Origin of the sequence: Streptomyces aureus, from assembly GCF_001418135.1 — a bacterium.
GTDB lineage: Bacteria > Actinomycetota > Actinomycetes > Streptomycetales > Streptomycetaceae > Streptomyces > Streptomyces aureus_A.
In genome coordinates, this window is the sequence record NZ_LIPQ01000009.1 from 1 (window position 1) to 52,304 (window position 52,304).

General features: G+C 70.8%; 44 protein-coding genes. 12 read left to right on the plus strand and 32 right to left on the minus strand.

All coding sequences use genetic code 11. From position 1 onward, the window contains the following. From AOK00_RS00815 to AOK00_RS00875, 13 genes are all read right to left on the minus strand, one after another. Nucleotides 1-617 (minus strand): cytochrome P450 (locus AOK00_RS00815; protein WP_254047198.1); only part of this gene is annotated, 617 nt, incomplete at its 3' end. 206 nt (nucleotides 618-823) lie between these two features. Beyond that, the gene (locus AOK00_RS00820; RefSeq protein ID WP_055598395.1) at nucleotides 824-3,652 is read right to left on the minus strand and encodes a DEAD/DEAH box helicase; all 2,829 of its coding nucleotides are present in this window, start codon (nucleotides 3,650-3,652) and stop codon (nucleotides 824-826) included. 44 nt (nucleotides 3,653-3,696) lie between these two features. Further along, nucleotides 3,697-4,455: a diacylglycerol kinase family protein gene (locus AOK00_RS00825; protein WP_055598396.1), complete on the minus strand. Its 759-nt coding sequence runs from the start codon at nucleotides 4,453-4,455 to the stop codon at nucleotides 3,697-3,699. A gap of 40 nt (nucleotides 4,456-4,495) precedes the next feature. After that, on the minus strand, nucleotides 4,496-5,398 hold the full coding sequence (tatC, locus tag AOK00_RS00830; RefSeq protein WP_173861481.1) for a twin-arginine translocase subunit TatC: 903 nt from the start codon (nucleotides 5,396-5,398) through the stop codon (nucleotides 4,496-4,498). 105 nt (nucleotides 5,399-5,503) lie between these two features. Then, nucleotides 5,504-5,791, minus strand: coding sequence for a Sec-independent protein translocase subunit TatA (gene tatA, locus AOK00_RS00835; protein ID WP_055598398.1), 288 nt, complete (start codon nucleotides 5,789-5,791; stop codon nucleotides 5,504-5,506). 186 nt (nucleotides 5,792-5,977) lie between these two features. Further along, the gene (locus AOK00_RS00840) at nucleotides 5,978-6,175 is read right to left on the minus strand and encodes a hypothetical protein (protein ID WP_055598399.1); all 198 of its coding nucleotides are present in this window, start codon (nucleotides 6,173-6,175) and stop codon (nucleotides 5,978-5,980) included. Between the two features lie 51 nt (nucleotides 6,176-6,226). Further along, entirely contained in the window at nucleotides 6,227-6,490 is a 264-nt protein-coding gene (locus AOK00_RS00845; protein ID WP_055598400.1) for a hypothetical protein, read from the minus strand. A gap of 148 nt (nucleotides 6,491-6,638) precedes the next feature. Beyond that, nucleotides 6,639-7,592 (minus strand): helix-turn-helix transcriptional regulator, encoded by a 954-nt coding sequence (locus AOK00_RS00850; protein ID WP_055598401.1) that lies wholly within the window; start codon nucleotides 7,590-7,592, stop codon nucleotides 6,639-6,641. Between the two features lie 16 nt (nucleotides 7,593-7,608). Further along, nucleotides 7,609-8,565 (minus strand): helix-turn-helix transcriptional regulator, encoded by a 957-nt coding sequence (locus AOK00_RS00855; RefSeq protein WP_055598402.1) that lies wholly within the window; start codon nucleotides 8,563-8,565, stop codon nucleotides 7,609-7,611. A gap of 164 nt (nucleotides 8,566-8,729) precedes the next feature. Then, the gene (locus AOK00_RS00860; RefSeq protein ID WP_030316009.1) at nucleotides 8,730-9,110 is read right to left on the minus strand and encodes an FKBP-type peptidyl-prolyl cis-trans isomerase; all 381 of its coding nucleotides are present in this window, start codon (nucleotides 9,108-9,110) and stop codon (nucleotides 8,730-8,732) included. Between the two features lie 43 nt (nucleotides 9,111-9,153). Further along, complete coding sequence (locus tag AOK00_RS00865) at nucleotides 9,154-10,095, minus strand: FKBP-type peptidyl-prolyl cis-trans isomerase (RefSeq protein WP_055598403.1); 942 nt, start codon at nucleotides 10,093-10,095, stop codon at nucleotides 9,154-9,156. A 118-nt stretch (nucleotides 10,096-10,213) separates the two neighbouring features. Further along, entirely contained in the window at nucleotides 10,214-11,575 is a 1,362-nt protein-coding gene (pafA, locus tag AOK00_RS00870) for a Pup--protein ligase (RefSeq protein WP_055598404.1), read from the minus strand. 69 nt (nucleotides 11,576-11,644) lie between these two features. Then, a complete protein-coding gene (locus tag AOK00_RS00875) occupies nucleotides 11,645-12,925 on the minus strand; it encodes an MFS transporter (RefSeq protein WP_055598405.1) in 1,281 nt (426 codons plus the stop codon). Nucleotides 12,926-13,059: 134 nt separating this feature from the next. Between AOK00_RS00875 and AOK00_RS00880 the strand changes: the two genes are divergently transcribed. Then, complete coding sequence (locus tag AOK00_RS00880) at nucleotides 13,060-14,079, plus strand: LacI family DNA-binding transcriptional regulator (protein ID WP_055598406.1); 1,020 nt, start codon at nucleotides 13,060-13,062, stop codon at nucleotides 14,077-14,079. A gap of 66 nt (nucleotides 14,080-14,145) precedes the next feature. Here the strand turns inward: AOK00_RS00880 and prcA are convergent, their stop codons facing one another. The 5 genes from prcA to arc form a co-directional block, all read right to left on the minus strand. Continuing rightward, complete coding sequence (gene prcA / locus AOK00_RS00885; protein ID WP_055598407.1) at nucleotides 14,146-14,898, minus strand: proteasome subunit alpha; 753 nt, start codon at nucleotides 14,896-14,898, stop codon at nucleotides 14,146-14,148. 46 nt (nucleotides 14,899-14,944) lie between these two features. Then, entirely contained in the window at nucleotides 14,945-15,784 is an 840-nt protein-coding gene (gene prcB, locus AOK00_RS00890; RefSeq protein ID WP_055598408.1) for a proteasome subunit beta, read from the minus strand. 160 nt (nucleotides 15,785-15,944) lie between these two features. Then, nucleotides 15,945-16,157: a ubiquitin-like protein Pup gene (locus AOK00_RS00895; protein WP_030315996.1), complete on the minus strand. Its 213-nt coding sequence runs from the start codon at nucleotides 16,155-16,157 to the stop codon at nucleotides 15,945-15,947. 159 nt (nucleotides 16,158-16,316) lie between these two features. Continuing rightward, nucleotides 16,317-17,828: a depupylase/deamidase Dop gene (gene dop, locus AOK00_RS00900; RefSeq protein WP_055598410.1), complete on the minus strand. Its 1,512-nt coding sequence runs from the start codon at nucleotides 17,826-17,828 to the stop codon at nucleotides 16,317-16,319. Between the two features lie 181 nt (nucleotides 17,829-18,009). Next, entirely contained in the window at nucleotides 18,010-19,776 is a 1,767-nt protein-coding gene (gene arc / locus AOK00_RS00905; protein WP_030315993.1) for a proteasome ATPase, read from the minus strand. A gap of 253 nt (nucleotides 19,777-20,029) precedes the next feature. On the opposite strand from arc, the gene AOK00_RS00910 reads away from it, so the two are divergent. Continuing rightward, nucleotides 20,030-20,341, plus strand: a complete 312-nt coding sequence (locus AOK00_RS00910) for a ferredoxin (protein WP_030315991.1) — start codon at nucleotides 20,030-20,032, stop codon at nucleotides 20,339-20,341. A 4-nt stretch (nucleotides 20,342-20,345) separates the two neighbouring features. Here AOK00_RS00910 and AOK00_RS00915 read toward each other — a convergent pair whose 3' ends face one another. From AOK00_RS00915 to AOK00_RS00925, 3 genes are all read right to left on the minus strand, one after another. After that, nucleotides 20,346-20,924 carry a hypothetical protein gene (locus AOK00_RS00915; protein ID WP_055598411.1) on the minus strand — a complete coding sequence of 193 codons (579 nt, stop codon included), beginning with the start codon at nucleotides 20,922-20,924 and terminating at the stop codon, nucleotides 20,346-20,348. 184 nt (nucleotides 20,925-21,108) lie between these two features. After that, nucleotides 21,109-21,996 (minus strand): tRNA (adenine-N1)-methyltransferase, encoded by an 888-nt coding sequence (locus AOK00_RS00920; protein WP_015032448.1) that lies wholly within the window; start codon nucleotides 21,994-21,996, stop codon nucleotides 21,109-21,111. A gap of 18 nt (nucleotides 21,997-22,014) precedes the next feature. Next, entirely contained in the window at nucleotides 22,015-23,148 is a 1,134-nt protein-coding gene (locus tag AOK00_RS00925; RefSeq protein ID WP_254047200.1) for a site-2 protease family protein, read from the minus strand. A gap of 180 nt (nucleotides 23,149-23,328) precedes the next feature. Between AOK00_RS00925 and AOK00_RS00930 the strand changes: the two genes are divergently transcribed. Together AOK00_RS00930 and AOK00_RS00935 are read left to right on the plus strand one after the other, a co-directional pair. Beyond that, nucleotides 23,329-24,231, plus strand: a complete 903-nt coding sequence (locus AOK00_RS00930; RefSeq protein WP_254047199.1) for a RecB family exonuclease — start codon at nucleotides 23,329-23,331, stop codon at nucleotides 24,229-24,231. Between the two features lie 42 nt (nucleotides 24,232-24,273). Further along, nucleotides 24,274-24,951 carry a response regulator gene (locus AOK00_RS00935; RefSeq protein ID WP_030315976.1) on the plus strand — a complete coding sequence of 226 codons (678 nt, stop codon included), beginning with the start codon at nucleotides 24,274-24,276 and terminating at the stop codon, nucleotides 24,949-24,951. Nucleotides 24,952-25,039: 88 nt separating this feature from the next. On the opposite strand, the gene AOK00_RS00940 is transcribed toward AOK00_RS00935, so the two are convergent. The 4 genes from AOK00_RS00940 to metH all read right to left on the minus strand — a co-directional run bounded on the left by AOK00_RS00940 (nucleotide 25,040) and on the right by metH (nucleotide 33,204). Further along, on the minus strand, nucleotides 25,040-26,620 hold the full coding sequence (locus AOK00_RS00940) for an ABC transporter substrate-binding protein (protein WP_055598414.1): 1,581 nt from the start codon (nucleotides 26,618-26,620) through the stop codon (nucleotides 25,040-25,042). A 77-nt stretch (nucleotides 26,621-26,697) separates the two neighbouring features. Next, nucleotides 26,698-28,287 (minus strand): ABC transporter substrate-binding protein, encoded by a 1,590-nt coding sequence (locus AOK00_RS00945; RefSeq protein WP_055598415.1) that lies wholly within the window; start codon nucleotides 28,285-28,287, stop codon nucleotides 26,698-26,700. 521 nt (nucleotides 28,288-28,808) lie between these two features. Then, nucleotides 28,809-29,507 carry an HAD family hydrolase gene (locus AOK00_RS00950; protein ID WP_055598416.1) on the minus strand — a complete coding sequence of 233 codons (699 nt, stop codon included), beginning with the start codon at nucleotides 29,505-29,507 and terminating at the stop codon, nucleotides 28,809-28,811. Nucleotides 29,508-29,691: 184 nt separating this feature from the next. After that, nucleotides 29,692-33,204 carry a methionine synthase gene (metH, locus tag AOK00_RS00955; RefSeq protein WP_055598417.1) on the minus strand — a complete coding sequence of 1,171 codons (3,513 nt, stop codon included), beginning with the start codon at nucleotides 33,202-33,204 and terminating at the stop codon, nucleotides 29,692-29,694. A gap of 244 nt (nucleotides 33,205-33,448) precedes the next feature. Between metH and AOK00_RS00960 the strand changes: the two genes are divergently transcribed. The 6 genes from AOK00_RS00960 to AOK00_RS00985 all read left to right on the plus strand — a co-directional run bounded on the left by AOK00_RS00960 (nucleotide 33,449) and on the right by AOK00_RS00985 (nucleotide 40,886). Continuing rightward, entirely contained in the window at nucleotides 33,449-34,213 is a 765-nt protein-coding gene (locus tag AOK00_RS00960) for an IclR family transcriptional regulator (protein WP_055598418.1), read from the plus strand. Nucleotides 34,214-34,480: 267 nt separating this feature from the next. Beyond that, nucleotides 34,481-35,239 carry an MIP/aquaporin family protein gene (locus tag AOK00_RS00965; protein ID WP_055598419.1) on the plus strand — a complete coding sequence of 253 codons (759 nt, stop codon included), beginning with the start codon at nucleotides 34,481-34,483 and terminating at the stop codon, nucleotides 35,237-35,239. A 35-nt stretch (nucleotides 35,240-35,274) separates the two neighbouring features. Beyond that, nucleotides 35,275-36,801, plus strand: a complete 1,527-nt coding sequence (glpK, locus tag AOK00_RS00970; RefSeq protein WP_055598420.1) for a glycerol kinase GlpK — start codon at nucleotides 35,275-35,277, stop codon at nucleotides 36,799-36,801. 6 nt (nucleotides 36,802-36,807) lie between these two features. Further along, on the plus strand, nucleotides 36,808-38,412 hold the full coding sequence (locus AOK00_RS00975) for a glycerol-3-phosphate dehydrogenase/oxidase (protein WP_055598421.1): 1,605 nt from the start codon (nucleotides 36,808-36,810) through the stop codon (nucleotides 38,410-38,412). A gap of 113 nt (nucleotides 38,413-38,525) precedes the next feature. Further along, nucleotides 38,526-39,587, plus strand: a complete 1,062-nt coding sequence (locus tag AOK00_RS00980) for an LLM class flavin-dependent oxidoreductase (protein ID WP_055598422.1) — start codon at nucleotides 38,526-38,528, stop codon at nucleotides 39,585-39,587. A gap of 141 nt (nucleotides 39,588-39,728) precedes the next feature. Beyond that, complete coding sequence (locus tag AOK00_RS00985; protein WP_079041773.1) at nucleotides 39,729-40,886, plus strand: PAC2 family protein; 1,158 nt, start codon at nucleotides 39,729-39,731, stop codon at nucleotides 40,884-40,886. A 99-nt stretch (nucleotides 40,887-40,985) separates the two neighbouring features. Here AOK00_RS00985 and AOK00_RS00990 read toward each other — a convergent pair whose 3' ends face one another. The 5 genes from AOK00_RS00990 to AOK00_RS01010 form a co-directional block, all read right to left on the minus strand. After that, nucleotides 40,986-44,081, minus strand: a complete 3,096-nt coding sequence (locus tag AOK00_RS00990) for an NPCBM/NEW2 domain-containing protein (protein WP_055598423.1) — start codon at nucleotides 44,079-44,081, stop codon at nucleotides 40,986-40,988. Nucleotides 44,082-44,197: 116 nt separating this feature from the next. After that, nucleotides 44,198-45,427, minus strand: coding sequence for a cysteine--1-D-myo-inosityl 2-amino-2-deoxy-alpha-D-glucopyranoside ligase (gene mshC, locus AOK00_RS00995; RefSeq protein WP_055598424.1), 1,230 nt, complete (start codon nucleotides 45,425-45,427; stop codon nucleotides 44,198-44,200). Nucleotides 45,428-45,586: 159 nt separating this feature from the next. Continuing rightward, nucleotides 45,587-46,426, minus strand: a complete 840-nt coding sequence (locus AOK00_RS01000) for an SCO1664 family protein (RefSeq protein WP_173861482.1) — start codon at nucleotides 46,424-46,426, stop codon at nucleotides 45,587-45,589. Continuing rightward, nucleotides 46,390-46,980, minus strand: a complete 591-nt coding sequence (locus AOK00_RS01005; RefSeq protein WP_055598426.1) for a DUF3090 domain-containing protein — start codon at nucleotides 46,978-46,980, stop codon at nucleotides 46,390-46,392. The genes AOK00_RS01000 and AOK00_RS01005 overlap by 37 nt, the downstream gene beginning before the upstream one ends. A gap of 67 nt (nucleotides 46,981-47,047) precedes the next feature. Further along, nucleotides 47,048-47,737, minus strand: a complete 690-nt coding sequence (locus AOK00_RS01010; RefSeq protein ID WP_055598427.1) for a histidine phosphatase family protein — start codon at nucleotides 47,735-47,737, stop codon at nucleotides 47,048-47,050. 176 nt (nucleotides 47,738-47,913) lie between these two features. Between AOK00_RS01010 and AOK00_RS01015 the strand changes: the two genes are divergently transcribed. After that, nucleotides 47,914-48,906, plus strand: a complete 993-nt coding sequence (locus AOK00_RS01015; protein ID WP_055598428.1) for a magnesium and cobalt transport protein CorA — start codon at nucleotides 47,914-47,916, stop codon at nucleotides 48,904-48,906. Nucleotides 48,907-48,952: 46 nt separating this feature from the next. On the opposite strand, the gene AOK00_RS01020 is transcribed toward AOK00_RS01015, so the two are convergent. Both AOK00_RS01020 and AOK00_RS01025 read right to left on the minus strand, forming a co-directional pair. Then, nucleotides 48,953-49,738 (minus strand): hypothetical protein, encoded by a 786-nt coding sequence (locus tag AOK00_RS01020; protein WP_055598429.1) that lies wholly within the window; start codon nucleotides 49,736-49,738, stop codon nucleotides 48,953-48,955. Nucleotides 49,739-49,973: 235 nt separating this feature from the next. Further along, nucleotides 49,974-51,023: an LLM class F420-dependent oxidoreductase gene (locus AOK00_RS01025; RefSeq protein WP_055598430.1), complete on the minus strand. Its 1,050-nt coding sequence runs from the start codon at nucleotides 51,021-51,023 to the stop codon at nucleotides 49,974-49,976. Between the two features lie 130 nt (nucleotides 51,024-51,153). Between AOK00_RS01025 and AOK00_RS01030 the strand changes: the two genes are divergently transcribed. After that, on the plus strand, nucleotides 51,154-52,131 hold the full coding sequence (locus AOK00_RS01030; RefSeq protein ID WP_030315935.1) for an aldo/keto reductase: 978 nt from the start codon (nucleotides 51,154-51,156) through the stop codon (nucleotides 52,129-52,131). The last annotated feature ends 173 nt before the right edge of the window (nucleotides 52,132-52,304 follow it).

Genomic DNA, 52,304 nt, shown 5'->3' on the forward strand with positions numbered 1-52,304 from the left:
TCCGCACGATCTTCGGCGTCGGCGGCTGTGTCGACGCCGAAGATCGTGCGGACGGCGACGAGTTGGGTGAGGGCCGCCATCTCCTTCTTGATGTCGATGTGCTGCCCGTCGGTCCACCGGTCGGCGAGGGCGACGGCGCATTCGGACATGGTCGCCGCGTAGGAGCGGACCTGTTTCGGCCGGACGGAGGGCTGCACGAGGGAGCGCTTGCGGCGCCAGTCGGCTCCCTTGGAGACGATGACGCCGTTGCCGAGGAGGGTGCGGAAGGCGATGCCGAGGTCGGGCTGGTCGAAGCTGCGCTCGACCTCGGTGAGGAGTTCGCCGACGGTGTCGGGGTGGGCGATGAAGAGGGAGGGCTTGCGGCCGAAGCGCCAGCGGACGATGTCGCCGCGGTCCCGGAGTTGTTCGAAGAAGGCCAGCGGGTTCTTCCCGAAGGCGGGGAGGCTGCCGAGGAGGGGGACGCCTCGCGGCCCGTCGACGACAACCGGAACCGCGGTCGGGAGTGCTGCCGGAGTCTCTGGCGGTGTCTCCGTCGGTTGCCCCTCGTCGTGCTTCGCGGCGTGGGATTGCCCCTCGTCCTGCGCCCCCGCGTGTGAATGACCGGCTTGCGTGGTCATGGATGTCCCCTCCCCAACTGGCCTTCCCTGCTTGTGAGTCCATGCAATCGGAACGGCTCCGCCGGCGCCACCCCTGTGGACGACGGCCTGTGGACAAGGGGTGAGCCGACGACCCGAGTACGACAATCGGAAGTCCGAAAAAGGCCGAGTGCCCGTGGCGTGATCGCCACGGGCACTCGGCCCCGCACGTGAAGGACGAGGGTCCGTCAGCCCACCGAGCTGTAGGCGACGACACCTCGCAGCAGCGCGTCCACGGCCTTGCGGGCGTTCTTGGCGACGGTGCTGTTCTCCTTGGGCGCCGCCGCCGCGATCTGTCCGAGGACGTCGATGACCTGCTTGCACCAGCGGACGAAGTCTCCGGCCGGCATCTCGGCCTCGCGCAGGACTTCGTCGAGGCTCTTGTCGGAGGCCCACTGGTAGGCGGCCCAGGCGAAGCCGAGGTCGGGTTCGCGCTGGCCGACCCCCTCCGCCTGGTTGATCTTGAATTCCTCCTCGAGGGCGTCGAGCCGGCCCCAGATCCTGATCATCTCGCCGAGCGCGGCCTTGGCGTTGCCCGCGGGCAGCTTGGGTGCGACGGCGTCGTCGGACTGACGCGCCTCGAACACCAACGCCGAGACGCAGGCGGCCAGTTCGGGCGGGGTGAGGCCCTCCCAGACACCGTCGCGGAGGCATTCGCTGGCCAGCAGGTCGAGTTCGCCGTAGAGCCGGGCGAGCCGCTTGCCGTTCTCCGTGACCTCGTTGCCGCGCAGGTAGTCGAGCTCGGTGAGGAGCGCGACGATCCGGTCGAAGGTGCGCGCGATGGTGTTGGTGCGGCCCTCGATGCGCCGCTCCAGCTGCTGGGTGTCGCGCTGGAGACGGTGGTAGCGCTCGGCCCAGCGGGCGTGGTCCTCGCGCTCGTCGCAGCCGTGGCAGGGATGGGCGCGGATCTCGGTGCGCAGCCGGGCGATCTCGCGGTCGTCGGCGGCGGCCGAGCGCTGCTTGTGGTGGCGCTCGGGGTTGATGTGTCCGGCCTTGCTCCGCAGGGCGGAGGCGAGGTCGCGACGGGACTGCGGGGAGCGCGGGTTGAAGGACTTGGGGATCCTCATCCGCTCCAGGGCCTCGACCGGGACGGGGAAGTCGATGGAGGCGAGCCTCTTGACCTGTCGCTCGGCGGTGAGGACGAGGGGGCGGGGCCCGTCGTGGTGCTCGAAGCCGCGGTGGCCGTGGGTGCGGCCGGCCGGGATGCCCGGGTCGAGGACGAGGGCGAGTCCGGCGAACTTGCCGGTGGGCACGTGGATGACGTCGCCGGGCTTGAGCTTCTCCAGGGAGCCTGCGGCCTGGGCGCGGCGCTGGGCGGCGCCCTGGCGGGCCAGTTCGGTCTCGCGGTCCTTGAGGTCGCGGCGGAGCCGCGCGTACTCCTCGAAGTTGCCGAGGTGGCAGGTCATGCCCTCGCGGTAGCCTTCGAGGCCTTCCTCGTTCTTCTGCACCTGCCGGGAGATGCCGACGACGGAGCGGTCGGCCTGGAACTGTGCGAAGGACGTTTCGAGGAGCTCGCGGGAGCGGTGCCGGCCGAATCCTTCGACGAGGTTGACCGCCATGTTGTACGAGGGCTTGAAGCTGGAGCGCAGCGGGTACGTGCGGGTGCCGGCGAGTCCGGCGAGGTGGTCGGGGTCGAGACCTCGCTGCCAGAGGACGACGGCGTGGCCCTCGACGTCGATGCCGCGGCGGCCGGCACGTCCGGTGAGCTGGGTGTACTCGCCGGGGGTGATGTCGGCGTGCTGCTCGCCGTTCCACTTGACGAGCTTCTCCAGGATGACGGTGCGCGCGGGCATGTTGATGCCCAGGGCGAGCGTCTCGGTGGCGAAGACGGCCTTGACGAGGCCCTTCACGAAGAGGTCTTCGACGACCTCCTTGAAGGTGGGGAGCATGCCGGCGTGGTGGGCGGCGATGCCGCGCTCCAGCGCTTCGAGCCATTCGTAGTAGCCGAGGACGTGGAGGTCTTCGGTGGGGATGGCGGCGGTGCGCTCCTCGACGATCTCGCGGACGCGGCGGCGCCCCTCGTCGTCGTTGAGGCGGAGTCCGGCGTAGAGGCACTGCTGGACGGCGGCCTCGCAGCCGGCGCGGCTGAAGATGAAGGTGATGGCGGGCAGGAGGCCTTCGGCGTCGAGCCGCTCGATGACCTCGGGACGCCCGGGGGTCCAGATACGGGAGCGCTGGCGGCGCTCGCGCTCGCGGTCGGCCTCGCGGATCATCTTGCCGCGGCGCCGGTCGCGCGGGTTGTACGTGCGCGTGTTCTCGGTGCGGGCGAGACGCTGGAGGTCGGGGTTGACCTCGCGGCGGGAGGCCCCGCGGCCGCCGTGGTCGGTCTCTTCCTCGAAGAGGTCGTACATCCGGCGTCCGGCGAGGACGTGCTGCCAGAGGGGGACGGGACGGCTCTCCGAGACGATGACCTCGGTGTCGCCGCGGACGGTGTCGAGCCAGTCGCCGAACTCCTCGGCGTTGGACACGGTCGCGGAGAGTGAGACGAGGGTGACCGATTCGGGGAGGTGGATGATCACCTCCTCCCAGACGGCGCCGCGGAAGCGGTCGGAGAGGTAGTGGACCTCGTCCATGACGACGTAGCCGAGGCCGGAGAGGGCCTGGGATCCCGCGTACAGCATGTTACGGAGGACTTCGGTCGTCATGACCACGATCGGGGCGTCGCCGTTGACGCTGTTGTCGCCGGTGAGCAGGCCGACCTTGTCGTTGCCGTACCGCCTGACGAGGTCGGCGTACTTCTGGTTCGACAGCGCCTTGATCGGGGTCGTGTAGAAGCACTTGCGGCCCTGGTTGAGGGCGAGGTGGACGGCGAACTCGCCGACGATGGTCTTGCCGGAGCCCGTGGGCGCGGCGACGAGTACGCCCTTGCCCGCTTCGAGGGCCTGGCATGCCTCGATCTGGAAGGGGTCCAGACCGAACTCGTACATCTCGCGGAAGGGGGCCAGCGCGGTGGCCGCATCGGCGTTGCGGGCACGGGCGGCCGCGTACGCCTCGGCTGGGGTGAGGTCCTCTGTCATCTTGTTCTCGAGCCTACCCGCCCCCTGTGACAGTGACGCGATCTTTATCGAGGGGATGTGGAGGGGCCCGCTCCGGGCTCGTCGCCAGGCGCCGGGGCGGGGACGCGCAGGGCGCCGGGGACGCAGCTCACGGTGAGGGGGAGTCTGCCGAGGGGCTCGCCGTCGGCGTGCCCGGTGGTGTCGGGGGCTTCGAGGGTGACGGTGCGGACCCGGTACGTGGTGACCTTCGGGTGGCTGAGATGGGTGCCCTTGTAGACGCGGGGGAAGACCTTGAGCAGCGTCCTGCGGTCGCAGTCGCCGACGACGGTGACGTCGAGGTATGCGTCGTCGAGGCGGGCGTCGGCGCAGATGCGCATGCCGCCCGCCGTACGAGCTGCCGTTGCGACGGCGACGAGGACGCCGCCGGTCCGGGTCCGTCCCAGGTCGACGCTCCGGGCGCCCGTCGTCCTGAGGATCCGTGCCGTGACGCGTGCCGCGGCGGCCGGGTCGCGGACGGGCAGGCCGAGTGCGCGGGCGACGTCGTTGCCGGTGCCCGTGGGGATGATCCCGAGTGGGGTACGGGTCCCGGCGACCGCGTGGAGCGCGAGGGAGATCATGCCGTCGCCGCCGACGGCGATCAGGGCGCCGGTGCCCGCCGCGCCCGCCGCGCGGGCGCGTCGCAGGGCGTCGTCGGCGTCGTGTCCGAGGACCGTTCGTACGGAGAATCCGGCGTCCCGCAGGGCGCGGGCGGCGTTCTGGGCGGCGTGGACGCCGCGGCCGCGGCCCGCGGTGGGGTTGACGAAGAGGGTGAGCTCGCTGGTCATGGGGGTCCCCCCGGACGGAGTCCGGGGGGACCCTACAAGATCAGGTGATGTCGTCGTAACCGTTCGCACGCTGTACGGCGGCACCGCCGGGTTCACCGGTGGCCTGCTCGGGCAGGGCCCGGGAGGCGCCGACCGGCTCGATGGCTCCGACGGCCTGCGGGGTCAGGTCCAGCTGCGACGCCTCGTCGTCGTCGAGCTCGGCGTCGGGGTTGTTGCGCTTGCGCCGCCGGTCGTTGAGGAGGGAGAAGCCGACGGCCCCGAAGTACAGGACGGTGATGGGTCCGGCGAGGGCGATCATGCCGACGGGGTCGGTGGTCGGGGTGATGACGGCGCCGAAGACGAAGACGCCCATGATCACGCCGCGCCACCAGCCGGCCATCCGGCGGCCGGTGAGGACACCGGTGAGGTTGAGCATCACCAGGACCAGCGGCAGCTCGAAGGCCAGGCCGAAGACGAGCACCATGCGCAGGGTGAAGTCGAGGACGTCACCGAGCGAGAGGATGTTCGCGGAGCCCTCGGGCGTGAGGCTGATGAGGACCTTCACGCTGATGGGGAGGATCAGGTACGCGAGGTAGGCGCCGGCGGAGAAGAGCGGCACGGCGGCGCCGACGAAGGCGTACGTGTACTTCTTCTCGCTCTTGTGCAGGCCGGGCGCGACGAAGGCCCACAGCTGGTAGAGCCAGATGGGGCTCGCGACGACGAGGCCCGCGGTCAGCGACAACTGGATCGTCGTGCTGAACGGGGCCATCAGCGTGTTGAAGGAGACGATCGCGCAGTTGCCACCGTTGCTGGTGACGTTCGGGCCGCAGGTGGGCACCGACTTCGTCAGGAACTGCATCAGCTCCTCGCTGTACACGAGGGCCACGATCGTCACCGCGGCGACGGCGAGGAGACCTTTCGCCAGTCGGTTGCGGAGTTCACGCAGGTGCTCCACGAGGGGCATCCGGCCCTCGGGATCCTTCTCCTGCTTGCGGGCAGACTTGGGCAACCCACGTCCTCATCTCGTGCGGCAGGCCGCCGCACGGTGCGGCGGCCGCGGCGGACCGGGTCAGCGCTTGGTGGTGTCCGAGGGCTCGGTCACGGGACGCGCGCTGGTCACGTCACCGGGAGCGGCCTGGATGGTGCGCGGGGCGGGCTCCTGGGCGGCGGTGCCGGCGACGGGCGGGTCGGCGGGGGCACTCTGCTGGTCGTCCGACTTCATCGCCTTGGCCTCGCTCTTGAGGATGCGGGCCGACTTGCCGAGGGAGCGGGCCATGTCCGGGAGCTTCTTGGCGCCGAACAGCAGGATGATGACGACGAGGATGAGAATGATCTCGGTGGGGCCGAGCCTACCCATAGCTGTTTACCTTCTTCACCGAGGCGACATGGAGTGCGGTGCCCGGCGGGTCGGACAGGTGTCCGGCCACCGCGCTGTCTGCGATCGTAACCCGCAGGAGTAAACGCGGGGCAATGCCCGTGCATACTCCCGATTGCGTCCCGCGCGCCCGGTTCAGGGCCGCTTCACGCAGCGTACGGCACGGACTCAGCGCAGCGACTCGCCCGTTCGGGCCAGACCGACGGCGGCCGTTTCGAGGTCTTCGGCGGCCTGGCTGATCCGCTGTGTGGTGTGGGCCACTTGACGGCCGAGGCGCTGGACCTCGAGGAAGACCCGGACGGCGAGGACGCCGAGGACGGCGATGCCGAGGAAGCCGAGGGCGATGGCGAGCATGGGCCAGAACATGTGCTGAGCCTAGACGTTGCATGCGGCGGACCCGGCGTCCGGGCCGCGCGCTCAGACGGTCGTGTGGAGTCTCAGGGTCCGGACGCCGCCGCCGGTGAGGAGTTCGACGATGCGCTCGCCGGCGGGCTTGCGGACGGAGCTGCCGCACTCGGGGCAGGTGAAGGAGTAGAAGGTGGTGCGGCGGCTGGCCCCGATGGCGAGGCGCAGGGCGCTCGCGGACAGTTCGAAGCGGGAGCGGCAGTCGGGGCAGGCGGCCTTGAAGAGGACCGGGGCCACTGTCGCCGTAAAACCGTGCATCACGGACATTTCCCTCATCTCTTGACTCCCGCACCCCACGCGCCACGGGACGCGAGGCACGTACCTCCGCACCTGCCTCGGCGCGCCGTGTCCGTCACGTCACCACACCGGTCACCACGTCAGTGACGTCACCACGTCAGTAACAGCGTCCCCCGGGCGGGGAACGTCACTCGCCCTCGTACGCGGCGAGTGCGGCGGCCGCCGCCGTCCTGGCGTTGTCGGCGAGCTCCTGCGGCGCGACGATCCGCCCGTCGCTGCCCAGCCGCAGCGCGAGCCGGCGCAGCGAGGCCGGGTCCGGCGTCCGCAGGGTGATCCGCAGCCCGCCGTCGGGCAGCTCGTCCGCCCGGTCGTGCGGGTAGTACTCGGCGACCCAGCGCCCGCCGGGACCGACCTCGACGACGACTTCGGGGTCGTCGGCGGAGGGCTGGACCAGACCCGCGGAGAGGTCACGCAGCTCCAGCTCGGGCGGCGCCGCGTGCTCGTCGAGGATGCGGATCTCGGCCACGCGGTCGAGCCGGAAGGTGCGGCGCGCCTCGGAGAGCCGGCACCACGCCTCCATATAGGTGTGGCCGACGGCGAAGAGCCTGATCGGGTCGACCTCGCGCTCGGTGAGCTCGTCGCGGGCGGGCGAGTAGTAGCGCACCCAGAGGCGGCGGCGCTCGGAGATCGCGCGGTCGACCTCGGCGAAGACCCCGCCCTCGGACTCGAAGGTCACCGAGAGCCGGGAGCTGGCCCCGGCGGCCTCGCCGGCGGCGGCCTCCAGCTTGGCGGTGGCGCGGAGCAGCGCCTCGCGGTCGCTCTCCCGGAGCCCGGGGAGGGTGGCGACGGCGCGGGCGGCGACCAGGAGGGCGGTCGCCTCGTCGGCGGCGAGCCGCAGCGGCGCGGCGACGTCGTCCGGGTTGTGCCACCAGATCCGGTCGCCGTCGGTGTCGATGTCGAGGAGGTCTCCGCCACGGAAGCTGGTGCCGCACATGGGCAGCACGTCCAGGTCGGAGATCAGCTCGTCCTCGGTGATCCCGAAGGCGCGGGCGACATCGGCGACGTGGGCGCCGGGGCGCTCACGGAGATAGGTGACGAGCGAGAGCATCCGCCTCGTCTGGTCGATCGCGTTGGCAGCCATGCGGTACGTCTCCCCCTCAGCCCTTGGCGACGGCGCGCAGCCGGTCCACCACGTCGGCCCGCAGATCGGCCGGTTCCAGTACGACGACATCGGGGCCGAACTCGACGAGCCAGGCGTCGAGGCCGTGCCCGTACGGGATCTCCAGGTCGTCCCAGCCGTCGGTGCCCTCGGTCACGGACTGGGCGCGGGCGCGCAGCGGGTAGCCGCAGCCGGTGCGCAGCCGGATCCGGGCGGAGCGGGTGGCGGTCTCGCCGGCCCAGCTCTCCACGGTCTCGCGGACGGTGACGACGTCGGGCACGGGCGCGGTGAAGGCGCCGGCCCGGGAGCGGACCTTGCCGGTGATGCGGGAGAGCCGGAAGACGCGCTCGGCGCCGCGGTCGCGGTCCCAGCCGGCCAGGTACCAGTGGCCGCGCCAGCATTCGAGGGTCCAGGGTTCGACCTGGCGGGCCTCGGGGCGGGCGGCGTTGGCCTTGCGGTAGTCGAAGGTGACGGGCCGGCGGTCGCGGCAGGCCAGCATCAGCGGTTCGAAGGCGGCCTCGTGGACGGGGATCCGCGGTTCGAGGGCGCTGGGCTGGGTGTCGTACGAGTCCTCCGCCTCCGGCATGCCGGCGGCGCGGAGCTTCTGCAGGGCGCCGCTGGCGGCCCCGGCGAGGCGGGCCTGCTGCCAGACCTTGGCGGCGAGGCCGAGCGCGGCGGCCTCCTCGGCGTCCAGGGTGATGGGTGGCAGCCGGTTGGAGTCGCGGCGGGCCAGGTAGCCGGTCTCGCCCTCCAGGTTCTCGACGGTCTCGATGACGAGGCCGAGCTCGCGGAGATCGTCCTTGTCGCGCTCGAACATGCGGTTGAACGCGTCGTCACCGCTCGCTTCGAGGTAGGCCTCGATGGAGCCGCGGAGCTCCCGCTTGCTCAGCGGGCGGCGTGTCCCGAGCAGGCACAGCGCGAGATTCATCAGCCGCTCGGACTTGGCAATCGCCATCGACGCCCCGCACCCCTTCGCCGGTTCCACTTCTCGGACGTCCGACCGTACCGCCCCGGGGTGTCGGGACCAAAGCCGGGACCGGAGCCTGGAGCACGGCCGAGGGCCCCCGCCGGCGATGGCGGGGGCCCTCGGAGCGACCGGAACCGGTCGGGGTGCGCGGGTCAGCGCTTGGTGACGCCCACGAGGTCGCAGACGAAGATCAGCGTCTCGCCCGGGGCGATCTTGCCGCCGGCACCGCGGTCGCCGTAGGCGAGGTGCGCGGGGATGACCAGCTGGCGGCGGCCGCCGACCTTCATGCCCTGGACGCCCTGGTCCCAGCCCTGGATGACCTGGCCGGCACCGAGGTGGAAGTCGAGCGGGGCACCGCGGTTCCAGGAGGCGTCGAACTCCTCGCCGGAGTCGAAGGACACACCGACGTAGTGGACCTTCACGAAGTCACCGGCTTCGGCGAGGTCGCCGTCGCCCTCCCAGATGTCCTTGATCTCCAGGTCCTTCGGCGGCTCGCCACCCGGGAAGTCGATCTCGGGCTTCTCGATGCTCACTGAACTGCTCCTCATGCTGATGAACTGCGTGATCGGGACAGTCTTACATCTTCGTCAGGATGTCCACGGCGAACACCAGCGTGGAGTTCTTCGGGATGCCCTGCTGCTCCTTGTCGCCGAACGCCTCGGACGGCGGGGCGACGATGAGGACGCGGCTGCCGACCGTCTTGCCGACGAGACCGTCCTTGAGGCCCTTCAGCGTGAGCTGCGAGAGCGGGAAGTTCGCGGGCTTGCCCGAGGTGTACGTCGAGTCGAAGACCTTGCCGTCCTTCCACAGGGCGGCGACGTAGTTCACGACGACCGTGTCGGTGGCCGTCACGGCCTCGCCCTTGGCCTCGAGCACGTAGTTCGAGACGAGCTTGGTCGGCGGGTCGACCTTGGGGACCGTCAGCGAGGGGGCCTTGCCGTCGGTGTTCGTGCCGACCTTCGGCAGGTCCTTGTTGTCCTGGGCGACCGGCGTGCCGGTGGCGGACTTGGGGATCGTGACGGACTTCAGGATGTCCACGACGAAGACGAGGGTGGCGTTCGGCTGGATGCTCGGCGGCGAACCCTTCTCGCCGTAGCCGAGCTCCGGCGGGATGCCGACCTCGATGCGGCTGCCGACCTTCTGTCCTTCGAGGGCCTGCTCCCAGCCCTTGATGACCTGGCCCTCGCCCAGCGTCACGCTGAAGGGCTCGCCACGGTCGAAGCTGTTGTCGAAGGGGGTGGTGGAGTCCCAGGCCTGACCCAGGTAGTTCACCGAGAGCGCGTCGCCCTTCTTCGTCACCGCGCCCTTGCCCTCGCTGATGACGTTGACCTTGAGTTCCTTGGGCGGGGCGCCCTCGCCCTTGGCGAGGGTCGGCTTCTCGCCGAACTTGGCCCCCGCGGTGATGGCGGGCAGCCCGTTCGTCATCGAAGCGGAATCGGAGCCCTTGTCGTCGCTGCCGCACGCCGCTGTGGAGAGCAGCAGCAGCGGGACGACGAGAAGGCCGGCAAGTCGGCGCACGTGTTCCTCAGATCTCAGACGGCACAGTAGTTGTCCCGACACTCTAGGGGACCCTCCTGTCACGTCGAGGGCCCCGCACGCCAAACGTGCGGGGCCCACAGGTGCTGGTGCGACCGGCCTACATTCCGGCGATCAGCTTTTCGACGCGGTCGTCGACGGAGCGGAACGGGTCCTTGCACAACACCGTGCGCTGTGCCTGGTCGTTCAGCTTGAGGTGGACCCAGTCGACGGTGAAGTCCCGTCGCTGCTCCTGGGCGCGGCGGATGAAGTCGCCGCGGAGCCGGGCCCGAGTGGTCTGCGGGGGCACCGACTTGCCCTCGAAGATCTTCATGTCGTTGCAGATCCGAGCCGCCTGGCCGTTCTTCTGCAGCAGGTAGTACAGCCCACGACGGCGGTGGATGTCGTGGTAGGCGAGGTCTATCTGCGCGACCCTCGGGTTCGACATGGTCATGTTGTGCTTGGCCCGGTAGCGCTCGATGAGCCGGTGCTTCATGACCCAGTCGATCTCGGTCTCGATCCTGTCGAGGCGCTCGCTCTCGATCGCGTCGAGCGTGCGGCCCCACAGCTCCAGGACCTGGGCGACGGTGCCGTTTCGGATCCCGCGGCGGTCGACGAAGTCGACGGCCTTCTCGTAGTACTCGCGCTGGACCTCCAGGGCGGAGGCCTCGCGGCCGCTGGCGAGCCGGACCTTGCGCTGTCCGGTGATGTCGTGGCTGACCTCGCGGATGGCCCGGATCGGGTTCTCCAGGGTCAGGTCGCGCATCACGGTGCCGGCCTCGATCATGCGGAGCACCAGGTCGGTGGCGCCGACCTTGAGCAGCATGGTCGTCTCCGACATGTTCGAGTCGCCCACGATGACGTGCAGCCGGCGGTAGCGCTCGGCGTCCGCGTGCGGCTCGTCGCGGGTGTTGATGATGGGGCGTGAGCGGGTGGTCGCGGAGCTGACGCCCTCCCAGATGTGCTCGGCGCGCTGGGAGACGCAGAACACCGCTCCGCGCGGGGTCTGGAGGACCTTTCCCGCGCCGCAGATGAGCTGCCGGGTGACCAGGAACGGAATGAGGATGTCCGCGAGCCGGGAGAACTCTCCGTGGCGGGCGACGAGATAGTTCTCGTGGCAGCCGTAGGAGTTTCCGGCCGAGTCGGTGTTGTTCTTGAAGAGGTAGACGTCGCCCGCGATTCCCTCCTCGTGCAGGCGGCGTTCGGCGTCGACGAGCAGGCCCTCGAGAATGCGCTCACCGGCCTTGTCGTGGGTGACCAGTTCGGTCACGTTGTCGCATTCCGGTGTGGCGTATTCCGGATGCGATCCCACGTCCAGGTACAGGCGGGCGCCGTTCCGCAGGAAGACATTGCTGCTGCGGCCCCATGACACGACACGGCGGAAGAGGTAGCGCGCCACTTCGTCAGGAGACAGTCGGCGCTGTCCCCTGAACGTGCACGTGACGCCGTACTCGTTCTCCAGCCCGAAAATGCGGCGGTCCATGTCTGAACATTACGCCTGACGGCCTGCGCTGAAACCGGGTTGGACGTTCCCGTTTCGATCATTTTCCGATCAGTGCGTGTTCTTTTCCGTGTGTACGGAGGTGGGAACGCCCGCACCCACGGCGTGTCGCGGCTCGGCCCCGGGGGTTCCGGGGGCCGCGGGCACGTGGAGGACACGGCCGGTGGCGAGCAGGACGAGGAGGGCGACCAGGCCGCCCGCCCCGGCGACGGCGAATCCGGCGACCGTCCCGGCGAGTTCGATGGCGGGGCCCGCCACGGCGGAGCCGAGGGCCGAACCGACGCCGAAGGTGGTGACGAGCCAGGAGAAGGCCTCGGTGACCGTGCCGCGCGGCGCGTGCCGGTCCACGACGATGAACGCGCAGGCGAGGACGGGCGCCAGGAAGAGCCCGGCGAGGGCCGCGAGGCCGGCCATGGCGACGGGGCCCGGGGTGAGCACCAGCGGCAGGTAGCAGACCGCGAGGAGCAGGACGAGGACGCGCAGCCGCCGCTCGGGGGCTCCGGACCACTGCCGGGCACCGTAGGTGACACCGCCGACGAGGGCGCCGAGGCCGAGCGCGGCCATCAGCCAGCCGTAGACGGACGGGGTGCCCCGGTCGTCGGCGTAGGCGACGGCGGCGACGGTGATGGAGCCGAGCGCGAGGCCGACGAAGAAGAACGAGCCGAGGAGGGCGAGGAGGCCCGGGGAGCGCAGGGCGCCCAGCCAGTGGGCCTCGCGGGGCGCGGAACGCCAGGTGCGGGAGGGCTCGGAGAGGACGACGGCGAGGGCGCCGAGGACGCCGAGGAGGTTGATGACCAGGAGGGCGGCGGCGGGCGACCGGAGGGAGACCAGGAGGGTCAGCAGCAGCGGGCCGACGGTGAACATGACCTCCTGTGCGACCGCGTCCATGGCGTACGCGCGGTGGACCCGGTCCTCGCGGCCGAGGACGCTCGGCCACAGGGCCCGCAGCCCGCCCTCCAGGGGCGGTGTGAAGAGTCCGGCGACGACGACGGCCGCGTAGGCGAGGCCGAGGTGGCCGATGCCGGTCAGGGCGAGCAGGGCCATGCCGAGGGCGGAGAGGACCGCGGCGGGCAGCTGGACGCGGGGCTGGCCCTTGAGGTCGACGGCGCGGCCGAGGAGGGGCTGGCCGACGGCGGTGGCGACGCCGTAGGCGGCGATGAGGCCGCCGGCCAGGGTGTAGCTGCCGCCCTGGTCGCGGACGAAGAGGGTGATGGCGATGGGGCCGACGCCGTTGGGCAGGCGCCCCACGAGGGTGCCGGCGAGCAGCCGGGCCGCGTGCGGCGCCCGGAGTATGTCGAGATAGCCGCCTCGTGCCGGGGCCTCGGTGGCCATGTGGTCTCCCCTCGCCTCGGACCGCGCCGAGGTTTTACGTATAACTTCCGTGGTCATACGTACCATGTCGGCAGCGCGCGGGTCCACCCCGCGCCCAGTGACCGGTTCGTGGACCGCCCGACGCGGAGGCTTGTGTGCAGACCCCGGAGCCGCTCGGCGGCACCCGCCCCACCAGCCGGGACGTCGCCCGGACCGCGGGTGTCTCCCAGGCCACCGTCTCCCTCGTCCTCGGCGACAAATGGCGCGGCCGTGTGTCGGAACGCACCGCCGGGGCGGTGCGCGCGGCCGCCCGGGAGCTCGGCTACCGGCCCAACCTGGCCGCCCGTAACCTGCGCCTCGGCCGCACCCGCACCGCCATGCTCGTCGTCCCGGCCCTCACCAACGAGTTCTTCGCGCACGTCTACACGGGAGCGGCCGCCGCCGCGGCCCGGCACGGCTTCGGCGTGGTCCTCTACCCCTCCCCCGACGGCCTGGGCCCCGCTCGGGACCCCTTCGCCTCGGCGCAGGCCGCCCTCGACGGGGTGATCGCCTCCTCGATGGCGACCGGCGCCCTGGAGGCCTTCCGGGGCACCGACCTCCCGCTCGTCATGCTCGACAGCGACCCGGCCGGCCCGGGGGCCGCCGCCCATGTGAACCTCGACGTCGCCGACGGCATGCGCCGGGTGACCGACCACCTGCTCGGCCTCGGCCACCGCCGCTTCCTGCACCTGGCCTCCGCGGCCCCGTCCTGGACCTTCGACGTGCGGGCCGCCACCCTCGCCCACGCCCTGCGCGGCACGGAGGTGCGCACCGAGCGGTCGCCGCTGAACGTCGCGGACGCGTGGGAGGCCGCGGGCCGGGCCCTCGACGCCCCCGGGCCCCGGCCCACGGCGGTGATCTGCGACGACGACATCCTCGCGGTCGGCGTCTGCAAGGCCGCGCGCCGACTGGGACTGCGGGTCCCCGATGACCTGTCGGTGACCGGCTTCGACGACATGGCCCTGGCGACGGTGGTCGAGCCGGAACTCACCACCGTGCGGCTGCCCGCCGAGGAGTTCGGCCGGCGGGGCATGGAGGCCCTCCTCGCCGTCCTCGCGGGCGAACGGCCCCGGCCGGACACCCTTCCCGTCTCCCTGGTCCCCCGGGGCTCCTCGGGGCCCGCACCGGCCGCCTGAGGGCGGACACGCCGGAGGGGCCCCGACCGCGCACACGCGGACCGGGGCCCCTCCGGGCCGTGCCGACTACTCCTCGGGAGCCTCGTCCGAGGGCTCGTCCGTCTTCGCCACCGCCGCGTTGTCCGCCTCCAGGAGACGCGACAGCTGACGGCCGACGATCCGCTTGAACTTGCGCTGCTGCGGCCGCGTACGGTCCAGGACCGCCACCTCCAGGCGCTCCGCGGGGATCTCCCGCTCGCTGCCGTTGGTGTCCCGCGAGAGCGCCTGTACGGCCAGTCTCAGGGCCTCGGCCAGGGACATGCCGTCCCGGTGCCGCTGGTCCAGGAAGGAGCCGATCTGCTCGGCGTTCCCGCCGACCGCGACCGAGCCGTGCTCGTCCACGATCGAGCCGTCGTGCGGCAGCCGGTAGATCTGGTCGCCCGACGGCTCGGTGCCGACCTCGGCGACGACCAGTTCCACCTCGTAGGGCTTCTCCCCCGCGCTGGAGAAGATCGTGCCGAGCGTCTGGGCGTAGACGTTGGCCAGGCCGCGCGCGGTGACGTCGTCCCGGTCGTAGGTGTAGCCCCGCAGGTCGGCGTAGCGCACGCCGCCGATGCGGAGGTTCTCGTACTCGTTGTACTTGCCGGCGGCCGCGAAACCGATCCGGTCGTAGATCTCGCTGAACTTGTGCAGCGCGCGGGACGGGTTCTCACCGACGAAGACGATCCCGTCGGTGTACTGGAGGACGACAAGGCTGCGGCCTCGGGCGATGCCCTTGCGGGCGTACTCCGCCCGGTCGGCCATGGCCTGCTGGGGTGAGACGTAGAACGGAGTGGACACCGGCGGTCCGTCCCTTTCTTCTGGGCTTCAGTCGGGCGACGAGTGGTCAGAGCAGGGCGGCGCGGGGCCCGTCGGGCTCCTCGAGGCGCCGCTCGGTGACCGACCGGGCCAGCGCGGAGGACTCCCCCTCCGTGAGCCTGCGGTAGCCCTCGTCCGTGATGACCGTGACGATCGGGAAGATCCGGCGCGCCATGTCCGGGCCCCCGGTCGCCGAGTCGTCGTCCGCCGCGTCGTAGAGCGCCTGCACGACCAGCGTGGTGGCCTCCTGCTCGGTCAGGTCGGCGCGGTAGAGCTTCTTCATCGAGCCGCGCGCGAAGATCGAGCCGGAGCCGGTGGCGGCGTATCCGTGCTCCTCGGAGCGGCCGCCGGTCACGTCGTAGGAGAAGATCCGCCCCTTCTCCTTGCCCTCGTCCCAGCCCGCGAAGAGCGGCACGACGGCGAGCCCCTGCATGGCCATGCCGAGGTTGCCCCGGATCATGGTGGAGAGGCGGTTCGCCTTGCCCTCCAGGGAGAGCGTGACGCCCTCCACCTTCTCGAAGTGCTCCAGCTCCAGCTGGAACAGCTTGACCATCTCCACTGCGAGGCCGGCGGTGCCGGCGATGCCGACCGCGGAGTACTCGTCGGCAGGGAAGACCTTCTCGATGTCCCGCTGCGCGATCATGTTGCCCATGGTGGCCCGCCGGTCACCGGCGAGCACGACCCCGCCGGGGAACGTGGCCGCCACGATGGTCGTCCCGTGCGGGGCCTCGACGACCCCGTCGGGGAGCTTCCGCCCGCCCGGCAGCATCTCCGGCGAGTGGTCCGCCAGGAAGTCGATGAACGAGGACGAGCCCGGCGTCAGGAAGGCCGCCGGCAGACGCCCGGTGCTACGAGGGTTGGCTTCCACGCGATTCCTTCCGGGTGGGAGAGTCGGCCCGCCGTGGGAAGCGCCGGCCGATCTTGCTTGCTGTGCACGGACCTTACCCGTGCCACCGCTTGTCATCCGTCCCCGGGCCCGCGGCTTTCGCCGGGGCTCCGGGGACGGGGACGACTGACGCGCCGTGCGGCTACTCGCCGCCCTTTTGCACAAACGACCGAACGAAGTCCTCGGCATTCTCCTCGAGGACGTCGTCGATCTCGTCCAGGACGGAGTCCACGTCGTCGCTCAGCTTCTCCTGGCGCTCCTGGAGGTCGGAGCTCGCCTCCGTGGTGGTCTCCTCGACCTCCTCAGTGGAACGCGTCGCCTTCTGCTGTCCGCCGCCGGTGTCCTTGGTCGCCATATCCCTCACCCCGCTCGAATCGGCCCGCTCGGTTGAGTCCGTACAAGATCAGACCCTATAGGGCGGGTCCGACTTCGGCCCCGCAGTTTCGACAACGCCCGGGCACTGCTTCCATGATTCCCAGTGCCGGGGTATTTCAGGCCCCCGCGGGGCCTCCGATCAGCCGCCGGACAGGACCCGCACCAGTTCCTCGGCGGTCCTGCAGCGGTCCAGGAGCGACTTCACATGGGCTTTGGTGCCCCGCAGCGGCTCCAGGGTGGGGACACGCTGGAGGGAGTCCCGGCCGGGCAGGTCGAAGATCACCGAGTCCCAGGAGGCCGCCGCGACGTCGTCGGCGTACTGCTCCAGGCACCGGCCCCGGAAATAGGCCCGGGTGTCCTCCGGAGGCGCCGTCTCGGCCCGCTCCACCTCGGCCTCGTCCAGGAGCCGCTTCATGCGCCCACGGGCCACCAGACGGTTGTAGAGGCCCTTCTCGGGGCGTACGTCCGCGTACTGGAGGTCCACCAGGTGCAGCCGGGCGGCGTCCCAGTCCAGGTCGTCCCGGCGCCGGTAGCCCTCCATGAGCTCCCGCTTGGCGATCCAGTCGAGCTCGCCGGCCAGGCTCATGGGGTCGTTCTCGAGCCGGTTGAGCGTGTCCTCCCAGCGGATCAGGACGTCCTTGGTCTGCTCGTCGGCGTCCACGCCGTACCGCTCCTCCACGTACTTCCTGGCCAGCTCGAAGTACTCCATCTGGAGCTGCACCGCGGTGAGTGTCCGGCCGCTGCGCAGCGTGACCAGGTACTGGAGGGTCGGGTCGTGCGAGACCTGGTGGAGGGTCCGTACCGGCTGGTCGACGGCGAGGTCGACGGTGATGAAGCCGTCCTCGATCATCGAGAGGACCAGGGCGGTGCTGCCCAGCTTGAGGTAGGTCGAGATCTCCGAGAGGTTCGCGTCGCCGATGATCACGTGGAGACGCCGGTACTTCTCGGCGTCGGCGTGGGGCTCGTCCCGGGTGTTGATGATGGGCCGCTTGAGGGTGGTCTCCAGGCCGACCTCGACCTCGAAGTAGTCGGCGCGCTGGCTGATCTGGAAGCCGTTCTCCCGGCCGTCCTGTCCGATGCCGACCCGTCCCGCGCCGGTCACGACCTGGCGGGAGACGAAGAAGGGGGTGAGGTGGCGCACGATGTCCGAGAAGGGGGTCTCCCGCTTCATCAGGTAGTTCTCGTGCGTGCCGTAGGAGGCGCCCTTGTTGTCGGTGTTGTTCTTGTAGAGGTGGATCGGCTGGGCTCCGGGGAGCTGGGCGGCCCGTTCGGCGGCCTCAGCCATGATCCGCTCGCCGGCCTTGTCCCAGAGGACGGCGTCGCGCGGGTTGGTGACCTCGGGCGCGCTGTACTCGGGGTGGGCGTGGTCCACGTAGAGGCGGGCCCCGTTGGTGAGGATCACGTTGGCCAGGCCGATGTCCTCGTCGGTGAGCTGGCTGGAGTCGGCGGCCTCGCGGGCGAGGTCGAAGCCGCGGGCGTCCCGCAGCGGGTTCTCCTCCTCGAAGTCCCAGCGGGCGCGGCGCGCCCGGTGCATCGCCGCCGCGTAGGCGTTGACGATCTGGGACGAGGTGAGCATGGCATTGGCGTTCGGGTGTCCCGGGACGGAGATCCCGTACTCCGTCTCGATGCCCATTACTCGCCGTACGGTCATGCGGCCCTCCTTGCCCGGCGGCGCTCACTGTGCGCGACTCGGCGGTACCGATGAGCCTAGAGCGGCTCCGCGCTGGTGGGGAGATCAGTTGCGTATTTCCCTGTGATGCCGGGGGAAATGCTGGATGGAATGCGTCGGCTGCGGATGCCCGGTTTCCGGACATCCGCAGCCGGTGGGCGTTTTACAGGTACTGACCGGTATTGGCCACCGTGTCGATGGAGCGCCCGGTGTCCGCGCCCTGCTTTCCGGTGACGAGGGTGCGGATGAACACGATCCGCTCGCCCTTCTTTCCGGAGATCCGGGCCCAGTCGTCGGGGTTGGTGGTGTTGGGCAGGTCCTCGTTCTCCTTGAACTCGTCCACGCACGCCTGGAGGAGGTGGGAGACCCGGATGCCCTTCTGGTTGTGGTCGAGGAAGGCCTTGATGGCCATCTTCTTGGCCCGGTCGACGATGTTCTGGATCATCGCGCCGGAGTTGAAGTCCTTGAAGTAGAGGACTTCCTTGTCGCCGTTGGCGTACGTGACTTCGAGGAAGCGGTTCTCCTCGGATTCGGCGTACATCTGCTCGACGACGGACTGGATCATTCCGTGGGCGGCCGCCGCCTTGGAACCGCTGTGCTCGGAGATGTCGTCCGAGTGGAGCGGCAGGGTGGCGGTGAGGTACTTCGCGAAGATGTCCTTCGCGGCCTCGGCGTCCGGACGCTCGATCTTGATCTTGACGTCGAGCCGGCCGGGTCGCAGGATCGCGGGGTCGATCATGTCCTCGCGGTTGGAGGCGCCGATGACGATGACGTTCTCCAGGCCCTCCACACCGTCGATCTCGGCGAGCAGCTGGGGGACGATGGTGTTCTCCACGTCCGAGCTGACACCGGATCCGCGGGTGCGGAAGAGGGATTCCATCTCGTCGAAGAAGACGATGACGGGGGTGCCCTCGCTCGCCTTCTCCCGGGCACGCTGGAAGACGAGGCGGATGTGCCGCTCGGTCTCACCGACGTACTTGTTGAGGAGCTCGGGGCCCTTGATGTTGAGGAAGTAGGACTTCCCCGCGGGCTGGCCGGTCACCTCGGCGACCTTCTTGGCCAGGGAGTTGGCCACGGCCTTCGCGATCAGCGTCTTGCCGCAGCCGGGCGGGCCGTAGAGCAGGATGCCCTTGGGCGGACGCAGTTCGTGCTCCTTGAAGAGGTCCGGGTAGAGGTAGGGGAGCTCGACCGCGTCCCTGATCAGCTCGATCTGGTTGCCCAGGCCGCCGATCTTGGTGTAGTCGACGTCCGGGACCTCTTCCAGAACGAGCTCTTCGACCTCGCTCTTGGGGACCACCTCGTACACGTAGCCGGACCTGGAGTCGAGCAGCAGGGCGTCGCCGGGGCGGATGGTGACGTCCAGCAGAGGCTCGGCGAGCCTCACCACCCGCTCCTCGTCGGTGTGCCCGACCACCAGGGCGCGCTCGCCGTCCTCGAGGATCTCCTTGAGGGTGACGATGTCCCCGGCGCGCTCGAACTCCATGGCCTCGACCACGTTGAGCGCTTCGTTGAGCATGACTTCCTGGCCGCGCTTGAGCTCTTCGAGCTCGATGCTCGGGCTGACGTTCACCCGGAGCTTGCGGCCCCCGGTGAAGATGTCGCACGTGCCGTCCTCATTGGCCTGCAGGAAGACACCGAAGCCGGCCGGCGGCTGCGCGAGCCGGTCGACTTCCTCCTTGAGGGCCACGATCTGGTCGCGGGCCTCACGGAGCGTGTTCGCCAGTCGTTCGTTCTGCGCGGACACGCCGGCCAGGCTGGTCTGCAGCTCGACGATCCGCTCTTCGAGAATCCTCGTGTGTCGCGGAGAGTCGGCGAGCTTGCGGCGCAGGACGGCGATTTCCTGCTCGAGATAGGCAACCTGACCGGCGGGGTCTTCAGACCCCCGCCCCGGCCGGATGCCGCGGTTGATGTCGTCGTCGTGGGCTGCCACGGTCCTCACCTCCTCCAAGGGGAGCTGGACGCTTCCTGACCCTACCTGCGTGGGTGGTGATTGAAACCCCTAGATCAAAAAGACTCCGAGGTGTGTCCGATCTTCACCCTTGCGCTTCCCCTGTCGACAGGGGAATACCCACCCTTCGCTGCTTGAAAGCGGGCGGTTGTATCGTCGTCTTGGGTCAACACCCGTCAGAGGTGGCCCGACTTACCCGCGAGAAGCGACACGAGAAGCAGAAACGGCAGGAGATATGACCGTGCAGCACGAGGCTCCGTCCACGGGCGCCGCAGAGGCGCTGGAGGTCTGGATCGACCAGGACCTGTGCACCGGGGACGGGATCTGCGCGCAGTACGCTCCCGAGGTCTTCGAGCTGGACATCGACGGGCTCGCTTATGTGAAGAGCGCCGACGACGAGCTCCTCCAGGACACCGGTGCCACGACGCCGGTCCCGCTGACGCTGCTCCAGGACGTGGTGGACTCGGCGAAGGAGTGCCCGGGCGACTGCATCCATGTGCGCCGGGTCACGGACAAGGTCGAGGTGTACGGCCCCGACGCGGAGTGACGGGTCAGGCGCCGCGCGCTTCGGTCTGTCCTGTACGTACGAAGGCGCCGCCCTTCCAGTGCCAGCTGACCTGCTCCTTCTCGTCGGGGCAGCAGCTGGGGACGTCGGGGGACGAGTAGCCGAGCAGGGTGGCGTGCACCGCTCCTTCGCGTACGGAGAAGTCGGTGACGCTCTTGAGGAGCTCGGGCGCGACGAGGGTGGCCACCACGCGCGCGGGTGCGCCGGCGGGCTTGCCCCGGGTGAGGACGTAGACGCCGCTCGGCGGCGTGCCGGAGCCCGCTTCGCAGTGCACGACCGCAACGGTCTCGGGATTCCCGTCTCCGTCGAGGTCTCCGGAGGCCCGCTTCGCGACCTTGTGGGGCGCTCCCCCGCAGTCCAGGGGGTAGGCGGCGCCGGCGGCCTCGGGAGCCGGTGCGGGGCTCGGTGCGGTGGCCCGGGTCGCGGTGGCTCCGGCGGGGCCGGGCTGGAGCAGGCCCGCGAGGGCGACGACCGCGGCGGTCGCGGTGGCGGTGGCGAGCCAGTGGGCCGGCCGGGCGTGGGTGTGTGCGAGGTCCGCGAGGTCCGGGGCGGCGGAGGGCTGCACGCGAGACGTCTCCTGAGGGGGTGGTGCGGCGGGTTTCCGGCATCGTGCCACACGTCACAGGGGGACGGAACCGTCGGGGTCGGCCTCGTGGGGGGCCGGGGGCCCGCCGAACATGAGGACGCCGCCGTCGAGTTCCCCGCAGTGGGCGGGAACTCGACGGCGGCGCACCGTGGATGTCGGGACGTCAGCCCTTGTTGGGGCCTTCGTAGTCCTCGCCGTAGGCGCCCTTGGCGGGGCGGCGGCGGCGCATCGGGGGCTCGACGCCGTCCGCGAGGCGGCGGGCGGTGACGAGGAAGCCGGTGTGGCCGATCATGCGGTGATCGGGGCGGACGGCGAGGCCCTCGACGTGCCAGTTGCGGATCATGGATTCCCAGGGCTGCGGCTCGGCGTAACAGCCGAACTCGCGGATGGATTCCACGGTGCGGGCGAGCTGGGTGGTGGTCGCCACGTAGCAGCAGAGGATGCCGCCGGGGACGAGTGCCTTGGAGACGGCCTCCAGGCACTCCCAGGGGGCGAGCATGTCCAGGATGACGCGGTCGACGTCGGTGTCGGACAGGTTGTCCTGGAGGTCGCCGACGGTCAGCTGCCACGCGGGGTGGGGGCCGCCGAAGTAGCGTTCGACGTTGCCCTTCGCGATCTCGGCGAAGTCCTCGCGGCGCTCGTAGGAGTGCAGCATGCCACTATCTCCGATGGCGCGCAGGAGGAAGCTGCTCAGCGAGCCCGAGCCCACTCCCGCTTCCACGACGCGGGCGCCGGGGAAGATGTCGGCGAAGGCCAGGATCTGCCCCGCGTCCTTGGGGTAGACCACGGCGGCGCCGCGGGGCATGGACAGGACGTAGTCGGGGAGCAGGGGGCGCAGCGCGAGGTAGGCGACGTTTCCGGTGGTGCGGACAACGCTGCCCTCGGGGGCGCCGATCAGTTCGTCGTGCGGGAAAGAACCCTTGTGGGTGTGGAAGTTCTTTCCCTCTTCGAGCGTGAACGTGTAGTGACGGCCCTTGGGGTCGGTCAGCTGAACCTGGTCCCCGACCTTGAAGGGCCCGCGTCGGCGGGCGGCACCGGTCGGTTCGGACATGTGACCAGAGTACAAGGACTACGAGGAGGGTCGTGCCATGGCCTGGACGAAGGCGCGCTCGACGTCGGTGGTGGAGAGGACTCCGTAGATCTCGCCGGTGTCCTCGACGACGAGGTATTCGGTGGCCGGGCTGGCGCGGAGGTGGTCGAGGAGGGGCTGGCCGGTGAGTTCGGCGGGGACGCGCATGCCGTCGGTGAGGTCCTGGGCGAGGGTGCTGACGGCGACCCAGGGGCGGCGGTGTTGGGGGACGGCGGCGATGGCGGCCTCGCGGACGATGCCGGTGGGGTCGCCGTGGCCGTCGACGACGACGAGGGCGCGGGCGCCCGCCTCGTTGGCGCGGCGGAGGGCCTCGGAGAGGGGCGTGACGGGCTCGACGGGGATGGCGCGGCGGGTGAGGCTGCGGGCGCGGAGCTCGGGGAGGTGTTCGCGGAGGCGGGCCATGCGGAGGCTGTTGCCGGCGCCGGTCCAGATGATGGCGGCGAGGATCGCGGCGAGCAGGGCGTCGGTGACGGTGTTGAGTCCGCTGATGTCGTCGGTGGAGTTGCCGAGGAAGCCGGTGCGGGTGAGCAGGGGCAGGCCGACGAGGACGAGGACGGCGAGGGCGCGGCCGACCCAGGCGGCGGCGATGGTGCCGCTCATGGGCTTGCCGGTGATCTTCCAGACGACGGCGCGGAGCATGCGGCCGCCGTCGAGGGGGAGCCCGGGGAGCAGGTTGAAGATCGCGACGATGAGGTTGGAGATCATCAGGCCGGCGAGGAGGACGCCGGGGACGGTGCCGGGCTCGACGGCGTACATCGAGAGATAGAACACGCCGGCGAGGACGAGGGAGAGGAGGGGGCCGACGAAGGCGAGGACGAATTCGCGGCCGGGGGTCTCGGTCTCCTTCTCGATCTCGGAGACGCCGCCGAAGAACTGGAGCTGGATGCGGCGCACCGGGAGTTTGAAGCGGAGCGCGGCGATGGTGTGGGCCAGTTCGTGGACGAGTACGGAGGCGTAGAAGGCGACGGCGAAGAAGAGGGAGACGAGGTAGCGGGCGGCGCCGAGTTCGGGCAGTACGCGCTCGATCTGGTCGCCGAAGACCCAGGTGATGAGGGCGGCGACGAGGAACCAGCTGGGGGCGACGTAGACGGGCACGCCGAAGGGGCGGCCCATGAGGATGCCGCCGCCGGGCTCCTCGGTCCGCTGCGGCTTGGGCTCGTCCTGGTTCACGGGTTCCTTTCGTCGCGGAGGGTGACCCACGTCGGTGTGTCACGGTTCGATCATGCAGTGCGACGGGGTCCCAGGTCGATGGTATTCCGCTCGCTGTCGGTGGCGGGTCGTAGGGTCTTCGTCATGAGTACGAGCGAGCAGGTGCCGGCGGAGCCCCGGGCGCCCATGTCGTTGTCGCCCTCCCGGGCGAGCGATTTCATGCAGTGTCCGCTGCTGTACCGGTTCCGGGTGATCGACCGGCTGCCGGAGAAGCCGAGCGAGGCGGCGACGCGGGGGACGCTGGTGCACGCGGTGCTCGAGCGGCTCTTCGACGATCCGGCGGTGGAGCGGACGGCTCCGCGGGCGCGGGCGATGGTTCCGGGGCAGTGGGACCGGCTTCTGGAGTCGAAGCCGGAGCTGGGTGAGCTGTTCGCGGAGGATCCGGAGGGCGAGCGTCTCGCGGGCTGGCTGGGTGAGGCGGAGCGGCTGGTCGAGCGGTGGTTCACGCTGGAGGATCCGACGCGTCTGGAGCCCGCCGAGCGTGAGCTGTTCGTGGAGACGGAGCTGGATTCGGGGCTGCGGTTGCGCGGGGTGATCGACCGGATCGATGTGGCGCCTTCGGGCGAGGTGCGGATCGTCGACTACAAGACGGGCAAGGCGCCGCGGCCGGAGTACCGGGACGGCGCGCTGTTCCAGATGACGTTCTACGCGCTGGTGGTGTGGCGGCTGCGGCAGGTGATCCCGCGGCGGCTGCAGCTGGTGTATCTGGGCAGCGGGGAGGTGCTGACGTACGACCCGGTGGAGGCGGATCTGCTGCGGGTGGAGCGGAAGCTGCTGGCGCTGTGGGACGCGATCCGGCTGGCGACGGAGACGGGTGACTGGCGGCCGCGGCCGACGAAGCTGTGCGGCTGGTGTGACCATCAGGCGGTCTGTCCGGAGTTCGGGGGGACTCCCCCGGTCTATCCGTTGAAGATCGTTTCGGTGCGCCCGCCGGAGTCGGGCGATTCGGGGCAGGGCAGAATGGACCTGGCCCCGCCGGCGCCGTAGTGCCGGTGTACCTCGTGAGCTCAGCCCCGTGAAGGAGCCCCTGTGACGATCCGCGTCCTCTTGGTCGACGATCAGCCGCTGTTGCGCACCGGCTTCCGGATGATTCTGGAGGCGGAGCAGGACATCGCGGTGGTGGGTGAGGCCGGGGACGGTCTCCAGGCGCAGGACCAGGTGCGGGCCCTGCAGCCGGACGTGGTGCTGATGGACATCCGGATGCCGCGGATGGACGGGGTGGAGGCGACCCGGCAGATCACGGGTCCTGGCCGGGACGGTCCGGCGAAGGTCCTGGTGCTGACGACCTTCGATCTCGACGAGTACGTGGTCGAGGCGCTGCGGGCGGGGGCGAGCGGTTTCCTCCTGAAGGACGCCCCGGCGAACGAGCTGGTGCAGGCGATCCGGGTGGTGGCGGCCGGTGAGGCGATGCTGGCGCCGTCCATCACGCGACGGCTGCTCGACAAGTACTCGGCGCATCTGCCGACGGGCGAGGAGCAGATGCCGGACACGCTGAACACCTTGACGGACCGTGAGGTCGAGGTGCTGAAGCTGGTGGCGCGGGGCCTGTCCAACGCGGAGATCGCGGCGGACCTGTTCGTCAGCGAGACGACGGTGAAGACGCATGTGGGCCATGTACTGACGAAGCTGGGCCTGCGCGACCGGGTGCAGGCCGCGGTGTACGCGTACGAGAGCGGTCTGGTGCGTCCGGGGGCCAACGGGCAGTAGCCCCGGCGGGTACGAGGGCGGCAGGTACGACGGAGGGGCCCGGTGCGCGTGACGCGCGCCGGGCCCCTCCGTCGTGTCCGTGGGCGGGTCAGCCCTTGCGGATCTCCCAGAAGCGGAAGACCGTCGAGGCGTCGAGGGTCCATTCGAGGCCCGTGACGTCCTGGCGGGCGACGGCGTACTGCTTGCCCTGCCAGAGGGGCAGGAGGGGCAGCTGCTCGGCGACGAGGTTCTGGAGCTTGCCGTACTCGTCGGCGGTGGCGGCGCGGTCCGGGGCGGCGGCGGTCCTGGGGAGGAGGCTGCCGGTGATGGTGGCGTTCTCGTAGTGGTTGCCGAGGACGTTGCCCTCGCCGAAGAACGGGGTGGTGAAGTTGTCGGCGTCGGGGTAGTCGGGGACCCAGCCCTTGACGTAGACGCCGTACTTGCCGGCGGCGATGTCCTTCTCGTACTGGTCGTAGGCGACGGACTGGACGTCGGCGTCGAAGAGGCCGCTGGCGTTGAGCTGCTCGGCGATGGCCTTGAGCTCCTGGTCGGTGGACGGGCCGTAGCGGCTGGGCGTGGACCAGAGGGTGAGCTTCACCTTGGCGGTGATGCCGGCGGAGCGCAGGGCCTTCTTGGCCTTCGCCTTGTCGGGGGCGCCGTAGGTGTCGTAGAAGGCGGTGTTGTGTCCGGCGATGCCGGCCGGGACGATCGAGTACAGCGGCGTGGCCGTCGACTTGTAGACGCCTTCGACGAGGGCTTCGCGGTCGACGAGGTGGGCGATGGCCTGGCGGACGCCGAGCTTGCCGGCGACCGGGTCCTTCATGTTGAACACGAGGTGCTGGACCTCGGCGCTGCTGCCCTGGACGACCTCGATGCCCTTGTCGTCCGTGGTGTCGGAGGTCTCGAGGGTCACGATGTCCTCGGCGGAGAGGCCTCGGTAGGCGACGTCGACGTCTCCGTCGGTGAGGGCCTTGGAGAGGGCGGAGCGGTCGCCGCCGTAGAGCTTGAGGGTGATGGCGTCGTTCTTGCGCTGCGCGGTGCCCTTGTAGCCGGGGTTGGCGGAGAAGGTGGCCTCGGTGGCGCTGAAGGAGTCCAGCTTGTAGGGGCCGGAGCCGGTGGCCTTGCCGTCGGTGCGCAGGGCGTCGGCGGGGTACTCGCGGTGGTCGACGATGGAGCCGGCACCGGAGGCGATCTTGCTGGGGAAGGTGGCGTCGGGGACCTTGAGGTGGAAGACGACGGTCTTCTCGTCCGGGGTCTCGATGCTCTTGATGGTGGCCAGCAGCGGCGCGGGGCCCGAGGGGTCGGCGATCTTGAGGGCGCGCTCGAAGGAGAACTTGACGTCCTCCGAGGTGAGCTTGTTGCCGTTGGAGAAGGTGAGGCCGTCGCGCAGGGTGCAGCTGTACACGGTGCTGCCGGTGGCGAAGCCGCACTTGTCGGCGGCCTCGGGCTCGGGCTCGGAGCCGCCCTTGGGGAAGGCCAGCAGGGACTGGAAGACGTTGTTGAACAGCAGCCAGGAGCCGGGGTCGTAGCCGGCCGCGGGGTCGGTGGCGACGATCTCGTCGGACATGCCGACGCGTATGCCGTTGCCGGAGTCGCCCGAGCCTCCCTGCTCGGTGCCGCAGCCGCTGAGGAGGGCGGCGGACAGACCGGCGGCGAGGGGGGCCGTCAGCCACTTGTTGTGCGTCTTCACAGAACGTGCCTCGTGATCTCTTGTCAGGCCGGCCGCGCGCGGGTGCGCGGCCGGTGTAACCGATCCAGTCGACGGGGTTATGCGGTACCGCGGCCCAGTTCCCAGAGCAGGAGGTCGGAGGACGTGTTGAGGGCGTACTCGACTCCGTTGAGGTCGTCGCGCGCGGCGACGTACTGCTTGCCCTGCCACAGCGGCAGGACGGGTACGTCCTCGGCGACGATCTTCTGGATCTGGTTGAAGACGGGGCTCGCGGCGGTGCGGTCGGCCTGGCGGCGCGAGCGCGGGATGAGCTGGTCGCGGACGACCTTGTTCACGTACGGGGTGTTGAGGAAGTTGTCGCTGTCGAGGAACGGCGCGATGTAGTTGTCCGGGTCCGGGTAGTCCGGGAACCAGCCGAGTCCGTAGACGGCGTAGTCGCCGCGCTTCTGGGCGGTGCGGAACGTCGACCACTCGGCGCCCTGGACGGTGACGTCGAAGAGTTCGCTGGCGACGAGCTGCTTCTTGAGCGCGTCGAACTCCTCGGCGGTCTCGGCGCCGTAGTGGTCGGTGGTGTAGTTCAGCGTCAGCTTGACCGGGGTCTTGACGCCGGCGGCCTTGAGGAGCTTGGCGGCACGGGCCTGGTCGGGCTCGCCGTACGCGTCGAAGAAGGGGGTGGTGTGGCCGGTGATGCTGGAGGGGATCAGCGAGTACAGCGGCTCGGCGGTGGTGCCGTAGACCCGGTTGACGAGGGCGCCGCGGTCGACGACGGCGGCCATGGCCTGGCGGACGGCCTTCTCCTGGACGGCGGGGGCCTTGGTGTTGAAGCCGAGGTAGCGGATCTCGAGGCCGGGGACCTCGATGACCTCGATGCCGTCCTTGGGCGTCTCGGTGAGGTCCTTGATCTGCTGCCGGGACAGGGAGCGGGCCATCATGTCGATGTCGTCGCTCTCCAGGGCCCGGCCCATGGTGTTCGCGTCGGCGTAGGGGCGCAGCTCGACCTTCTCGTTGCGCAGGGTGATGTCGCCCTTGTAGGCCGGGTTCTTGGTGAAGACGAAGCGGGTGGCCTTGTCGCCCTCGCGCTCGACCTTCATGGTGTACGGGCCCGAGCCATCGACGTCGAATCCGTCGCGGAGCTTTCCGGCCTCGTACTTGTCCTTGCTGAGGATGCCGGCGACCGGGGTGGAGAGCTTGTACGGGAAGGTGGCGTCGGGGGTCTTCAGGTGGAAGACGACCTCGTCGGCGCCCTTGGTCTCGATGGTGTCGATGTTCGAGAGGAGGGCGGCGGTGCCGTTGTCCGACTTGATCTTCAGCACGCGCTCGATGGAGAACTTGACGTCCTCGGCGGTGATCGGGGTGCCGTCGGCGAAGGTGAGGCCGGCGCGCAGCTTGCAGCGGTAGCTCTCACTGGCCTTGTCGGAGAACCCGCAGTTCTCGGCTGCCTCGGGGACGGGCTCGCCGCTGTCGCGGGGCACGTGCATCAGGGTCTGCACGGTCTGCCGCAGGATGTTCCACGCGCCGGTGTCGTAGGCGAAGGCCGGGTCGAGTGGCGCGGGGGCGTCCGCGGTGGCGATGAACTGGTCCGTGGTGCCGACGACGATCGCTCCGCCTTCCTCCGCGCCGCCGCAGGCGGCGAGCAGGGGGGCGAGCAGTCCGGCCACGGCCGGCAGCACCAGGGTCTTGCGGTTCATCAGGGACGATCTCCTCATCCGGCACTGGGATACAGCGGTCAGTGGAACTCCGCCGCCGGCCGCCCGGTCGGGGCGGGAGCGATCGGGCCGGGTGTTGCGATCGGTCCTGTGTTCACGGCGACTTGGGTGTGCGCCGGTGCACGCGGGTTATGCGGCGAAGTACTCGCGAAAGATTAGTGGGCGGCACGGCTATTGCCTGACCACGGGCGGCCGTGGGGGTAATCGCACAGTGATCATGAATGCGGGAGTGTCGATAGTCATGCGCCGGAGGATGCGGACGGCGGCGATCGAATCGGGACACAGGGGGCGCCGAAATGCGCGGTAACCGGACAGGTGACGCGCGAAGGCCACCCGCCGTCCGGCACTCTGCGTGACCAACGTCACGCAGAGGCCTTTTCGGCGAATGGCCTGATCGTTTTCCCGGGACGTTCCCCGGGTGCACCTCGGGTGTCCCCGGAGGTGCTCGGCGAGGCGCCTCCCGGGCGAAATCGCATTCCGCCCGGGAGAAGCTCAGATAAAGCTCAGATTCCGGTGATCAATGTGCGGAGGAAGGGCACGTCGACCTCTTCGAGGGAACGCACGACGACCCGTCCCGGGGAAGGCGCGATCGGGGCGACCGAGGGCACCGCGACGACCCGGCAGCCGGCCGCCTCGGCGGCCGCCACACCGGTCGCGGTGTCCTCGACGACGGCACAGAGCGCGGGGTCGGCCCCGACCCCCTGGGCGGCCGTCAGGTACGGCTCCGGGTGCGGCTTGGTCCGTACGACCTCGTCGCCCGCGACGGTGAGCGAGAAGCGGTCACGGCCGAGCGAGTGGAGGACCTTGTCGATGATCCGCCGGTGCGAGGCGGAGACCAGCGCGGTCGGGATGGAGTGCCGGGCCAGCTCGGCGAGGAGCCGTTCGGCGCCGGGCATCAGGGGCACGCCGAGCTCGATGCGCTGCTCGAACTTCTCGTTGAGCAGGACGGTCAGCTCGGCGACGGTGATGTCGGCGCCGGTGGACTCGATGAGGTAGCCCGCGCTGCGCGTCATCGGGCCGCCGACGACGACGTCCCGCCAGGCGTCGTCCAGCCGGTGTCCGAGGTCGGCGAAGACCTCGACCTCCGCGTCCCACCAGAAGCCCTCCGTGTCGACGAGAGTGCCGTCCATGTCGAGGAAGACCGCCTGCAGGGCGGAGCTTCCGTTGGTACGGATCAGGGACGCGGGGACCGTACTGGTCATCCGGCACACCTCCATGGAGGGACGAGAAGGCCGGCCCCCCTCCCCGGTACGGGGAGGAAGACCGGCCTGCACTGGACCGACAAGTGTACGTCCGGATCACCGAAAGGGCGCGGATTTGCCCCGGGGGTCCCCCGGACGCCGTCCGGGGGTGTCCCGCCGGACGGATTCCGGGCGCCCCGCCCCGTCACCGAGCGTTGAAGTACTTCGCCTCCGGGTGATGGATCACGATGGCGTCGGTGGACTGCTCGGGGTGGAGCTGGAACTCCTCGGAGAGGTGCACGCCGATGCGCTCCGGACGCAGCAGCTCCGCGATCTTCGCGCGGTCCTCCAGGTCGGGGCAGGCGCCGTAGCCGAGGGAGAAGCGAGCGCCGCGGTACTTGAGGTCGAACATGTCCTCGACCGCGTCCGGGTCCTCGCCGCCGAAGCCGAGCTCGGCGCGGACGCGGGCGTGCCAGTACTCGGCCATGGCCTCGGCGAGCTGGACGGAGAGCCCGTGCAGCTCCAGGTACTCACGGTAGGAGTCGGACTCGAACAGCTTGGCGGTGGCCTCGCCGATCTTCGAGCCGACGGTGACGACCTGGAGGCCGACGACGTCGGTCTCGCCGGACTCCTCCGGACGGAAGAAGTCCGCGAGACAGAGGCGGCGGCCGCGGCGCTGGCGCGGGAAGGTGAAGCGGGTCCGCTCGTTGCCGGCTTCGTCGAGGATGATCAGGTCCTCGCCCTTGGAGACACAGGGGAAGTAGCCGTAGACGACGGCCGCTTCGAGCAGGTTCTCGGTGTGCAGCTTGTCGAGCAGGCCGCGCAGCCGCGGCCGGCCCTCGCTCTCGACGAGCTCCTCGTACGTGGCGCCGCCGACGCGGGCCTGCTTGAGGCCCCACTGGCCCTTGAAGAGGGCGCCCTCGTCGAGCCAGGAGGCGTAGTCCTTGAGCGGGATGCCCTTGACGACGCGGGTTCCCCAGAACGGCGGGGTGGGGACGGGGTTGTCGACGGCGACGTCGGAACGGCCGCCCGGCTCGTCCGCCTCCTCCACTTGGAGGACCGGGGTGTCCCGCTTGGGGACGCGGCGCTGCTTGAGCTCGGGGAGCTTCGCGCCGGGGACGCCGCGCTTGACGGCGACGAGGGCGTCCATGAGGCGCAGGCCCTCGAAGGCGTCGCGGGCGTAGCGGACCTCGCCCTGGTAGATCTCGTGGAGGTCCTGCTCGACGTACGCCCTGGTGAGGGCGGCGCCGCCGAGGATCACGGGGTACTTGGCGGCCAGCTCGCGCTGGTTCAGCTCCTCCAGGTTCTCCTTCATGATCACGGTGGATTTCACGAGGAGGCCGGACATGCCGATCACGTCGGCGCTGTGCTCTTCGGCGGCCTCCAGGATCGCGGAGACGGGCTGCTTGATGCCGATGTTGACGACGTTGTAGCCGTTGTTGGAGAGGATGATGTCGACGAGGTTCTTGCCGATGTCGTGGACGTCGCCGCGGACGGTGGCGAGGACGATCGTGCCCTTGCCGTCGTCGTCCGTCTTCTCCATGTGGGGTTCGAGGTAGGCCACCGCGGTCTTCATGACCTCGGCGGACTGGAGCACGAACGGCAGCTGCATCTGGCCGGAGCCGAACAGCTCGCCGACCGTCTTCATGCCGTCGAGCAGGATCTCGTTGACGATCTCCAGGGCGGGGCGGATCGTCAGGGCCTCGTCGAGGTCGGCCTCAAGGCCGTTCTTCTCGCCGTCGATGATCCGGCGCTTGAGGCGCTCGTCCAGCGGCAGGGCGAGGAGTTCCTCGGTCTTGCCGGCCTTCATCGACTTGGTGTTGACGCCCTCGAAGAGGGCCATCAGCTTCTGCAGCGGGTCGTAGCCCTCGGCGCGCCGGTCGTAGATCAGGTCGAGCGCGGTGGTGACCTGTTCGTCGTCGAACCGGGCGATCGGCAGGATCTTCGAGGCGTGGACGATCGCCGAGTCGAGGCCGGCCTTGACGCACTCGTCGAGGAAGACGGAGTTGAGGAGGATGCGCGCGGCCGGGTTCAGACCGAAGGAGATGTTGGAGAGGCCCAGGGTGGTCTGGACGTCCGGGTGGCGGCGCTTGAGCTCGCGGATCGCCTCGATCGTGGCGATGCCGTCCTTGCGCGACTCCTCCTGGCCGGTGCAGATGGTGAAGGTCAGGGTGTCGATGAGGATGTCGGACTCGTGGATGCCCCAGTTGCCGGTGAGGTCCTCGATGAGCCGCTCGGCGATGGCGACCTTGTGCTCGGGGGTACGGGCCTGGCCCTCCTCGTCGATGGTGAGGGCGATGAGGGCGGCGCCGTGCTCCTGGGCCAGCCGGGTGACCTTGGCGAAGCGGGACTCGGGGCCGTCGCCGTCCTCGTAGTTGACGGAGTTGATGACGGCCCGGCCGCCGAGCTTCTCCAGACCGGCCTGCAGCACGTCCACCTCGGTGGAGTCGAGGACGATCGGCAGGGTGGAGGCGGTGGCGAAGCGGCCGGCGAGCTCCCGCATGTCGGCGACGCCGTCGCGGCCCACGTAGTCGACGCAGAGGTCGAGCATGTGCGCGCCCTCGCGGATCTGGTCGCGGGCCATCTCGACGCAGTCGTCCCAGCGGGCCTCCAGCATGGCCTCGCGGAACTTCTTCGAGCCGTTGGCGTTGGTGCGCTCGCCGATGGCCATGTACGCGGTGTCCTGGCGGAACGGCACGGTCTGGTAGAGCGAGGCGGCGCCGGGCTCGGGGTGCGGCTCGCGGACGGCGGGGGTGAGGTCCCGGACGCGCTCGACGACCTGGCGCAGGTGCTCGGGGGTGGTACCGCAGCAGCCGCCGATCAGGGAGAGGCCGTACTCGCGGACGAAGGTCTCCTGGGCGTCGGCGAGCTCGGCGGGGCTGAGCGGGTAGTGGGCACCGTCGGAGGTGAGGACGGGCAGGCCGGCGTTGGGCATGCAGGAGAGCGGGATGCGCGAGTGGCGGGCGAGGTAGCGGAGGTGCTCGCTCATCTCGGCGGGGCCGGTGGCGCAGTTCAGGCCGATCATGTCGATGCCGAGCGGCTCCAGGGCCGTCAGGGCGGCGCCGATCTCGGAGCCGAGGAGCATGGTGCCGGTGGTCTCGACGGTGACGGAGACGATGAGCGGCACGTCGACGCCGAGGACGTCGAGGGCGCGGCGGGCGCCGATGACGGAGGCCTTGGTCTGGAGCAGGTCCTGGGTGGTCTCGACGAGCAGGGCGTCGGCGCCGCCGGCGAGGAGGCCCTCGGCGTTCTGCTGGTAGGCGTCGCGCAGCAGGGTGTACGGGGCGTGGCCGAGGGTCGGCAGCTTGGTGCCGGGGCCGATGGAGCCGAGGACCCAGCGCTGGCGTCCGGTGGAGGCGGTGAAGTCGTCGGCGACCTCGCGGGCGATGCGGGCGCCGGCCTCGGAGAGTTCGTGGACGCGCTCGGGGATGTCGTACTCGCCCAGGGCGGCGTGGTTGGCGCCGAAGGTGTTGGTCTCGACGCAGTCGACGCCGGCGGCGAAGTACTCCTGGTGGACCGAACGGACGATGTCGGGCCTGGTGACGTTCAGGATCTCGTTGCAGCCTTCGAGGTTCTGGAAGTCCTCGAGGGTGGGGTCCTGTGCCTGGAGCATGGTGCCCATGGCGCCGTCGGCGACGACGACTCGGCTGGCGAGTGCCTCGCGGAGGGCTGCGGCGCGGTTCCGGCTGTCTGCGGAAGGGGTCGGCAACGAGGCCATGGATGAGCTCCCTGGGATGCGACGGCTGTCGGCTTTGCACCTTCGGAGGAGGGTGCACGGGGCCAGCGTAACCGCGCTCCGGTCGGGGTGGACACGGCGTCTCGCGGGGCGGACGGCATCCTGTGTGCGGGGACTCCCGGTTCTGCCCGTTCTTGACTGACACTGTCAGGTGGCACGCAAGGTCGGCATCGACCGATAGTGTTCAGCATTGTCGAACAGCGTGAGAGGGAGAAGGGGTCGGGCGATGGCGAAGAACATCCAGTCGCTTGAACGGGCGGCGGCCATGCTGCGACTGCTCGCGGGCGGCGAGCGCCGGCTGGGCCTGTCCGACATCGCGTCCTCGCTGGGACTCGCCAAGGGCACCGCCCACGGCATCCTGCGCACGCTCCAGGCGGAGGGTTTCGTGGAGCAGGAGGCGGCTTCGGGCCGCTATCAGCTCGGCGCGGAGCTGCTGCGGCTCGGCAACAGCTACCTCGACGTGCACGAGCTGCGCGCGCGGGCGCTGGTCTGGACGGACGACCTGGCGCGGTCCAGCGGCGAGAGCGTGCACCTGGGGGTGCTGCACCAGCAGGGCGTCCTGATCGTGCACCACGTCTTCCGGCCGGACGACAGCCGTCAGGTCCTGGAGGTGGGGGCGATGCAGCCGCTGCACTCCACGGCGCTCGGCAAGGTCCTGTCGGCGTACGACCCGGTGGCGCACAGCGAGGTCCTGGAGGTCGAGCGGGAGCCGTTCACGCCCCGGACGACCACGGAGCTGGCGGAGTTCGAGTCGCTGCTCGACATGACCCGGGCCAAGGGCTGGGCGGCCGACGTGGAGGAGACCTGGGAGGGGGTCGCCTCGGTGGCGGCGCCGATCCACGACCGGCGGCGGATGCCGGTGGGCGCGGTGGCGGTGACGGGCGCCGTGGAGCGGCTGTGCCCGGCCGGGGAGCTGCGTCCCGAACTCGTCGCGGCGGTGCGGGACTGCGCCCGCGCGGTCTCCCGGGATCTGGGAGCCGGGCGCTTCTGACCCTGCGCCACCGCGCACACCGACCTGAGTGAACCCGCCGGTAACGATCGCGTTATCGGCGGGTTTTTCGCTTCCCGGGGCCTTGACGCGCTGTTAACCCGGGGGCAAAACTTCCGTTCATCGGTCGGCAATGCCGAACACCTAACGGCAATACACGCTAAGGTGTGGCAGTGCCAAGGGCCGGAAACAGCCCTCACACGAGGGTGCGGACCTCCGGAGGGACCCGGAGTCCGCCGTTCCCCTGGACGAAGGACAAAGGAGTCGCGGGTGTCCAGCTCCGACATCTTCCTCGGCGAGACCATCGGTACCGCCGTTCTGATTCTGCTCGGCGGCGGCGTGTGCGCCGCCGTCACGCTCAAGGGCTCCAAGGCCCGCAACGCGGGCTGGCTCGCGATCACCTTCGGGTGGGGCTTCGCGGTCATGACGGCCGTCTACATGACGGCTTCCCTCTCGGGTGCCCATCTGAACCCCGCCGTCACGGTCGGCATCGCGATCAAGGACGGCGAGTGGGGCGACGTCCCCGTCTACATCGCCGGCCAGATGCTCGGCGCCATGATCGGCGCGGCGCTGGTCTGGGTGGCCTACTACGGCCAGTTCCAGGCGCACCTCGCCGACCCCGAGGCCTCGGGCAAGAAGCCGATCGAGGGCCCCGGCCCGGTGCTCGGCGTCTTCTCCACCGGCCCCGAGATCCGTAACACCTGGCAGAACCTGGCCACCGAGATCATCGGCACCGTCGTGCTCGTCCTGGCCGTGCTCACGCAGGGTCTCAACGACAGCGGCAAGGGCCTCGGCGTCATAGGCGCCCTGATCACCGCGTTCGTCGTGGTCTCCATCGGCCTCTCGCTCGGCGGCCCGACCGGCTACGCGATCAACCCGGCCCGTGACCTCGGCCCGCGCATCGTGCACGCCCTGCTCCCGCTGAAGCACAAGGGCACCTCCGACTGGAGCTACGCCTGGATCCCGGTGGCCGGTCCGCTGATCGGTGGCGCCATCGCCGCGGGTATCTACAACATCGCGTTCGCCTGAGCCGTCCTTCTCCCAGACCTCCCTTGGAGCCAACCGTGACCGACGCACACACCTCCGGCCCGTTCATCGCGGCCATCGACCAGGGCACCACCTCCTCCCGCTGCATCGTCTTCGACAAGGACGGCCGGATCGTCTCGGTCGACCAGAAGGAGCACGAGCAGATCTTCCCGAAGCCGGGCTGGGTCGAGCACGACGCCGCCGAGATCTGGACCAACGTCCAGGAGGTCGTCGCCGGCGCCCTGACGAAGGGCGGCATCGCCGCCGCCGACGTCAAGGCCATCGGCATCACCAACCAGCGCGAGACCACGCTGCTCTGGGACAAGAACACCGGCGAGCCCGTCCACAACGCCCTCGTCTGGCAGGACACCCGCACCGACGCCCTCTGCAAGGAGCTCGGCCGCAACGTCGGCCAGGACCGCTTCCGCCGCGAGACCGGCCTGCCGCTGGCGAGCTACTTCGCCGGCCCGAAGATCCGCTGGATGCTCGACAACGTCGAGGGGCTGCGCGAGCGCGCCGAGGCAGGCGACATCCTCTTCGGCACCATGGACTCGTGGGTCATCTGGAACCTCACGGGTGGCCCCGACGGCGGCGTGCACGTCACCGACGTCACCAACGCCTCGCGCACCATGCTGATGAACCTGCACACCCTGGCCTGGGACGAGAAGATCGCGGAGTCGATGGGGGTCCCCCTCAACGTCCTCCCCGAGATCCGGTCCTCCGCAGAGGTCTACGGCCACGTCAAGGACGGCGTCCTCGCCGGTGTCCCGGTCGCCTCGGCGCTCGGCGACCAGCAGGCCGCCCTGTTCGGCCAGACCTGCTTCGCCGAGGGCGAGGCCAAGTCCACGTACGGCACCGGCACCTTCATGCTGATGAACACCGGTGACAAGATCATCAACTCCTACAGCGGCCTGCTGACCACGGTCGGCTACCAGATCGGCGACCAGCAGCCGGTCTACGCGCTGGAGGGCTCGATCGCCGTCACCGGTTCGCTGGTGCAGTGGATGCGCGACCAGATGGGCCTCATCAAGTCCGCCGCCGAGATCGAGACCCTCGCGTCCTCGGTCGAGGACAACGGCGGCGCCTACTTCGTGCCGGCCTTCTCCGGCCTGTTCGCCCCGTACTGGCGCTCCGACGCCCGCGGTGTGATCGCCGGCCTCACCCGGTACGTCACCAAGGCGCACATCGCCCGCGCCGTCCTGGAGGCCACCGCCTGGCAGACCCGCGAGATCACCGACGCCATGACCAAGGACTCCGGCGTCGAGCTGACCGCGCTCAAGGTCGACGGCGGCATGACCTCCAACAACCTGCTGATGCAGACCCTCTCGGACTTCCTGGACGCGCCCGTCGTGCGCCCGATGGTCGCCGAGACCACCTGCCTCGGCGCCGCCTACGCCGCCGGCCTGGCCGTCGGCTTCTGGCCGGACACCGACGCGCTGCGCGCCAACTGGCGCCGGGCGGCGGAATGGACCCCTCGCATGGACGCCGACAGGCGTGACAGCGAGTACAAGAGCTGGCTCAAGGCCGTCGAGCGGACCATGGGCTGGATCGAGGACGAGGAGTAATACGACATGACCACCCTGCAGAGCGTCCCTGCCCTCGGGACGCACCCGGCGTCCGGCTCCCTCCCGAGCCGCGCCGAGACCCGGGACCAGCTTTCCAAGGCGACGTACGACCTCCTGGTGATCGGCGGCGGCATCCTGGGCATCTCCACCGCCTGGCACGCCGCGCAGTCGGGCCTGCGGGTGGCCCTGGTGGACGCCGGCGACTTCGCCGGCGCCACCTCCTCCGCCTCCTCGAAGCTGCTCCACGGCGGTCTGCGCTACCTGCAGACCGGCGCGGTGAAGCTGGTCGCGGAGAACCACTTCGAGCGGCGTGCGGTCTCCCGTCAGGTGGCACCGCACCTCGCCAACCCCCTCACCTTCTACCTGCCCGTCTACAAGGGCGGCCCGCACGGCGCGGCCAAGCTCGGTGCCGGCGTCTTCGCCTACAGCGCCCTCTCGGCGTTCGGTGACGGCGTCGGGCACCTGCTCTCCCCCGCCAAGGCCGCACAGGACGTGCCGGAGCTGCGCACCGACAACCTCAAGGCCGTGGCCGTCTACGGCGACGACCAGATGAACGACGCCCGCATGGCGCTGATGACGGTCCGCGCCGCTGTCGACGCCGGCGCCACCGTCCTCAACCACGCCGAGGTCACCGGGCTGCGCTTCACCAAGGGCCGGGTCACCGGCGCCGAGCTCAAGGACCGCACCAGCGGCGACGAGTTCGGTGTCACCGCCCGTCTCGTGCTCAACGCCACCGGCCCGTGGGTCGACCACCTGCGCCGGATGGAGGACCCGAACGCGGCCCCCTCCATCCGCCTCTCCAAGGGCGCGCACCTGGTCCTCCGGCGGACCTCGCCGTGGAAGGCCGCCCTGGCCACCCCGATCGACAAGTACCGCATCACCTTCGCCCTCCCCTGGGAGGACATGCTGCTGCTCGGTACCACCGACGAGGAGTACGAGGGTGACCCCGGCCAGGTCGAGGTCACCGAGAAGGACACCGCCCAGATCCTGGACGAGGCCGCCTTCTCCATCCGCGACCAGCAGCTGTCGCGCGATCTGATCACCTACGCCTTCGCCGGTCTGCGGGTGCTCCCGGGCGGTCCCGGCGACACCTCGAAGGCCAAGCGCGAGACGGTCGTCACCGAGGGCCGCGGCGGCATGCTGTCGGTGGCCGGCGGCAAGTGGACGACCTTCCGCCACATCGGCCGTACGGTGATGAGGAAGCTGGAGCAGCTCCCGGGCCATCCGCTGGGCGAGGACTACGAGTCGGTGTCGACGCTGCCGAAGCGGCTGCCGCTGCCCGGTATCGCCAACCCGAACGCCGTCGCGCACCGGCTGCTCGTCGACGGTCCGGCGCCCGGCCCGCGGATGGCCGCCGACACCGCCAAGCACCTGGCGACGCACTACGGCTCGCTCTCCTTCGACATCGCCCGCATGGCGAACGAGAACCCGGAGCTGGCCCGGCGCATACACCCGGACGCGCCGGAGATCTGGGCGCAGGTCGCCTACGCCCGCGACCACGAGTGGGCCGAGACGGCGGACGACGTGCTGCGCCGCCGTACGACCCTGACCATCCGCGGCCTCGCGACGGACGAGATCCGCGCGGACGTCGAGAAGATGCTGAACAAGTAGCACCGGGAGGCGACTCCCGTACGCACAGGGGCGGTTCTCTCCGGAGGGCCGCCCCTGAGGCGTGCCACACGCCGTCCACACCGCCGCAACACTCGGCGCGCAGAGTGGAGCGCATGAAATTCCAGGTGCTCTCGATCGTCCACCACTCCCCGCACCCGCTCACCGGCGAACTCCTGTCCGCCGCCGACCGGTTGGAGCAGGTCGTCGCACTCGGCGAGACCGCCGAACGGCTCGGCTTCGACGCGTACGCCGTCGGTGAGCGGCACGCCGGCCCGTTCCTCTCCTCCGCCCCGACCGTGCTGCTCGCCGCGCTCGCCGCCCGCACCACCCGGATCAGGCTGCTCACCGGTGTCACCGTCGTCGCGATCCTCGACCCGGTCCGGGTCGCCGAGGACTACGCCACCCTCGACCAGCTCTCCCGCGGCCGGCTCGAACTCGTCGTCGGCAAGGGCGCCGAGGCCGGCCACTTCGACCTCTTCGGCCTGGACGAGGAGCGGCAGTGGGACCTCCAGAAGGAGAAGTACGAGCTGCTCCGGCGGCTCTGGACGGAGGAGGGCGTCGACTGGGAGGGCGAGTTCCGGCCCGCACTGAAGAACGTCACCACGGTGCCGCGCCCGTACGCGGGACCGCCCCGGATCTGGCACGGCTCGGCCACCAGCCTCAACTCCCCCGAACTCGCCGCGAAGCACGGCGACCCGCTCTTCACCGCCAACGCGATCCAGCCCCGCGAGGCGTACGCGCGGCTCATCGCCCACTACCGGGAGAAGTTCGAGGAGTACGGGCACGACCCGGCACACGCGCGCGTGGCGGCCGGTTCCGGCGGCCTGCTCATCGCCGACACCACCGAGGAGGCGATCGCCCGCTACAGGGACCTGTACGAGGCGAAGGTACGGCAGAGCTTCAAGCCGCACCTGGAGGGCAAGGCCGGATACAACACCCCGTTCCGCACGATCGAGGACGCCGTCGCGGACGGCCCGCAGCTGATCGGCTCCCCGCAGCGGATCATCGACAAGATCCTCGGCTATCACGCCCATTACGGGCACGACCTGCAGTCCGTCACGGTCGACGCCTTCGGTCAGTCGACGGCGGAGCAGATCGAGACGCTCCAGCGCTTCGCCGAGGAGATCGCGCCGGTGGTCCGGAGGGAGGCGCCGAGCACGCTCTGGGAGGAGTGAGACCGCCGTGTGCGGAGGCGAGTTCCTGGGTAGTCGATCAAGGCCGCACGGGTTTTCGGGGATGTCCGGGGGCTGCGGACGGACCTGGAGAAAGCCGTAAGGTTGGTCCGTACGACAGGAACTTCGAAAAGGAGGCGCTGGGTGATCGAGCTCGAGGGGGTACCCGAGCTGATCGACCCGGTCATGGTGGCCGCGTTCGAAGGCTGGAACGACGCCGGCGACGCCGCCTCCACCGCGGTCGCCCATCTGGACCGGGAATGGAAGGGCGAGGTGTTCGCGGCGCTCGACGCCGAGGACTACTACGACTTCCAGGTCAACCGGCCCACGGTCTTCCTGGACAACGGCGTCAGGAAGATCACCTGGCCGACGACCCGGCTCTCCGTGGTCCGGGTCGGCGGCGACAAACCCCGTGACCTGGTGCTCGTGCGCGGGATCGAGCCGTCGATGCGCTGGCGCTCCTTCTGCAACGAGATCCTCGCCTTCGCCCACGAGCTGGGCGTGGAGATGGTCGTGATCCTGGGCGCGCTGCTCGGGGACACCCCGCACACCCGGCCGGTCCCGGTCAGCGGCGTGACCTCGGACCCGGACCTGGCGCGCACGATGGACCTGGAGGAGACCCGGTACGAGGGCCCGACGGGCATCGTGGGCATCCTCCAGGAGGCGTGCACCCACGCGGGCGTGCCCGCGGTGAGCCTGTGGGCCGCGGTGCCGCACTACGTGTCGCAGCCGCCGAACCCGAAGGCGACCCTGGCACTCCTCAACCGGCTCGAGGACCTGGTGGGGCTGCGCATCCCGCTGGGCGAGCTGCCCGAGGACGCGCGGGCCTGGCAGGTGGGCGTGGACCAGCTGGCCGCCGAGGACAGCGAGGTCGCCGAGTACGTGCAGACCCTTGAGGAGGCCCGGGACACGGCGGAGCTGCCGGAGGCCTCGGGCGAGGCGATCGCCCGCGAGTTCGAGCGGTATCTGCGGCGGCGTGAGCCGGGCTCGGGTCCTGGCGGTCCCGGTGTGGCGATGGAGGGCGGCGACGCTCCGTTCCTCCGGGACACCGGGAGCGGCCGTACGCGCCCTCCGAAGCCGGAGCAGCCGGGACCGGAGGCGGTCCCTGGTGCGGAGGCGGCCGAGGGGGCCGATGTGGCGGAGGAGCCGGACGCTCCCGAGGCGCCGCAGGGGCCCGCCGACGGTTCACCGGGCAGGGGCAGGGACACGGGCAAGGACACGGCCCCTGATCCGAGCACGGACACCGCCGCGGACGGCGACGCCGGCACGGACACCGGCACGGACGGCGAGTCCGACAAGTAGCCGCCTCCGCCGGGGAGTCGTGACGGAACGGGAGGGGAGCCCGAGGGCGCCCCTCCCGTCGTCGCGTCGGGCGCGGATCAGATCAGATCAGATCACGCGTCAGGCGCAGCCGAACCGGGCCGCCGCCCAGTCCCCGTGGTCGCCGCTCTTCGACCCGTTGGTGTCCGTGATCCTCAGCCGGACGTGCCGCGCCCCGGTCACGTCGACGTTCACGGGCAGGGTCGCGGAGGCGCCGGTGAGCCGGGGTGAGGTCCACAGGACCTTGCCGTCGGCCTCGACGGAGAAGGCCACGTCGCCGTATCCGTTGATCTCGTCGTCGATGCCGACGTCGGCGGTGAAGGTGGTGCAGCGGCCGCCGAGGTAGACCTCGATGTCGGAGTCGGCGTGGGCGCCGATGCCCTTCTCGTAGGTCGTGCCCGCCAGGGTGAGGGTCCGGCCGTCGGCGGCGCCGGACTCGCCGTTGGAGCGGTCGCGTTCGGGCGGTCCCCAGCCGTTGCTGGAGCGCAGCCAGACGAGGTCGCTCGCCCAGGCGTCGCCGGTGGGCGGCGGGGGCATCACGCCGACCGCGAACCGCTGGGTGGCGGTGCGGTCGGTGCCCGCGGCGCTGTGCCGGGCGGTGGCGGTGAGGGTGGCCTCGCCGGGCTTCGCGTCCGGCGCTGGGGTGACGGTGACCTCGACCCGGCGGGTGGTTCCGGCCGGGACGCGGCCGATCGGCGCGGCCGGGGTGACCTGCCAGCCGGCCGGGGCGGCCAGGGAGACCCGTACGTCGGTGGCGTCGCGGGTGCCGGCGGTGACGTCCACGGCGACGGTGCCGGGCACTCCGGCGCCGAGCTCCTGCGCCGTGGGGACGGCGAGGGTGGCGGAGGCGCCCGGTACCGCGCCGCCGACCGCGCTGGTGTCGCTCAGCCGCAGCTCGAAGTCGCGGGCGGTGGAGAGGGCGGCCGTCTTGACCCGGACCACTCCCCCGCGCTCGTCGCGGTCGTACCACCAGCCCTGGGAGGCCGCGTCGAAGGCGGCGCGGGAGGTGAGGGCGGGCAGCTTGCGCCCGTCGAGGCGGACGGCGCCGGGGGCGTCACCGGTGTGGACGGTGAAGGCGTACGGCCGGGCGGTCGGCTTTCCGGTGTAGGTGCCCTTGCTCGCGCCGATGCGGACGGTGACGTCGCCGGCGCCGTGCTGCGGGGCGCGGACCTCGGCGCGCTGGGTGGCGTACCGGCCGGTGCGGTGTTCGCGGGTGACGCCGTCGTCCTCGTACAGCTCGAAGGAGGAGTCGCCCTTCGGGTAGATGTCCCAGGCGATCGGGTCGCCGGGGGCGCGGTCCGTGTACGAGCGGATGTCGCCGGGCCACATGGGGACGGTCGCCCCGGCCCGTACGAACAGGGGCAGGGTGTCGAGCGGGGCGCTGTAGTCGTCGACGGTGACGGGGCCTTCGTAGGTGCGGCCGCTCCAGTAGTCGATCCAGGTGCCCTTGGGGAGGTAGATGCCGTCGCGCTCCACGGCGTCCTGGTAGACGGGGGCGACCAGGAAGTCCTCGCCGCTGAGGAACTCGTACTTGGCGGCGTCGGTGGCGGCCCTGGGGTCGTCCGGGTATTCCAGGGCGAGCGGCCGGGCGAGGCCGACGCCGGTCTTCGTGGCCTGGTGGGCGTGGCTGTAGATGTACGGGAGCAGGGCCTCGTGGAGCTTGAGGGAGGCGCGGTTGATGCTGGTGTAGGGCTCGCCGTAGCGGAACGGCTGCTTGTCGGCGGCGGCCCAGCCGTCCATCGTCATGGTGACCGGGAGGAAGGTCTTCCACTGCAGGTCGCGGGTGTAGGTCTTGGCGCTGCCGCCGAAGATGCCGTCGACGTCACCGGTGGTGTACGCGAGTCCCGACATGGACGCGCCCGCGTAGGTGGGGATCTGCCAGCGGATGTACTCCCAGCTGCCGGACTGGTCGCCGGACCACTGGACGCCGCAGCGCTGGGCGCCGGACCAGCTCTCGGGCGCCCAGGTGAAGCCGCGGGCGTCGCTGTGGGCCTCGATGCCGGCGTGGGCGTCCTTGCAGCCGTCGAGGGCGAACTTGTAGCCCTCGCCGACCCAGGCGACGTCGAGCTTGGCGACCCGCTGGCCGGCCTTGACCTGCTCTTCGAGCTTGTCGATGCCGTCCTCGGTCCAGAGGCCGAGCTTCATGCCGCGCTCGCCGAGTCCCGCGGAGGCCTCGGCGAGGTTCTCGTAGCCGCAGCCGTAGCCGTCGTTGACGAGCATCCAGCCGTTGGGCATGTCGTTCTCGACGTAGCCGTCGGCGACCTTCAGGGCGTCGAGGGTGCGGCGCTCGCCCCGGTTGGCGTTGTGGAGGTAGCAGTCGGCGTCGCCGATCTCCAGGCCGTACACGGGTGGCAGGAAGGGCTTGCCGGTGAGCCGGGTGTACTGGCCGATGACGTCCTTGGCGGCGTCGCCGCCGGTGCCGGCGAAGTAGTAGGCGTCGAAGCGCCGTTCCGCGGCGGTGGTGGTGACGGGTTCGGTGAAGGCGTAGGTGTTCGGCGCGTAGGTGTTGCGGTAGACGCCGTATCCGGCGGAGGAGAGGTAGAACGGGACGGAGTTGGGGTGGCCGCCGTCGTTCCAGTTGTAGTCGACGCCGACCTCGACGGTCTTGCCGCGGTGGGAGGTGTTGCCGCGGCCGTTCTGCATGCCGGCGCCGTAGAACTGCTCGGTGGCACCGCGGGCGAGGGTCTGGGTGGTGCGGTCGGCGGTCCAGCTGATGCCGCGGGACTCGCTCCAGAGCGGGGTGCCGTCGGCGCGCAGGGCGGCGAAGCGGAGCGGTGACTTGTAGGCGCGCAGGGTCACCGCGGCGCTGCTCAGTTCGTAGCGGTCGCCCAGGTCGCGCCAGCGGGTGGCCGGGGGCGGGCCCTGGGGCAGCGTGATGTCGCTGCCGGTGGGGTCGGTGAACGTGCCGTCGGGGGCGAGTTCGATGCGGAAGGTGTCGGCGGTGACGAAGCTGACCCTGGCCTGGGCCTGGCCGGCGGTCAGCCGGTAGACGGACCCGGCGGCGGCGAACCCGGTGAGGTCGCCGACCGTGGTGTCGGGCTCCTGTGCCGTGGTGCCGGCCTTGTCGGCGCTGTCGGTGGGGAGGGCGGACGCGGTGGTGCCGGGTCCCGCGAAGGCCGCGAGGAGCCCGAGGACGGCTCCGGCGAGTGCAACTTTCATGCGCGATGATGATTGCATGGAGCTTATTTAGCGCAGGAACGGGCATTGCCGCCAGGACAAAACGGAACCGCCCCCGGACTTCGGCGAGAAGTCCAAGGGCGGTTGCCTGAATGGGAGTTGCGCGGTACTGCTCGTTACAGGGCCACACCGAGCAGTGCGTCGACGGCGCGGGAGACGAGACCGGGAGCGGAGTCGTCGGTGCCGCCCCCGGCCGTCTGGAGGACGGCCCAGCGGTCGACGGCGGCGAGCGCGGTGGGGGTGTCGAGATCGTCGGACAGGGCCTCGCGGAGCTCCTCGACGAGCGCGTCGGCGGACGGGCCGTCGGGGCGCGACACGGCGGCGCGCCACCGGCCGAGACGCTCCACGGCGTCCTGGAGGACCTGGTCGGTCCACTCCCAGTCGTCGCGGTAGCGGTGGGAGAGCAGCGCGAGCCGGATCGCGGCCGGGTCGACGCCGTCGCGGCGGAGCTTCGAGACGAAGACCAGGTTGCCCCGGGACTTGGACATCTTCTCGCCGTCGAGGGCGACCATGCCGGCGTGGACGTACGCCTTCGCCATGGGGAACTCGCCGGTGAGGGTCTGGGCGTGGGAGGCGCCCATCTCGTGGTGCGGGAAGATCAGGTCGGAGCCGCCGCCCTGCACGTCGAAGCCCATGCCGAGGTGGTCGAGGGCGATGGCGACGCACTCGATGTGCCAGCCGGGGCGGCCGGGGCCGAGGCTCGCGCCGTCCCAGCTCGGCTCGCCCTCACGGGCGGCCATCCAGAGCATGGGGTCGAGCGGGTTCTTCTTGCCCGGACGGTCCGGGTCCCCGCCGCGCTCGGCGGAGAGGTGACGCATCAGCTCGGTGGTGTAGTTCGAGACCTGCCCGAAGTGCGGGTCGGCGTCGACGGAGAAGTAGATGTCCCCTTCGAGCTCGTAGGCGGCTCCGGAGTCCCGGAGGCGCTCGACGAGCGGGACGATGCCGGGTATGGCCTCGACGGCGCCGATGTAGTGCTGCGGGGGCAGCATCCGCAGGGCGGTCATGTCCTCGCGGAAGAGGGCGGTCTCCCGCTCGGCGAGGCCGACCCAGTCGATGCCGTCGCGGATCGCGCGCTCCAGGAGCGGGTCGTCCACGTCCGTGACGTTCTGGACGTAGTGCACCTGCCGCTTGGTGTCGAGCCACACGCGCTGAACGAGGTCGAACGCGTTGTAGGTCGCCGCGTGACCCATGTGGGTCGCGTCGTACGGCGTGATGCCGCAGACGTAGATACGGGCGACGGGGCCGGGGGCGAGGGTCACTCGTCCACCGGTCGCGGTGTCGTGGATCCGGAGGTCGCGGCCCTTGCCGGGAAGGGCGGGGACCTCAGAAGCGGGCCAGGCATGCATGACCCGAGCGTAACCGGACAGGTGTTCCGGATACGAACCGGATCCGGGATCTTGACCTATTAGGCGCTCTTGCGGGTCGGAGGCCTGCGTGCATACCCCCCAGGGGTGCACGGCCCCGGGAAGGCCGTCCCCGGGGATGGCCGAAACCTTTCGGTCCCGTCAGACGGGCGGCCAGGGGATCGCCGGCCACTGTCCCGAGGGCTCCGGGTGCCGTCCCGTGGTCCGCAGCGCCTCCACGCGGGCGCGTACGGCCGTCACCTCGGCATCCGTGAGCAGTTCCGCCAGACGGGCGGCGAGCGGCGCTCCCGGGGCCAGGGAGCGACCGAGGCCGTCGAGCACCCCGGCGGCCTCCGCGGGCAGCTCCTCGCCCGCCCAGCCCCACAGGAGGGTGCGCAGTTTGTCGTCGACGTGGAAGGTGACCCCGTGGTCGATGCCGTAGAGGTGTCCGCCGGACGCGGGCAGCAGGTGTCCGCCCTTCCGGTCGCCGTTGTTGATGACGGCGTCAAGGACGGCGAGCCGCCGCAGGTCGGGGGTGTCCGCGTGGACGAGGAGCGCGGTGCGGTCCTCGGCGACCTGGGCGGGACCGACGGCCTTCCAGCCCTCGCCCGCCTCGTCGTCCTCGGTCAGGGCGAGCAGACGTGCCCCGGGATCGGCCTCGATCCACAGCTGCACCATGCCCTCCCCGTACGGACCGTCGCGGAGCACGGTCGGCGGGACCAGGCCCCAGCCGGTGGCCTCGGAGATCTCGTACGCGGCGACCTCGCGCTGGGCGAGCGTGCCGTCGGGGAAGTCCCACAGCGGCTGCTCCCCCGCGACCGGCTTGTAGACGCAGGCCGCTTCCCGCCCCTCGTACGCGACGGAGCAGTAGAGCACGGCGTTGGAGGCCTCGCGGACCTGGCCACGCACGGTCAGCTCGCCGTGGGCGAGCAGCTCGGCGTCGGGCGGCGTCGGGGGGCTGCTGCTCATGCTCCGCGGCGGTATCCGTTCTGGCGCGGGCAGACGTGGCCCTCGGGGTCGAGCGGCAGGCTGCAGAGCGGGCAGGGCGGACGGCCGGCGTTGACCACGTCCAGGGCCCGCTTCGCGAAGGCGCGGGCCTGGGCGCCGCTCAGGCGGACCCGGAGCATCGGCGGGCCGTTCTCCTCGTCCTGGAGCAGCCGCTCCTCGGCCTCGGCGAGGTCCTCCTCGGACTCCACGTCGAGTTCGACGAGCGCCTGCGCCTCGACGATCATGCGCTGCTCCTCGCCGTCCCAGGCGAGCGCCATGGTCCCGACCCGGAACTCCTCCTCGACGGGTACGTCGAGGGGGGCGGTGTCGGCCACCTCGACGGGCGCGACGGCGGGGACCGGGGCGTTGCCCCCGGTGCGGCGGACGACCTCGTCGAGGAGTTCGTCCATGCGCTCGGCGAGCGCGGCGACCTGTGTCTTCTCCAGGGCGACGCTGGTGACCCGGCCGGCGGCGGACGCCTGGAGGAAGAACGTACGGCGGCCAGGCAGCCCGACCGTACCGGCCACGAAACGCTCCGGTGGGTCGTAGAGGAACACCTGACGGGACACGTTTCCCGGCTCCTTGCGTCTCGACAGTCGTACTACAGCGGCGCGTCCACCCTACTGCGCGAGGGGATCACGGTGCGCCCGCACCGCCCCCGACCTCAGCGGTCCCGCTGCTGTCGGGGTGCTCGCGCGGGGCGAGGCCGGCGAAGTCCCCGGTGTCGCCGAGCCGGACGAGGAAGGGACGCAGACGCGTGTAGCGGATGACGGTGACCGAGCACGGGTCGACGTGGACGCGCTGGAAGAGGTCGAGGTGGAGGCCGAGCGCGTCCGCCACGACCGACTTGACGATGTCGCCGTGCGAGCACATGACGTAGGCGGCGTCCTCGCCGTACTCGGCCTCGATCCGCGCGTTCCAGTCGTGCACGGCGTCGACGGCGCGGGCCTGCATCGCGCGCATGGACTCGCCGCCGGGGAAGGCCGCGGCGGAGGCGTGCGCCTGCACGACCTCCATCAGGGGTTCGTCGTTGAGCTCGGCCAGCTTCCGGCCGGACCAGTCGCCGTAGTCGCACTCGTTGATCCGGTCCTCGACGTGCAGCGGGAGGTCCGGGCGGGCGTCGAGGAGGGGCCGTACGGTCTCCCGGCAGCGCTGGAGGGGGCTGGAGACGACGGCGGCGAGCGGGACGTCCGCCAGCCGCCCGGGGAGCGCGGCGGCCTGCGCGGCGCCCCGCTCGTCGAGGGAGATCCCGGGGGTGCGCCCGGCGAGGACCCCGGAGGTGTTGGCGGTGGAGCGTCCGTGCCGGACGAGGATCAGCGTGGCCATGGCGGCCAGCCTAGGCCCTGTCGTCGAACTCCCGTCGTCGCCCGAGGGGCGGGGACGACGGGAGTCCGACAGCAGGGCCTTGGGCGGTGCCCGGAGGTGCCCGACGGGTCCGGGCTCCCGGGGCCGGCGGCCTCCGGGCGGATGCACGCGTGCGTCGCGAGGCCGTTCGATGGAGAATACGGCGCGTGATCGTGGACTCAGCCATCTACCGGGACGGGCGCCGTACGGACGGCCCCGCCGACCTCTCCGACGCGCTCGACGAGGCGCGGGCCGCCGGGGACGCCTTTCTGTGGGTGGGGCTCCACGAACCCACGGAGGCGGAATTCGACCACGTCGCCTCGGAGTTCGCGCTGCACCCGCTGGCCGTCGAGGACGCCCTGAAGGCCCACCAGCGCCCCAAGCTGGAGGTCTACGACGACTCGCTGTTCGCGGTGCTCAAGCCGGTCGACTACGAGCCGGAGAGCGACCGGGTCTCCTCGGGCGAGCTCATGCTGTTCGTGGGCGACTCCTTCGTGGTGACCGTCCGGCACGGCGAGGGCTCTCCGCTCGCGCAGGTGCGCCGACGGCTCGAAGCCGACCCCGAGGTCCTGCGGCACGGCCCGACGGCGGTGCTGTACGCGGTGAGCGACGCGGTCGTGGACCACTACCTCGATGTGGCGGGCGAGCTCCAGGTGGACCTCGAGGAGCTGGAGGCGGACGTCTTCGCGCCCACCGGCGGCAATCCCGCGAACACGGCGGCGCGGATCTACACGGCGAAGCGGCAGGTCCTGGAGTTCCGCCGGGCCAGCGGTCCGCTCGCCGGGCCGATGTCCCGGCTCACGGGCGGTTCGGTGCCCTTCGTGAACGAGAGGTCGCAGCCCTTCTTCCGGGATGTCAACGACCATCTGCTGCGCGCCAACGAGCAGGTGGAGGGGCTCGACCGGCTGCTGTCCGACGTGCTGTCGGCCCACCTCGCGCAGATGGGGGTGCGGCAGAACGACGACATGCGGAAGATCTCGGCGTGGGCGGCCATGGCGGCCGTCCCCACGATGGTCGCGGGCATCTACGGCATGAACTTCGACCACATGCCGGAGCTGCGCTGGGTGGCCTCGTACCCGGTGGTGCTCGTGGCGATGGCGGGCATCGTCCTCACCCTCTACCGGATGTTCAAGCGGCGCGGCTGGATGTGAGCCGCCGGCCCGCCCCCCCGCGGCCCGGCGGTCGCCCCGGAGCGGGTCAGAACGCCGGGGCGGGGGTCGCGGGCCCGCCGAGGGCGTCGAGTCGCTCGGGCATCTTCAGGCCGATCATCCGGTGCCAGCCCGCGGCGCGCTCGTACGCGTACATCCCGCGGATGCCGAGGGCGAGGGCGGCGGCCTTGGGCTTGGGCCAGCGCAGGATCCGCCCCATGTGCCCCATCACCGCGAGGCTGACGTCGCGGTAGACCTGGATCTCGACGAGGGCGGACTCGCGCAGGGTCCGCTGGATGAGCCGGCCGTGTCCGGCGCGCGCGAGGCGCAGCAGTTCCTCGTGGCAGTAGGCGAGGTGGTTCGCCTCGTCGTTGTCGATCATGTGGATGGCCTTGCCGAGTTCGGGATGGTTCCCGAAGTACGTGACCAGCATGTCCATCTGGTCGGCGGCCCGCTGCTCGGTGACCCGGCTGTGGGCCAGGTAGACGATGACGTCCTGCTCGCTCAGCGGCTCGTCGCGGCGCAGCTTGTCGTGCGCGAGGCCGATGCCGCGCTGTTCGAGCAGCATCGTGTAGTCGGTGTCGGGCGGCACCGGGACGGGTTCGAGGCCGCGCTTGCGCATCAGCGCGTTGAAGATCCGGCCGTGCTTGTCCTCGTCGGCGCCGTGCCGGGTGATCTTGGGCGTGAGATCCCTCATCCCGGGGGCGACGAGCGCCGCGATCCGGGCGTTCTCCCACCCGCCCTGGGTCTCGCCGCTCGCCGCTATCGAGCAGAAGAGCGCGAAGGACTCGTCGTTGTCGATGATTTCCTGGAACAGGCCCTTGGCCGTGAGCATCGCCGCCACCTCCGTGCGCATGTCCGCACTCCGTCCGGCCCCCGGGACAACGAGTCAAATGCGGTACGCGGCGAGGGGCAACAGGAGGACCGGGCGGCTCGGCCGAAAGAGTGAGTCCCGAGGGCGTAACCGAGGGCCCCGCGAAGCCGTTGTGCAGCGTGACGGCCGTGGCGGGGAAGACCCCCGAGCCCCCACCACGGCCGCAGAACCTCCTCCCGACGGCGCCCCCTCCGGGTCACGCCAGTCCGGCTCGCTCCATCGCCTCGACGCCCGCCCGCAGCGCCGCCACCCGCTCGTCCAGGGTGAAGCCGGCCGGGGCGAGGGTCAGGGTGGTGACGCCGGCCTCCGCGTAGGCCGTCATCCGCTCGGCGATCCGCTCGACGGAGCCGAGCAGCGAGGTCTGGTCGATCAGACTCCGCGGTACGGCCGCGGCGGCACCCGCCTTGTCGCCAGCCAGGTACTTGTCCTGGATCTCGGCGGCCTCCTTCTCGTAGCCCATGCGCCGCGCGAGCTGGTTGTAGAAGTTCTGCTTGCGGCTGCCCATGCCTCCGACGTACAGCGCGGTGTACGGGCGGAACACGTCGGCGAGGGCGTCGACGTCGTCCCCCAGGGCGAGCGGCACGGTGGGACAGACGTCGAAGCCGTCCATCGTCAGCCCGGCCTTCTCGCGGCCCGCGCGGATGTGCCGGAGCGCGGTCTCCTCCAGGTGGGCGGCGGAGGGGAAGATCAGCAGGGCGCCGTCGGCGATCTCGCCGGTCTGCTCCAGGTTCCTGGGGCCGATCGCGGCGATGTAGAGCGGGATGTGCTCGCGCTCCGGGTGCACGGTGAGCTTGATCGGCTTGCCGGGGCCGCCGGGGAGCGGCAGGGTCCAGTGCTCGCCCTCGTAGCTGAGGCGCTCCCGGGTCATCGCCTTGCGGACGATCTCGACGTACTCGCGGGTCCGGGCCAGCGGCTTGTCGAACTTCACGCCGTACCAGCCCTCGGAGACCTGCGGGCCGGAGACGCCGAGGCCGAGGCGGAAGCGGCCGCCGGTGAGGGAGTCGAGGGTGGCGGCGGTCATGGCCGTCATCGCGGGCTGCCGGGCAGGGATCTGCATGATCGCGGAGCCGACGTCGATCCGCTCCGTCTTCGCCGCGACCCAGGCGAGCACGGTGGGCGCGTCGGAGCCGTAGGCCTCGGCGGCCCAGCAGACGTCGTAGCCGAGGCGGTCCGCCTCCTGGGCGACGGCGAGGTTGTCGCCGTCCATGCCCGCGCCCCAGTAGCCGAGGTTGATGCCGAGCCGCATGTCCACGCACCCCTTACCCATCGGTAACGTTCTTGTGGGCGGGACTCTAGCGCGGGGTCGGGGCATCCGTCAGGACGCGGTTGTCCACAGGCTCTCTCCGCGTGGTGCCCTGGCCAGTAATCTCGCGCCCATGGAGCAGAGGCATCTCGGACGTACCGGCCTGCGTGTGTCGCGCATCGGACTCGGCACCCTCACCTGGGGACGGGACACCGACGAGCACGACGCCGCCGAGCAGTTGAAGTCGTTCTGGGACGCGGGCGGCACGCTCGTGGACACCGCCGACGTGTACGGCGGGGGCGAGGCGGAGTATCTGCTCGGCCGTCTCATGGAGCGGCTGGTGCCCCGGCAGGACCTGGTCCTTTCGACCAAGGCGGGCAGTGTGCCGGACCCCGACCGGCGTACGGACGGCTCGCGCGGGCATCTGCTCGCCGCGCTCGACGCCTCCCTCGCCCGGCTCGGCACGGACCACGTGGACCTGTGGCAGTTGCACGCCTTCGACCCGTACACGCCGCTCGAGGAGTCGCTGCAGGCGCTCGACATCGCGGTGCGCAGCGGGCGCGCGCGGTACGCGGGCGTGGCGAACTTCTGCGGTTGGCAGCTCGCCAAGGCGGGGACCTGGCAGCTCGGCGGGGACCGGACCCGGCTCGCGGGGGCGCAGCTGGAGTACTCGCTGCTCCAGCGGGGCGTGGAACGCGAGGTGCTGCCGGCGGCGCAGGACCTGGGGATAGGCCTGCTGCCCTCCTCCCCGCTGGGGCGCGGGGTCCTGACCGGCAAGTACCGGGGCGGGACCCCGTCCGACTCGCGCGGCGCCTCGGAGACGATGGCCCCGTTCGTGGAGCCGTACCTGGACGATGCCGCGAGCAGGATCGTGGACGCGGTCACGACGGCCGCCGACGGCCTCGCCACGACCCCGCTGCACGTGGCGCTCGCCTGGGTCCGGGACCGGCCCGGGGTGACCGCGCCGATCGTCGGCGCGCGCACGGCGCGCCAGCTCACGGCCGCGTTGTCGGTGGAGACCCTTAGTCTTCCTGACGAGATCTGTCGGGCGCTGGACGATGTGTCGGCGCCCGTGCACCGCTATCCGGATCACGACTGGAGCACCTTGTGACCGAGCCTTCCGGGGAGACCGCGCCCGAGGCACCCGAGGACGTGGCACCCACCGAGGACGTCCGGGAGGACGTACGGCAGGGAGCCGCCGAGCCGGAGGAGCCGGGGACGGCCGAGGAGTCGGCACCGGCCGAGGAGCCGGGGACGGCCGAGGAGTCGGCACCGGCCGAGGAG

Coding starts and splice junctions, on each gene's coding strand:
- AOK00_RS00820 (WP_055598395.1), bottom strand. CDS start 3,652: ATGACAGAGGACCTCACCCCAGCCGAGGCGTACGCGGCCGCCCGTGCC.
- AOK00_RS00825 (WP_055598396.1), bottom strand. CDS start 4,455: ATGACCAGCGAGCTCACCCTCTTCGTCAACCCCACCGCGGGCCGCGGC.
- tatC (WP_173861481.1), bottom strand. CDS start 5,398: ATGCCCCTCGTGGAGCACCTGCGTGAACTCCGCAACCGACTGGCGAAA.
- tatA (WP_055598398.1), bottom strand. CDS start 5,791: ATGGGTAGGCTCGGCCCCACCGAGATCATTCTCATCCTCGTCGTCATC.
- AOK00_RS00840 (WP_055598399.1), bottom strand. CDS start 6,175: ATGTTCTGGCCCATGCTCGCCATCGCCCTCGGCTTCCTCGGCATCGCC.
- AOK00_RS00845 (WP_055598400.1), bottom strand. CDS start 6,490: ATGAGGGAAATGTCCGTGATGCACGGTTTTACGGCGACAGTGGCCCCG.
- AOK00_RS00850 (WP_055598401.1), bottom strand. CDS start 7,592: ATGGCTGCCAACGCGATCGACCAGACGAGGCGGATGCTCTCGCTCGTC.
- AOK00_RS00855 (WP_055598402.1), bottom strand. CDS start 8,565: ATGGCGATTGCCAAGTCCGAGCGGCTGATGAATCTCGCGCTGTGCCTG.
- pafA (WP_055598404.1), bottom strand. CDS start 11,575: ATGGACCGCCGCATTTTCGGGCTGGAGAACGAGTACGGCGTCACGTGC.
- AOK00_RS00875 (WP_055598405.1), bottom strand. CDS start 12,925: ATGGCCACCGAGGCCCCGGCACGAGGCGGCTATCTCGACATACTCCGG.
- AOK00_RS00895 (WP_030315996.1), bottom strand. CDS start 16,157: ATGGCGACCAAGGACACCGGCGGCGGACAGCAGAAGGCGACGCGTTCC.
- dop (WP_055598410.1), bottom strand. CDS start 17,828: ATGACCGTACGGCGAGTAATGGGCATCGAGACGGAGTACGGGATCTCC.
- AOK00_RS00910 (WP_030315991.1), top strand. CDS start 20,030: ATGACCGTGCAGCACGAGGCTCCGTCCACGGGCGCCGCAGAGGCGCTG.
- AOK00_RS00920 (WP_015032448.1), bottom strand. CDS start 21,996: ATGTCCGAACCGACCGGTGCCGCCCGCCGACGCGGGCCCTTCAAGGTC.
- AOK00_RS00925 (WP_254047200.1), bottom strand. CDS start 23,148: ATGGGCCGCCCCTTCGGCGTGCCCGTCTACGTCGCCCCCAGCTGGTTC.
- AOK00_RS00930 (WP_254047199.1), top strand. CDS start 23,329: ATGAGTACGAGCGAGCAGGTGCCGGCGGAGCCCCGGGCGCCCATGTCG.
- AOK00_RS00945 (WP_055598415.1), bottom strand. CDS start 28,287: ATGAACCGCAAGACCCTGGTGCTGCCGGCCGTGGCCGGACTGCTCGCC.
- AOK00_RS00950 (WP_055598416.1), bottom strand. CDS start 29,507: ATGACCAGTACGGTCCCCGCGTCCCTGATCCGTACCAACGGAAGCTCC.
- metH (WP_055598417.1), bottom strand. CDS start 33,204: ATGGCCTCGTTGCCGACCCCTTCCGCAGACAGCCGGAACCGCGCCGCA.
- AOK00_RS00960 (WP_055598418.1), top strand. CDS start 33,449: ATGGCGAAGAACATCCAGTCGCTTGAACGGGCGGCGGCCATGCTGCGA.
- AOK00_RS00975 (WP_055598421.1), top strand. CDS start 36,808: ATGACCACCCTGCAGAGCGTCCCTGCCCTCGGGACGCACCCGGCGTCC.
- AOK00_RS00980 (WP_055598422.1), top strand. CDS start 38,526: ATGAAATTCCAGGTGCTCTCGATCGTCCACCACTCCCCGCACCCGCTC.
- AOK00_RS00990 (WP_055598423.1), bottom strand. CDS start 44,081: ATGCAATCATCATCGCGCATGAAAGTTGCACTCGCCGGAGCCGTCCTC.
- mshC (WP_055598424.1), bottom strand. CDS start 45,427: ATGCATGCCTGGCCCGCTTCTGAGGTCCCCGCCCTTCCCGGCAAGGGC.
- AOK00_RS01010 (WP_055598427.1), bottom strand. CDS start 47,737: ATGGCCACGCTGATCCTCGTCCGGCACGGACGCTCCACCGCCAACACC.
- AOK00_RS01020 (WP_055598429.1), bottom strand. CDS start 49,738: ATGCTCACGGCCAAGGGCCTGTTCCAGGAAATCATCGACAACGACGAG.
- AOK00_RS01025 (WP_055598430.1), bottom strand. CDS start 51,023: ATGCGGCTCGGCATCAACCTCGGCTACTGGGGCGCGGGCATGGACGGC.
- AOK00_RS01030 (WP_030315935.1), top strand. CDS start 51,154: ATGGAGCAGAGGCATCTCGGACGTACCGGCCTGCGTGTGTCGCGCATC.